Origin of the sequence: Pseudomonas sp. MYb118 (assembly GCF_040947875.1) — a bacterium.
GTDB lineage: Bacteria > Pseudomonadota > Gammaproteobacteria > Pseudomonadales > Pseudomonadaceae > Aquipseudomonas.
The window spans coordinates 3,186,639-3,242,314 of the sequence record NZ_JBFRXN010000002.1 but is presented as its reverse complement, the minus strand read 5'-3'; the positions used below and the strand labels follow the sequence as shown (position 1 = coordinate 3,242,314).

Genomic DNA, 55,676 nt, shown 5'->3' with positions numbered 1-55,676 from the left:
GCAGCCATGGCGTTTTCTCTACGCGCGTCGCGATACGCCGAACTGGGAGCGTTACCTGGGCCTGTTGAACGAATTCAACCGCGCCTGGGCGCAACACGCCTCGGCCCTGGTAATCGTGATCTCCAAGACCACCTTCGTCGCACCGGGCGCCAGCGAAGAAACCCCGGCGCTGTGGCACACCTTCGACACCGGTTCCGCCTGGGGTCACCTGGCCCTGCAAGCCAGCATCAGCGGCTGGCACACCCACGGCATGGCCGGGTTCGACCAGGAGCTGACCCGCAAGGAGCTGAATATTCCCGAAGGCTATGCGCTGCACGCCGCCGTCGCGGTGGGCAAACTGGGCGACAAGGCGACCCTGGCCGAATACCTGCAAGCCCGTGAAGTACCGAGCCCGCGCCGGCCGTTGAGCGAAACGGTGGCCGAGGGTGATTTCACCCTCTAATCAAACACCGCCCTCCCCTGTAGGAGCGAGCTTGCTCGCGATGGTGGCCGAAGCACCGCTGGGTGTCAGACATCCAGCGTTATCGTTGACGACCATCGCGAGCAAGCTCGCTCCTACAGGGGGCGGGGGCGTCAGTATCCGCGATTGAAATCCACTTCCCCACGCAACGCCTCGCCCGCGTGGTATGCCCGCAGATTTTCGATGAACAGCTTGACCATCATCGTCGGTGACGTCGGCGCCGAGCTGTGGCCGGTCAGCAGTAGGCCCCAGGCGGTCCAGAACGGGTGACGCTGTGGCAGCGGCTCTTGACGGCAGACGTCGATCACCGCGCCCGCCAGGTGCCCTTCCTTCAACGCCGCCACCAGGTCCGCATCGACCACCGCCACACCACGTCCGACGTTGATGAAAAGCCCCGTCGACTTGAATTGCTTGAACAGGGCGGCGTCGTACAGGTCATGGGTAGTCGGCGTATTCGGCAGCAGGTTGATCACGTAATCGACTTCACCGACCAGACGTGGCAAATCGCCCAGCGCCCCCACTTCGATAAACGGAGCTTGCTCGCGCGCCTCGCTGGCAACGCCATACAGCTCAACCCCAAAGGGCAGCAGGAACTCGGCGACGGTCTGACCAATGTCGCCGGTGCCAACGATCAGCACCTTACGCCCCGCCAGGCTCTGCCCCTGGCGACTGTCCCACTTGCGCTCCACCTGGCTGACCAGGCGCGGCAACACTTCACGTTCGTGGCCGAGCATGTAGGTCAGTACGTATTCAGCCATGACCTGGCCGAAAATCCCCACCGCACGGGTCAGGCGATAGTGCCGCGACAGGCCATCGGCCAACAGCGGCGTGATGCCGGCCCAGGTCGACTGCAACCATTGCGGCTTGTGGCCCTGGCGCAACAGCGTGGCCAGCAGGTCCGGCTGCCCCAGCCAGATCGGGCAATCGGCGGCTTGACGGGCCAGTTCAGCGGAGTCGCCGCTGGTCAGCACTTCCAGATCAGGCGCGGCCTGGCGCAACAATTGGGCATATACAGCGTGGTCGTGTTCGGCAATCAGAACGCGCATGGTTCAAACCTTTCAAAAGCAGTGCAGACGGCCACCGAGGCAATCTCGCCCCTCGACATGGCCATCGCCAAAATCATTCCAGTATTTCACGCCGACTCTGAACAGAGCCTGTCTGCCGGTTACACCGGGTCGTTGCGTCGCAGCAACTCTTCGGGCAAATGCTCGATGTACTCTTCCTCGGCCGGCGGCATCTGCAGGTGATAGCCTTGCTTTTCGAGGTTTTCCAGGACCACGGTGATGTCCTCGCGTGACAGCTTGCGCTCGGGGGTCAGCACCAGGTCGAACGCGTGGATGGCCTTGCCGAAGGCAGCCAGCAGCGGCTCGGGCACGCGCTCCAGCGCATCGCTCTTGAGCACATAGAGGTACATCTCGTTTTTCTTCGAACTGCGGTAGATGGAGCAAATACGTTTCAAGGCTGTTCTCCGGCGGCGACCAGGCTGTCGAGCAGCGCCTGGCCCATCAACTCGCGGCGCCAGCCACGCAGCGAATCAGGCAATTGGTAAGGACCGTTGGGGAAGCCGCTCTTGAGCAGCGCTTCCAGGGTTTTCTTGCGCAGCATCAGCTCTGGCACGATGGCCAGGCGCTCGGCCTCAGCCTGGCCGATGGCTTTCAACTGCTTGAGCAGCGCGGCGGCCTCCACCGGTAAAGGCTCGGCAACGGCAGGCGGCCACTGATCGGGCGGCACACTGCCCGAACGCTTGATCAGGTCCAGCAGAAATTCGCCATCCTGGCGCACGGTGCGCGGGTGCATGTCTTCGATTTTACCCAGCGCCGCAAGGCTGTCCGGTTGCGTTCGCGCCAGCGGCCACAGCGAATGTTCACGGATGATGCGATTGCGCGGCAGGTCGCGGGCGCGGGCTTCGCGTTCGCGCCAGGCACAGAGCTCGCGCAAAACGGCGAGTTGGGCACGGGAGAGTTTCCAGGCCAGTTTGGCATCGCGATAGACCTCGTACGGGTCGATTTCGCGGCGCAGGTTGGCCACCAGCTCGGCGCCGTCTTCCAGCACCCAGGCGTACTTGTCGTCAGACAGCTTCGGACGCAGCTGTACGAAGACTTCTGCAAGGTGCAGGGCGTCTTCAGCGGCGTAGCTGATCTGCGTCTCTGACAGGGGGCGTTGCAGCCAGTCGGAACGGGTCTCGCCCTTGGGCAACTCGATGCCAAGTACCTCCTGCACCAGCCGCGAGTAGCCAATGGAGAACCCGAGGTTCAGATAGGCGGCGGCCAACTGCGTGTCGAACAGCGGCGCCGGCAGGCTGCCCGTCAGGCGCAACAGCACTTCGAGGTCTTCGCTGCAGGCATGGAGCACCTTGACCACGGCCGGGTTCTCCAGCAGCGCGGCCAACGGTTGCCAGTTGTCGATGGTCAACGGGTCGATCAGGTAGGCACGTACGCCATCGCCGACCTGCAGCAGGCCTGCGATCGGATAAAAGGTGTCGACCCGCATGAATTCGGTGTCGAGGGCAACGTAGGGAAGCTGCTGCCACTCGGCACAAAACCGGGCGAGGCTATCGTTGTCGCGAATCCAGTGAATATCGATGGCCACACGGCTCTCCCTTGAAGAATGGCGCGCAGTATATATCGCCGCCGGCGAATTCCGCGCATTCACTAAACAAGAGCTTTAGCGAAAAAACCTGCCCGAAGGCAAGAATTGTCTGATAGAGGGAGGTTACAGAGTCTTACTCAGAACGTAGACGCGCTTACGCACGCCCCCCGGCAGGTAGTCCTGATGGCTGAGCAGGCTGAAACCCGCCTGCCGGAACTCGCGCTCGACTTGCGCCCTGTCGGCCGGCTTTAGCGCCGCTGCCGCGTCAGCCGGGGGGTTGCGCTTCAAGTGAGCATCGACTTGCACCGCGACGATCACCGTATCGCGGCTGACCCGGTGGAACTCAGCCAGCATGGCCAGGCGATCCTCTGGCCGGGTGACGTGTTGAAACAGTTGCATGCAAAAAATGCAGTCCACCGCGTTTGCCGACAAACCGATGTTGAACGCCGAACTCTGGAAGGTCTTGATCCGTTTCAACAGCTGTTGCGGATGATGGGTCGGCGCGTGATCCAGCATCTGGCGAGAAGGATCGCAAGCCAGAATCACCCGGTTGGCGTGTTCGGCCAGCACCGGCCAGAAACGCCCTGCCCCACAGGCAACATCCAGAATAAGCCCCGGCTCGCCGGCCACCTTGAGCGCATTGCGCACCAACTGCTCGTCACGCCAGAACGCCAGGCGCCCGGCGAGGCCACGGGGACGCGGCTGCAAACAGACGCGGGCGTGTTCTTCGTCGTGACGCCGGGCGAACTCGAGTTCGATGGCGGATGGGGGCTGCGCGGGCATGTGCATGGGCTCTTGTAGGAATAGTCTGGCGGACCGCAGGTTAATGTCCGCCAGGTGAAAAAAAGGTCGTGAGCGTTACTCTTTGGCCAACACGCCGTCGATCACGGCACCGCGACAACCGGCGAACATATCCAGATCCTGGTTGTAGACCTTGCTGTTGACCTCCAGCAGACCGAGCATCGAGTGGAACAGGTTGTCCTGGCTCAACGGTTTGTCGCGGCTCAGTTGCAGGCAATGTGTGTCGACCGAGAACGACTTCTGATAGCTGTCGGAGAACCAGGCGAGCATGGCGACGTGCTTCTGCTGATCGGGTGCCAACATATAAGGCGTGCCATGGAGGAACAGGTTGTATTCGCCCAGGGATTCGCCGTGGTCGGACATGTACAGCATTGCGGTGTCTACTTTGTCCTGATTACTGCGCAATACGTCGATCAGCGTCGAGAGCACATGGTCGGTGTACACCAGCGTATTGTCGTAACCATTGACGATGCTTTCGCGACTGCAATTGTTGAGGGCATTGCTCTCGCAAACCGGCGTAAATCGTTCGTACTCTTTCGGATAGCGCTTGAAATACTCAGGCCCATGACTGCCCATCTGGTGCAACACCAGTACGGTGTCTTTATCCAGGGTGTCGATGAAGTGCTGCAAACCCTGCAACAGAATTTCATCGCGGCACTCGCTGTTGGCGCACAGGGCAGGGTCTTTCAGGTTGCTGACATCTTCGAGCGTGACCCGATCGCAAGTGCCTTTGCAGCCTGACTGGTTGTCGCGCCAGATCACCTCAAGCCCGGCGCGCTTGAGCACATCCAGCAGGCCTTCTTCGTTCTTGGCCTTGCCAGCGTCGTAGTTCTTGCGGCCCATGTTGGAGAACATGCACGGTACCGAAACAGCGGTTTCCGTGCCGCAGGAGCGCACGTCCGTAAAGGCGATCAGGCCCGCCTGCTTGTCCAGTTGAGGCGTGGTATCCCGGTTGTACCCCAGCACGCCGAAGTTCTCGGCGCGGGCGCTTTCACCCACGACCAGCACGGTCAGTGATTTGCGGCGATGAGCCTGCCATGCCGGGTTTTTCTCGGCGTCTTCGCCGATGCGGACAAATGGCTGCTGCGCCGAAACGACCTGCTCGCGCAAGTAACTGAGCGAAGCGCCCACGTAGTTGCTGGGCACCACCATCAACCGCAACTCGTGATGATTGCGAAACAGCGAGGAAAGTCCCTGATAGTTACCCAGTGCAACGCCACCGATCACCGCAACGGAGGCAACACTGACCAATAACTTGCTCAATAACTCCCGATGCCAGCGACGGTAATTGATGGGAGTCTTCCACAATACCCAGGAAGGCAAAATACCCAGCAATGCAATATAGGCGAACATTTTAAATGAGAGTAAATCGCGTACTTCCGTCGCATTGGTTTGTGCGAAGTTTCGCAACATGCCGGTATCAATCAATACCCCATATTGACTCATGAAATATGCAACACCGGCGCTGACCATGAAAAGAAACGTTAGCAACGGTTTCATCACCGGCCGGAACGCCAGCAAAGTCAGGACAATGTTGAAGGCCGCCAGAATCATCAAGCCAAACGCCACGCGCATGAGCACGCCCCTGGTATCGGAGGCCGTGATTTCGAACAGGTGCTGCCACAGCACCGAATTAAAACCTATTAATAAAAAGGCGCTGGCAATCAGTGTCACCCATTCCGGGCGCACGGCTTTGAACTTCAACATGATAATCGGCTATTCCTTGAAAGAGGCGTTGTCGATAAATGTGAAAATTTCATTTATCGCAACAGCATCAATTTTGGGCAGCCGACCATCAATTTTTTGTGAAAAAGAAGCCAACGATTAGTTGGCTTGTAGCATTAACGTAAAACAGGCGTTGTATTTGAGAATGGTTCAGGCCTGATTCAGGTACCAGCGCCAATCCTGCTCTCCGACTTCCCCCATGAACTGCCGGTACTCGGCACGTTTGACCGCCAGGTAGACCCCGAGGAATTCGTTGCCGAAGGCTTCCCGCGCCCAGCTCGACGCTTCAAGAGCGCGCAAGGTGGTCAGCCAATCGGTGGGCAACAGGTTGGTGGCCTGAGCGTAACCGTTGCCTTCTACCGGCGCGCCCGGGTCCCGTTGCTCGCGAATGCCACGATGGATACCGGCCAGGATCGCCGCGGCCGCCAGGTAGGGGTTGGCGTCGGCGCCGCAGATGCGGTGTTCGATGTGGCGCGAGTACGCCGGGCCACCCGGAACGCGCAAGCTCACCGTGCGGTTATCGACGCCCCAGGTCGCCGCCAGCGGCGCGTAACTGTTGGTCTGGAACCGGCGGTAGGAGTTGGCATTCGGACAGAACAACAACAGAGAGTCGAGCAGGGAACTCAACATGCCACCCACCGCGTGCCGCAGCAGTGGCGTTCCGTCGGCAGCTTCACTGGCAAACAGGTTATTGCCCTCCTGGTCCGCCAGGCTGACGTGCATGTGCATGCCGGTGCCGGCCAGGTCATCGAACGGCTTGGCCATGAAGCACGCGGTCATCCCATGCTTGTGGGCCACACCTTTGACCAGGCGCTTGTAGCGCACGGCTTCGTCCATCGCCTGCAATGCGTCATTGCGATGTTCCAGCGTGATCTCGACCTGCCCCGGCGCGTATTCGGAAATGGCCGTACGCGCCGGAATGCCTTGCAGCTTGCAGGCGTTGTAGAGGTCGGCGAGGAACGGTTCGATCTGCTCCAGCTCACGCAACCCGTAGACCTGAGTGCCCCGCGGTCGGCCACCGTCGACGTCCCGCGCCGGTTGCGGCCGACCGTGGCTGTCGCGCTGCTGGTCCAGCAGGTAGAACTCCAGCTCCGCCGCCATCACCGGGTAATAACCGTCGGCCTGTAATCCTTCGATCACCTTCGCCAGCAAATGCCTAGGGTCGGCAATGGTCGCCGGCATGCCCTCCCTGGGGTGCATGCTGACCTGCACGGCAGCGGTCGGGATCAGGCGCCACGGCATGCGCGTCAGGCTGCCGCTGATCGGGTAGGCACGGCAGTCGATGTCACCGACATCCCAGACCAGCCCGGAGTTTTCAACGTCATCCCCATTGATGGTCAGACCGAGGATGGTGCTGGGCAAGGGGCGCCCGCTTTCGTACACCGCCAGCAGCTCATCACGGTGCAACAGCTTGCCCCTGGGCACGCCGTTGTTGTCGAGGATGAACAACTCGAACATCTCGATATCCGGGTTCTGTTGCAGAAAAGTCAGGGCTTCTTGCGGGGTGGCGAAAGCGGTTGTGGCACAACTCATGGGAATTCTCTTATTTGCGCGTCAGGCAAACGCGCAGGCGCTGCCGATTTGATCCCGGTGCATCACACGGGACCTGTAGGAATCATCAACGGGAAAGAAAAGAATCCGGCGGGCGCGCGTGGCGACAGTGCCACAACGCCCAGAAGGCGAGTTCGGAAGGGAGTGCGACCGGACAACCGTCCATAGAGAAGACCGCGGTTAACAGATGGTCAGCAGCGTCACATGGCGGGATAAGCCGTTAAATCGGGATTTGAAGAACTTTGGTTTGGGGTTGGCTAAACATTCCGGATACACCGTGCCTCCCCTGTGGGAGCGGGCTTGCTCGCGAATACGGTGTGTCAGTCAATTCAATGGTTGCTGACACACCGCCTTCGCGAGCAAGCCCGCTCCCACAGGGGGGCAGTATTTAATTTCTAAATACCACCCCGGACTTTCTGATTTGCGAGCCCCCGCCCCTGGCGCATGTAATTGCCCCCTCGCCCATCAAGGTCCGACCATGGAAACCACCCGCGCCACCTCCCGCCCCGCCCTTCTGCTGATGTTCACCCTCATGCTCGTCGCGCTGAACCTGCGCCCCTCCATGGCCGCCGTGGGTCCGCTGCTCAAGGCCATGCGCGGCGACATCGACCTGAGCTTCAGCCTGGCCTCGCTGCTGACCATGCTGCCGTTGATGGCCATGGGACTGGCGATGTTCTTTGGCCTGCGCATCAGCCAATGGCTGGGGGCACAACGCACCGTGGTGGTGTCGCTGCTGATCATCGGCCTGGCGACGGCATCACGCCTGTTCCTCGACTCCGCGCTCGAACTGATCCTCAGCGCGGTGCTGGCGGGCGTCGGCATTGCGCTGATCCAGGCGTTGATGCCGGCGCTGATCAAAACCCGGTTCAGCGAACACGTTGCCGTGTGCATGGGGCTGTACGTCACGTCGATCATGGGTGGCGCCGCGATTGCCGCATCCTTTGCCCCACTGGTGATGACGTACACCGACAGCTGGCGCATGGGCCTGGCGATCTGGGCACTATTGGCGCTGGCGGCGTTGCTGTGCTGGTGGGGCCTGCGCTCGATGGTGCCAACCTTGCCCGTTCAGGCTCAACGAAACAGCTCATTCCTGGCCAATTCCCGCGCCTGGTTGCTGGCGATCTTCTTTGGCCTGGGGACCGCGTCCTACACCTGTGTGCTGGCCTGGCTGGCACCGTACTACGTGGAAAAAGGCTGGAGTGAACAGAACAGCGGATTGCTGCTCGGTTTCCTGACGGCCATGGAGGTGGTGTCCGGCCTGCTGACGCCCATGATCGCCAATCGCAGCCGTGATCGACGCGGGGTACTGGTTGCCTTGCTGGTGTTGATCATCGCCGGTTTCCTCGGCCTGATCCTCAGCCCGCAGCACCTGAGCCTGTTGTGGCCATGCCTGCTGGGGCTGGGCATCGGCGGACTGTTCCCGATGAGCCTGATCGTTTCGCTGGATCACCTGGACAACCCACAACGGGCGGGTGCGCTGACCGCCTTCGTCCAGGGCATAGGCTACCTGATCGCCGGCCTGTCACCGCTGATCGCCGGCATGATCCGCGATCAGTTGGGCAGTTTCGAATGGGCCTGGTGGTCACTCACCGGCATCATGGTGTTGATGCTGCTGATGGTCCTGCGTTTCAACCCACGGCATTACGCGCGCCACATTCGCTGACCTGGGCGACGCAAGACAGCGAAACCACCTACAGGCCATTCTCTTGGCACCACCGTTCCGCTAGGATCCTTCGCACGAGTTTGCGCGCAATCAGCGCAAGGATCACAGCGAGAAGAATGGATGCTGAACAGTAACTTGCTTCGAAAACTCGACATGCAGGACCTCATGGTGTTTATCGCCCTGTACGAGCGCAACAGTGTCACCGATGTCTCCGAGGCGCTCTGCGTCAGCCAGTCCACCGTGAGTTATTGCCTGAAAAAACTGCGCACCGGTTTTGCCGACGAGTTATTCATCAATACCCGCGCCGGTATGCGACCCACCGGCAAAGCCAGCAGCATGTACACCCACGTGCTGAAGATCCTGGAAAGCATCAACCTGTGCCATGCCACCGCTCCGGCCTTCGACCCCGCCTCCGGGGTGGTGACCTTCAACGTTTGCGCACCGGAATACTTCGAGCAACTGATCCTGCCATGCCTGTTGAAGCGTTTTGACGCGGCGGCATTGCCCGTGGTGATCAACGTGCAAAAACTCGAAACCGATATCCCCGCCGATGCGTTGCGCGACGGCAGTCTCGATCTGGTGATTGGCTTCGGTCCGAACTTCCATCGCCAGCCTGCCGACTTCAACTTCCGGACACTGCTGGAGGACGAACTGGTCTGCGTCTTCGACAAAGACGCGGCGCCCCTGGAACCGCGCTTGAGCCTGCAAACCTTCGCCCAGCGCCGGCACGTGTTTCCGACCCCGTGGATATCCAGCACCAACATGGTGGACGGCTGGCTGGCACAACAGGCGCAGACACGACACGTCGTCGCACGTGCCAACAGCTACGGCGCGGCACTGAAGTTGATTGTCGGCACCGACTACATCCTTGCCATGCCCCGCCGAATCCAGCGCTTGCTCGCCAGCGAAGCCGCTTTCACTCACTGCGAGGCACCCGAAGGTCTGCCGGGTTTCACCCTCGACATGCAGTGGAGCCCGCATGCCGAGCAGAACGCTAGCAATACGTGGTTTCGCGAACAGATCGTGCAGGCCTGCGCCGAGCATGGCCTGCGCTGAAACTCAGTTGTTGATCAGGACCTTGCTGTAGGACTCGCGATCCATATCGACGATCTCCACCGCCAACTGCACTTCAACACCGGCCGGCCACGGACACAGGTCCTGGGCCACGGCCAGCAGGCTTTCCGACAACTGCTTCTTGATCTGTGGCGAGCGGCCACTCAACAGCGCCAGATTGACGTACACGAACGCACGTTCGTTCAAGGCGGTGCCGACCTTGAACGTCTCGACCTTCACCGCACGGCTCTTGATATCGGACTCGGCCGCGAACTGACCGGAAGCCACCAGCGCATTGTTGAACCGCAGCAACGCCACATCGGCATTCAGCTCGGGAAGATTGGCGGTGTATTCCATGTGCAGGTGAGGCATGACGTGGTTCCTGATCTTATTGGGAAAGGTCGTACATATAACACAGAGTTGCCCTGCTCACTGAGGGATCGGTGGCTCGAAGCGCTCACTCATGAACGCCTCCAGCCGCGAACGCAACCAGCGCTCGGCCGGATCGGTATCGACATGGCTCAGCCAGACCATGGACAAATCCAGGGTCGGCGTCTTGAACGGAAAGGGTTCGACGAACAACTGACCGGAAGCCGCCATCGCCGTGGCCGTGTAATCCGGCAGGCTGGCAATCAGGTCGGTGCCGGCCAGCAGGGCCGGCAATGAGCTGTATTGCGGCACCGACAGCACCACCTGGCGCGTACGCCCGATCTCTGCCAGCCACTCATCGGCATAACCACTGACGTTGGCCGTGTGGGAAACCAGCACGTGCGGGCGCGAACAATATTCATCGAGGGTCAACGGCGTGTCGGACGCATCGGCGCGCAGGATGCTGGGCTGGATATGCCGCAGCAGCTTGCGCTTGGCGTTGGCCGGCAGGCCACGGGTCTGGCTGATGCCAACCGTGATGTCACCGGACGCCAGCAAATCGGGAATCCGCCAGTAATCGACATGCTGTACCACGAACACCACCTTCGGCGCCTCCTGACGCAGGGCGCGCAGCAGCGGCGGCAACAGGCCGAACTCGACATCGTCGGACAGGCCGATGCGAAAGGTCATGGTGCTGCTGGCAGGGTCGAAATCGTGGGTCAGACTCAAGGCCACCGACAGGGAATCCAGTGCCGGCGACAGGTACTGAATCAACTCCTCGGCCCTGGCCGTAGGCTCCATGCGGTGCCCGACCCGGATGAACAGCGGATCGTTGAACATCGCGCGCAAGCGGTTGAGCGCCGAACTGATGGTCGGCTGCCCGAGAAACAACTTCTCCGCCACGCGGGTCACGTTGCGTTCAAGCATCAAGGTTTCGAACACCACCATCAGGTTGATGTCGGCCTTGCGTAATTCATTGCGATTCATCCACTGCCCCCGAACTCCTGTCTACCGACAGTTTAGGTAGCGGGCACAAGCGGCGTCTATGCGACTGAAGCAGTTTCACCGCAGGAAATGAAGCTGCTCGAGCTGAACAGCTTCGTCGATGGACACCTAGATTTCCTTCAACGGCGTCTGATCGTGCGTCCCCTTGATCAGGTTGATGGCATGCACGCAATCAGCCTTGTTCACGTACGACTCGCCACTGGCAATCGTCTCATGATTAGCCGCCCTCAAGCGCCACCGCCACTGGCCCCTGCCAGTCTGGGGAATGCCACGGGTTTGCCGGTAAATCTCAAAATACATGGTTCGCTCCTTGCGATGGTTGAGACCTGTGATGCGAAACCAGAGTAGATGAGGTGGTTGGGTGGTGGAGGGTTTGAGTGTCAGGGGATATTTCGCTGAAAGCGCGGTGATTTGTGTGGCGCCCAATGAATCGGGGCATCGGACATTTCAGCTACCTGATTGTGTAAGGATTGCAGGGGAACAGGCTTCCTTTTCTTACACTGAAATACTGCTGATTCGCACGACTTCACAGAAAATTAAAACAGGGGGCCGCTCACGGGACCTTCTTCCACCGGCCTTATCAAATGCGAACCCTGATTGCGCACATTCCCGACAGCGCGATCCACCTGGTACCACTCAAAGGCCTCAGTCGGCTCACCCTGCAGCAATGCCATCTGCTCAGCCCGCTCCTTGGGCGTGGCGGAGTCCAGCCATTCCCTGGCCAGTTGCGCAGACAGCGACACCGGCCGCCGATCATGAACGTCCACCATCCCGCCTTCGCTGTCGGCGGTGATGATCACAAAACCGTCGTGCTCGCTGGGTCCGTGCTCGGCATTCGGATATTGGCCGATGGCAGCACAAAGGATGGCCCCCCGGTCTCTACGTCGAATCAGGTAGGGCTGCTTCTTCGGGCCGCCCTCGTCCACCCATTCAAACCAGCCGTTGATCGCAATGATCGCGCGGTGCGGCCATATCGCACGAAAGAATGGACCGTGAGCCACCTTCTCCACCCGGGCATTGATTGGCGCAGCACGATCCTTGGCCCAATGCGGCCGCCACCCCCAGCGCACCCTATCCGCGTGCAGGTAACCGCTCTCCTGATGGAAAAGCGCCAGCTGCGTAGTTGGTGCCGCGTTGTAGTGATCGAGCGGCCGGTCGCCGACATTGTTCACCAACGGGTTGGGCATGCTCAGCGCGGCAACAAAATCATGAATGCCGTGATACTGGGTAAGGCGTCCGCACATGGAAGGGTTCTCCTGCCTGGCTTATTGCATGGCCTGCTGGAGTTTGGACGCGGATGGGTGGGATTTGTTGCGTTGGATTGCAGCGCTTGCTCGGCGGCCGATCAGAGCAGCTTCGCCAACGACCCGATGGCAATAAAGGTGATTAGCGCTGACGCCGCGCCGAGGGCGAATGGAACCATGGCCGCTCGGACGGGGCTTGGCGGCGGGCTACGCAACTCTGCTGCCAGCGCTGCGATTTCCTGACGCAACTCCTCGACTTCGTGACTACGACTTGCGCGTTCGGACATCCCAATCCTCCTCAAATTCAGTCTTCTAGTGCTGTATCGCCACTATGCCGCGCTTCACAGCCCCCCGACTAGCGGGTGACTCCAGTCAATTTTGTAGGCAAACTCCAGACGTTGCGTAAGGCGGTACGCAAACTGTGTTTTTGGGCACTTTGCCGCCTTGTTGGCTTTTTCTTTGAAGGGATACGCTCCAGACGTCGCTGCAAATACAGCGACTGGGCTTGGAAACCCGAGAGTCACGCAACAGCGCTCCTTCGCAAGCGTCGGCGTCTTTTTACGCCTACGAACCTGCGTTATGGCGGCTGCGTGTGGGACACCCTAGTGGTGTGCCGGACTCCTTGACTCCCGGTTTCCAACCTGCGCGTAGCTGCCACCCCTTCGCTTGGAACGAATGTGGCAGTTCCTCACGTCAAGGAGCGAGACATGAAAACTATAAATTGCGGCAAGGCCAGCTTTTTCCCCGAACACACCTCAATGCTCAACCTCAACGGATGCCCAATCCAAGGAGGTGCCCAATGAGCGAGCCATCCGAACTGACCACCATCGGCCTCACACCCTTCTGCTACACCAACAATGAAGCACTCTTCCGAGTGAACCGCGGCGTCCCGGTGGGTGACGCGTTGTACCAAGCCTCAGACCTGCTCTTCCTGGCCAAACTGCTGGCAATCGACGCGGCCTACATCAAGGACAGCGACCGCCACACCTGGGCTGCGCATTACCTGACGGCCATGGGCAAGGCCGTCATCAATGATGTGCACAAGGTGCTGACCCGATGGCCACCGATGAAGACCGACGGCTGAGCGTTTGAAGGTGGCGGCTATTCAGGATGAAAAAATGACCCTTCGCGCTCACTCTCATGAAGATAGCGTTCTGGAAATGCTTCGAGACGACGAAGGGTTTGCCATCGAATACCTGTCAGTCACCCTTGAGGAAATTGATGAAGCGGGAGGAGAAGATGCTTTCCTGCTTGCTGTCCGTCGCTTGGCTGAGGCAAGAGGCGGGCTGGGACATGTTTCGAAAAGCACAGGACTTGCAAGAGCCAATCTTTACCGATCATTCGCCGCCGGCGGTGATCCGAAACTTTCGACCCTCCTGAAAGTCCTTCAAGCGCTTGGCATTGGAATGTCTAAAGTAGTAACGCACCGTACCGAAGACGCGTGCCAGTAACCAAGACACCAACAACAAAAAAGCCCCGTAACTTCTCAGCTACGGGGCTTTTTCTATGTAATGGCGGAGAGATAGGGATTCGAACCCTAGGTACCCGCGAAGGTACAACGGATTTCGAATCCGTCCCATTCGGCCACTCTGGCATCTCTCCAACGGCGCGCATCATAACAACACTTTCGTCGGAAGCGAACCCCCCAAGCGAAATTTTTTCCGTGCTATCAGATGCTTGCGTCGATTAAAGCGGTACACCCAGACGGTTGGCCACTTCTTCGTAGGCTTCGATGACGTCACCGAGGCCCTGGCGGAAGCGGTCCTTGTCCATCTTCTTCTTGGTGTCCTTGTCCCACAGGCGGCAGCCGTCCGGGCTGAATTCGTCGCCCAGGACGATGGAGCCGTCGCTGAACACGCCGAATTCAAGCTTGAAGTCGACCAGCAGCAGGCCGGCGTCGTCGAACAGCTTGCTCAGGATCTCGTTGACCTTGAGCGACAGTTCTTTCATGCGCGCCAGTTGATCGGCGGTGCCCCAACCGAAGGCCACGACGTGGGATTCGTTGATGAACGGGTCGCCCTTGGCGTCGTCCTTCAGGAACAGTTCGAAGGTGTAAGGGTTGAGCTTCATGCCCTCTTCGACGCCCAGACGCTTGACCAGGCTGCCGGCAGCGTAGTTACGCACGACGCACTCGACCGGGATCATGTCCAGCTTCTTCACCAGGCACTCGTTGTCGCCCAGCAGCTTGTCGAACTGGGTCGGCACGCCGGCGGCTTCGAGTTTCTGCATGATGAAGGCGTTGAACTTGTTGTTCACCATGCCCTTGCGGTCGAGCTGTTCGATGCGCTTGCCGTCGAACGCCGAGGTGTCGTTGCGAAACAGCAGGATCAGACGGTCAGCGTCGTCGGTCTTGTAAACCGATTTGGCTTTGCCGCGGTAGAGTTCTTCACGTTTTTCCATGATGGGCTCCGCTTGCTAAGTAGATGGGCTAGGCGATGTGTCGCCAGTCGAGCCCTGAATCTTGATCGGCCAGTTGCAGCCAGTCCGGGTCGCACCCGAGGGTGTCGACAAAACATTGCCGGGCCAGCTGCGGCAGGTTGTTCTTGCTGCTCAGATGGGCCAGGACCAGGTGTTGCAGGCCTTGCCAGCCCAACTCGGACACCAGGAATGCCGCCTGGTGGTTGTTCAAATGTCCCAGTTCGCCGCCTACCCGCTGCTTGAGAAAGTACGGGTAGTGACCGCGAGCCAGCATGTCCCGGCAATGGTTGGCCTCGATCATCAACGCATCGAGGTCGCGATAGCCGTCCAGCACCTTGTTGCAGTACGACCCCAGGTCGGTCAGCAGGCCGAAGCGCCGCTCACCGTCGCTGAACACGTATTGCGTCGGTTCCTGTGCATCGTGGGCCACGGCAATGACGCCAATGCTCACGTTGCCGATCTGCAGTTGCTCGCCACCGGCCAGGAACCCCGTCGGTTCGATGGGTTTGCGCATCCCGCGCAAGGTCCCGCGACTGAGGTAGACCGGCAGATTGTAGCGCCGAGACAGCAAACCCACGCCATGCACGTGGTCGGCATGTTCGTGGGTCACGAGTATCGCGCTCAATTGCGCCGGGTTCACACCCAGGCGCAACAGGCGCTTTTCGGCTTCCCGCAAGGAGAAACCACAATCGACCAGCACGTACGTATCAGCGCTGGCTATCAGCGTGCCGTTCCCTTGGCTACCGCTGCCGAGAACGGCAAAACGCATGTGATCAGCCCAGATTGTCCTGAATCACGCTCAACACTTTGCGCGCCACGTCAGCCGGCGCCACGGTGTTGATGTTTTTCTCGACGGTGACTTCGACGTTTTCGCCGACCTTGCTCAGGCGAACCTGATAACGCTCGGCACGGGCTTCGATTTCTTCCTTGCTTGGACCACTGCCGAACAGGCTGCTGAAGAAACCAGGCTTGTCGTCTTTCTTCTCGGCCTTTTCGGACAGGTTGATGTAGTACAGGCCCAGGCTGCGGTTGATGTCTTCAACACGCCATTCGCCCTGTTCCAGGGCACGACCCACGCTCGACCAGGCACGATCCAGGTCGTTGCCGACGTTCAGGACCGGGTTGCCGCTGCCGTCTTCGGTCAGGCTGACACGGCTTGGCGCGTCGAAATCACGCGATGCCAGCATCGACACCGAACCACCCTTCTCGGAGATACGGCTCATGCTCGCCAGCATGTCGTCGACCAATGCCGCGTCCAGGCCGGTGTTGACCGAACGGTTGGTGAATTCCACATCGGCGGTGCTGCCGGCAGGACGCTCGGCGCTGACCACGTAGATTTCACTGGTGTTGCGCTGCACGCCCGGTTCGATGCGCACGCGCACGCGGGTTTCGGCGTCGCTGGCGACGCCGGCTGCGCTCAAGCGCTTGGCCACGGCGGCGGAAAGCTCATCGGAACGCTGCCAGGTGGTGGTGAATTCGCCGGTCTGCGGGCGTTGCTCATCCAGGCGGAAACCGTTGTCCTGGAAGAACTGCACGGCCACAGGCCAGGCTTCGGCCGGCGGGTTCTGGGCCACGATCCAGCGCGAATCGCCGGTTTTCTGCAGCGAGTAGGCACTGGCGTCGGCAGCGGCGGACAGCGGCTGCGGACGTGGCACGATGTACTCGCCCTTGGCAGTGTCGTCCGCCACGTTACGCGGAATCGGCAACAGCGGATCCAGAGGCTTGGAGGTGGTGACGTCCGAAGGCAATTGCATCGGTGCAGTCTGTTGCGCTTCCAGGTAATCGCTACCGCGGTCGCGGAAATAACCTTCCGGGCCCCAGACCCATCCACAGCCACTGGTGCTGGAGATAATCAAGGCAAGTGCGGAAAGTCCGGCCAATCGCTTCATGCGTAATGCTTCCTCAATTAAACCAGGACGCCGGACTGGCGCATGGCCTGCCGCAGCGGTTCGTGACAGGCGGCACTGAGCCAGGTGAGCGGCAGACGGATACCGTCCGGCATCAGGCCCATCTCGTGCAGTGCCCATTTCACGGGAATAGGGTTGGATTCGATAAACAGGGTTTTATTGAGCGGCATGAGCTTTTCATGGATCGCGCGAGCCGTGACAGCGTCGCCCTTGAGCGCGGCGTTGCACAGGTCGGCCATGTCGCGCGGGGCCACGTTGGCGGTCACCGAAATGTTGCCCTTGCCGCCCAGCAGGATCAGCTCGACTGCCGTGGCGTCGTCGCCGGAGAGCACGATGAAGTCCTTGCTCACGCCGTCGAGGATGGCTTTGGCACGGTCCAGGTCGCCGGTGGCTTCCTTGATACCGATGATGTTCTTCACGGTCGACAGGCGGATCACGGTCTCGGCCTGCATGTCGCACGCGGTACGGCCAGGCACGTTATAGAGGATCTGCGGGATGTCGACGGCTTCGGCAATGGCCTTGAAGTGCTGGTACAGGCCTTCCTGGGTCGGCTTGTTGTAGTACGGCGTCACCAGCAGGCAGGCATCGGCGCCAGCGGTCTTGGCGTTGGTGGTCAGTTCGATGGCTTCGCGGGTCGAGTTGGCGCCGGTGCCGGCAATGACCGGAATGCGCCCAGCGACCTGCTTGACCACGTAACGAATCACTTCGATGTGTTCATTGACGTCCAGCGTCGCCGATTCACCTGTGGTGCCGACCGCCACGATGGCGTGGGTGCCGTTTTGCAGGTGAAAGTCCACCAGTTTGCTCAGGCTGTCCCAGTCGAGACGACCCTGTGCATCCATTGGTGTGACCAGTGCCACCATACTGCCCGCAATCATGCAACCGCTCCTGCCGGAAAAAGAGAGCCGTAATGGTACTGGCGCCAAGATGCTTGTACAAGCGAAGTACTGCGCTGCCGCCATTCCCCTTGGCGCCGCTTTTCGCTACCCTTCAGACTTTGATTGGTACTGAACAGCTCCCACGCCGGGTTCCAGCCTCCATTTTCGGCATCACGAGCCCCGATCCAGCGTTGCCAGCCCCCGCTCCCGCCATACCGGAGCACCTTGCAACCCTCGGGCCCGGTATTTCCGAATTCGCATTCACAGGCTCGCTCCCGGTCAAAAAAGCCCTTGCAAGTATCGACCGCTCATCGTTTTAGGAACGCTGCATGTCCACCCCCACAGTTCGCGAACAATTCCTTGTCATCAGTGCCCTCGGCGCCAACCCCATGGAGCTGACTAACGTCCTGTGCCGCGCCAGCCATGAAAACCGCTGCGCCGTGGTTACCTCCCGCCTGACCCGTCACGGCGAGTGCAGTGCGCTGGTCCTCGAAGTCTCCGGCAGCTGGGACGCCCTTGCCCGCCTGGAAGGCAGCCTGCCGACCCTCGCCAAGAAGTACGCCTTCACGGCCAACGTGGTGCGTAGCGCGGCACTGGAAAACCGTCCTCAGGCCCTGCCGTACGTCGCTTACGTCAGCTCGGCCTATCGCTCCGACATCATCAACGAGTTGTGCCAGTTCTTCATGGACCACCACGTGGAGCTGGAGAACCTGACCTGCGATACCTACCAGGCACCGCAAACCGGCGGCACCATGCTCAACGCCACGTTCACCGTCACGTTGCCGGCAGGCGTACAAATCAGCTGGTTGCGCGATCAGTTCCTGGACTTCGCCGACGCCCTGAATCTGGACGCCCTGATCGAACCGTGGCGCCCACAGAACCCAATGTAAGGAAGCTTTCATGGCCGTTGCCATCGACCAACCGGTTGCCGACTTCGAAGCCCCCGCCACCAGCGGGCAGACCATTACCCTGGCCAGCCTCAAGGGCAAGCAGGTGGTGATCTACTTTTATCCGAAAGACAGCACCCCGGGTTGCACGACCCAGGGCCAGGGCTTTCGCGATCAGCTGGATGCGTTCAAGGCCGCCAACACCGAAGTGTTCGGCGTGTCCCGCGACAGCCTGAAATCCCACGAGAACTTCAAGGCCAAGCAGGGCTTCACCTTCGAGCTGATCAGCGACAAGGAAGAAGCGCTGTGCCAGCAGTTCGATGTGATCAAGCTGAAGAAGCTGTACGGCAAGGAATACATGGGCGTGGATCGCAGCACGTTCCTGATCGACAAGAACGGTGTGCTGCGCCAGGAATGGCGTGGTGTGAAAGTGCCGGGGCATGTGGATGCCGTTCTGGCGGCGGCGCAGGCGTTGAACAAGGCCTGATTTAGCGGCGTTCTTTCGGACGTCATCGCGAGCAAGCTCGCTCCTACAGGGGAATACGATCAACCTGTAGGAGCGAGCTCGCTCGCGATGAGGCCATCAGCCTCTACGAAGATTTAGAGCAACGGCGCCACCACCGGCTCATTCCGCGGCCAGGCATCCAGAACGGCCTTGAACAAGGTCGCCAGCGGAATCGCAAAGAATATCCCCCAGAACCCCCAAAGCCCGCCAAACAACAGCACCGCGCAGATGATCGCCACCGGGTGCAGGTTGACCGCCTCCGAGAACAGCAACGGTACCAGCACGTTGCCATCCAGCGTCTGGATGATCCCGTAGACCGCCATCAGGTAGATGAACTGATCGCTCCAGCCCCACTGGAACAACGCGATCAGCAGCACCGGCACGGTCACCACCACGGCCCCGACGTAGGGCACCACCACCGAGATACCGACCAGCAGCGCCAGCAACGCCGCATAATTGAGGCCCAGCACGGCAAAGCCGATGTAGGTCACGCCACCGCAGATGAAAATCTCGATGACCTTGCCACGAATGTAATTGGCGATCTGCCGGTTCATGACGTGGGCGACACGGGTGATCAGCGTGCGCTCACGGGGCAGGTAGCCACGCACCCAGCGCCCGATCATTTCCCGGTCTTTGAGGAAGAAGAACACCAGGATCGGCACCAGCACCAGGTAGATCATGATGTTGACCAGCAGCGGCAGGCTCGACAGCGAGAACGTCAGCGCCCATTGGCCAAACTTGCCGATCTCGCCACGCGCCACCTCGATGGCCTGCAGCACCTGTTCGTCGGACACCAGGTGCGGGTAACGCTCGGGCAGCAGCAACAGCAGCGACTGCCACTTAGCGAGCATGCCGGGCAATTCGTTGAACAGCGTGATCAGTTGATGCCAGAGCAAAGGCACCAGGACCACGATGAACACCATCAGCACCCCCATGAACAGCGCGAACACCAACCCCACGGCCATGCCGCCCGGCACACGCAGACGCTCGAGCGTGACCACCAGGCCTTGCATCAGGTACGCCAGCACCATTCCCGCCAACACCGGCGCCAGCATGCCGCCCAGGGTCAGGACGGCGGTGAACGCCAGAAACAGCAGGACCGCCAGCACCACCGCTTCTTCATCGGAGAAATAACGCTGAATCCAGTCGCGCAACACTTTGAACATCAAAATTCCTTACAAAACGAACACGGCAATTTTCAGGCTTTTTTCAACCAGTAGCGGTAGACGCCCGCTTCATCTTCTTCGCGCAGCAGGGTGTGACCGGCCAATCGGGCAAAGGTGCGAAAGTCGCGCTGCGACCCCGCATCGGTAGCGGTAACCTTGAGCACAGCGCCGCTGGCCATCCGATTGAGCTCCAGCTTGGCCTTGAGCAGCGGCAACGGACAATTCAGGCCACTGGCGTCCAGTTCGGCGTCATGGGCTACAGCGTCGGTCATTGCGTTACTCCGGGTGAGGTGGTCGAGCGGCTTAGAATATCTGGTCCGAAGCGTACTGTCCGGCTACAGTAAGGTCTTTGTCGATTAAGGCTTTGTGCATGACCTTTCTGCGCCCTACCCTGCTGACGCTCGCTTGCCTGCTCGCCTCACCGGGCTTCGCCGACGACCTGCCGTCACTTGGTGACGCCAGTTCTGCCATTGTCTCGCCACAACAGGAATACCAGTTGGGCCGCGCCTGGCTCGCCCTGTTGCGCAGCCAGGTCTCGCAGCTCAACGACCCACAACTCAAGGACTACGTCGAACAGAGCGTCTATCGCCTGGTGGAAACCAGCCAGGTCAACGACCGGCGCCTGGAGTTCATCCTGATCAACAGCCCGCAACTCAACGCCTTCGCAGCGCCGGGCGGGATCGTCGGGGTCAACGGCGGCCTGTTTCTCAATGCCCAGACCGAAGGCGAATATGCCTCGGTGATGGCGCACGAACTGGCCCACTTGTCCCAGCGCCACTTCGCCAGGGGTGTTGAAGCTCAACAACGCATGCAGGTGCCGATGATGGCTGCACTGCTGGCCGGCATCGTGATTGCCGCCGCCGGTGCCGGTGACGCCGGGATCGCGGCGATTGCCGGCACGCAAGCGGCGGCAATCCAGGAGCAACGTCGCTTCTCGCGCCAGAACGAGCAGGAAGCCGACCGGATCGGCATCCTCAATCTGGAAAAGGCCGGTTACGATCCACGCTCGATGCCCACCATGTTCGAACGTCTGGCGCGCCAGTATCGTTTCGACGCCAAGCCACCGGAATTCCTGCTGACTCACCCGGTCACCGAATCGCGGATTGCCGACACCCGCAACCGCGCCGAGCAGGCCAGGCCGGGCGGTATCGAAGACAGTGTGCGTTATCAGCTGATTCGGGCCCGGGTCCAACTGATCTACGAGGAAACCCCGGGCCTGGGCGCCAAACGCTTTCGCGCACAGCTGGACGAAAACCCGAAAAATGATGTGGCACGCTATGGCCTGGCCATCGCCCAGATCAAGGGCGGACAGCTCAACGAAGCGCGGGAGAACCTCAAGCAGTTGTTGGCCAAGTCGCCGAACGAGATCATCTATAACCTCGCCCAGATCGACCTGGACATCACCAACAACCGACTGCCGGACGCCCAGACCCGAGTCGACCGGATGCTCAGCCAGTACCCCGGCAACTACCCGCTCAATCAGGTGCGCGTCGACCTGCTGCTCAAGCAGAACCGTGCAGCGGATGCCGAGAAAGCCCTGGAAAACCTGCTCAAGTCCCGCCCGGACGATCCGGACGTGTGGTACATGGTGGCGGAAACTCGCGGCCTGTCAGGCAACATCATCGGCCTGCACCAGGCCCGCGCCGAATACTTCGCACTGGTCGGCGACTACCGCCAGGCCATCCAGCAACTGGACTTCGCCAAGCGCAAGGCCGGCAGCAACTTCCCGCTGTCCTCGCGCATCGACGCGCGGCAACGGGAGCTGATGGAACAGGAGCGCATGATCAAGGACATGATGGGCTAACCGCCCCCTGTAGGAGCGAGCTTGCTCGCGATGGTCGCTAACGATAATGGAGGGGTATCTGATACCCCTCGGTGTTTGTGATTCCATCGCGAGCAAGCTCGCTCCTACAGGGACTCAAAAAAAAACCGCCTCATTCGAGGCGGTTTTTTGTTCAACCAACAACCAGCTTATTCAGCCAGTTTGAAGGTGATGAAGCTGGCGCGATTCTGACGCAGGACCCGCATCGACACCGAGCGGTTCTTCGGCAGCGCCTTGGCGATGTCGGTGAACTCCTTGGCCGACCCAATCGCCTGATTGTTCAGGTGAGTGATGATGTCGCCAGGTTGCAGGCCGATCAGGGACGCAGGGCCGTCCTGAACCTCCTTGATCACCACGCCACCCTTGAGGTCGTAGGATTTCTTCTGTTCATCCGTCAGCTCCGCCACCGACACACCCAGGCGGTTGCTGCTGCGCTCGGTGCTGGATTTCGACAGTGAGGCCTGCTCGTCGCCGTCATCCGGGATGGCACCCACGGTCACTTCGACGTTTTTGCGTTTGCCTTCGCGGATCACTTCCAGGTTGGCTTTGGCACCCGCCTTCAACGCGCCCACCAGATGCGGCAAGTCGGCAGACATGACGATCGGCTGACCGTTCATGCTCAGGATCACATCGCCCACCTGCAGGCCGCCCTTGGCTGCCGGGCCGTCATCCTGGATCTGCGCCACCAGCGCACCGGCCGGTTTCTCGAGACCGAACGATTCGGCCAGGTCCTTGTTCACTTCCTGGATGACTACACCCAGCCAGCCACGGCTGACCTTGCCGCCGCTTTTGAGCTGATTGGAAACATCCATGGCCACGTCGATAGGGATCGCGAACGACACACCCATGAAGCCACCGGAACGGGTGTAGATCTGCGAGTTGATCCCCACCACTTCACCCGCCAGGTTGAACAGCGGGCCGCCGGAGTTACCCGGGTTGATCGGCACGTCGGTCTGGATGAACGGCACGTAGTTTTCGTTCGGCAGGCTGCGGCCCACGGCACTGACGATGCCCTGGGTCACGGTATGGTCGAAACCGAAGGGCGAACCGATGGCCACGACCCACTGGCCGGCCTTCAGGTCCTGGGATTTGCCGAGTTTGAGCACTGGCAGATCCTTGCCTTCGACTTTCAGCAAGGCCACGTCGGAACGAGGGTCGGTGCCTACCAGCTTGGCTTTCATCTCGCTACGGTCGGCGAGGCGAACGAGGATTTCGTCGGCATCGGCGATCACGTGGTTGTTGGTGAGAATGTAGCCATCAGGCGAAATGATGAAACCCGAACCCAGCGACTGCGCTTCACGCTGGCGACCACCGCGCGGCGAACGCTGCTGCGGCATGCCGCGCTCGAAGAACTCGCGCAGCATCGGCGGCAAGCCTTCGAGGTCGGGCATCTGGTCGCTGACCTTGCGGTCAGGCAGTTTCTGCGTGGTACTGATGTTCACCACGGCAGGCGAGGCCTGCTCGACCAGTTGCGTAAAGTCAGGCAGTTCGACTGCTTCTGCAGCAACGGCCTGCCCTAGCACCAGCACGGTGGCAAAGATAGTGAGATAAGACTTCAAGCGAGGTATCGACATACGGCTCCCGTTAAGACGAGCATGGTTAAGCGATATGGATCAAGGAACACCGGGAACGATACGCCGGTATTTTTGTTCCGGGAACAACAAACAAGGCCAGAGCCGAGGGGCTCTGACCTATAAGAAAATTCAGGGGTATTTGCAAACTGAAATGCTCACGAAACATTTCGATACTGGCTCACTACTGGGTTGCAGTGGCATTGGAGCGCATGGACAGCGCGATCCGTTCAGCGGTGCCTATGGGAATTTCACCCACCACGGTGATCATGATGTCGCCGTTGGGTGTCGTCAGGCGACGGGATACGGCAACCGTCGGGCCCAACTGAGTACGCGTATCGACGACCGACGCGCCATTCAACGGTTCGAGAAACACCGAAAAACGAGCCAGGCCATCGTCGTACATCAGGCTGCTGACTTGAGTCTTGGTCTGCGGGTCCTTGCGCGAAGTGCTGCTGGTCAATTCGAAGCCCGCTGGCAACCAGTCCGAGCGCCAGGACTGGGCAGCCTTGCCGGCTGAAGCCTTGTCGCTGTCGAGCGCGATCGCCTTGCAATCCGCGCCGGCTTGCAGCTCATTATCGGAAGGCACATCGGAGGTATTGAGCTCGGTGAACTGGAAACGCTCCAGCAACTGGCCTTTATCGTTCAGCAGCAACGACTTGAGCGGCAGGCCGGTTTCCTTGTCCAGATGCAACTCGAAACCGTAGCGGTGCTGATCGCGAGGTTTCAGGGAAACGATGACCGCCGGACGACCGGCTACGCGCGACTTGCCAATGACAGCAAGTTCATACCAGTTTTTCAGCTTTTGAGGATCGAGTGTACGAGCGGCGGAATTGGGAGAGTCCCCAAGTCCCGCCATGAGAAGCCCGCTCACGCATTGAGTACGCCCATCAACACGTACGACTTCCTGGGCAGAGCCGTCGAGCTGGAGAATCCGCTCGCGGACTTTGCCGTCCTGGACGCGATGCCAGATGTTATGGGTAGAAAAACTACCGTTACGCTCGTAAACAAAGGTGCCGTGAAAGCTTTGCTGCTGCTCGGCCTGGCCAAGACGGGTCAACCAGTCCTGAGCCTCGTCGGCGTGGGCTGGAACAATGAACCAGCCACTGAGCAGAAGCGAAAGTAGAGGTATGGCGCGCATGATCCTCCTTAACGGTTTTCCAGGCTTGCCGCACGAGCGTAAGGGAGCGCGCTCTCAGTTCCTTTCATTGCAGCCTGTTGAGCGTGTTGGCGCAAGTAACCTGGCAACCGCTGATCGTTCCAGCCCGGCTGACCTTGCAATACGCCATTGGCCATCGGGCCAGGCGCTTCCGAACTCTCACTATAGCCTGCCAATACGGCTGGGCCTTTGACCTGAGGAACGGCCAGACCTGGCTGGGAGGATTGCTGAGCCAGTTCGACACCGGCGATCTCGTCCTGGTTGTACAGGCGAACACCCGCCAATACAGCAACAGTGACCGAGGCGGCTACGGCCAGACGACCCAGGCTGCGCCATGGACCACGGGACGCTTTTGCCGGCACGGCTTCGTCAGCCAGTGCAGCAGAAACCGCCGCTGCGATATCCAGACGTGGAAGCAGCAGATCCTTGTGCATCGCTGCCCGAGCGATCTGATAACGAGCCCAGGTTTCACGGGTTTCAACATCGTCGATGGCATTCAATACCCGACGCAATTCCAATTCGTCCGCTTCGTTATCCATCACTGCGGACAGCGATTCCTGCAGGGCTTCACGACTCATGGCGTTCCTCTCTTGGCTGTCGCCGCTGTCTTTAGTTTTCCTGCAACAACGGCTGCAGGGCTTTGTCGATGGCCTCCCGGGCGCGGAAGATCCGGGAGCGCACGGTACCCACCGGACATTGCATGACGCTCGCAATGTCCTCGTAACTCAGACCATCGAATTCACGTAAAGTTAAAGCCGTACGCAAATCTTCCGGCAATTGCTGGATGGTCCGATGGACAGTGCCTTCGATCTCATCCCGCAGCAAAGCCCGTTCTGGCGACTCGAGATCCTTGAGGCCATGATCGCCATCGTAGAACTCTGCATCCTCGGAACTGACATCGCTATCCGGCGGCCGACGGCCGCGTGAAACCAGATAGTTTTTCGCCGTGTTGATGGCGATGCGGTAAAGCCACGTATAAAACGCGCTGTCTCCGCGAAAATTTCCAAGTGCACGGTACGCCTTGATGAAGGCTTCCTGCGCCACATCCTGGGCTTCATGGGTGTCGTGCACGAAACGCACGATCAACCCGAGAATTTTGTGCTGGTATTTCAGCACTAGCAGATCGAAAGCTCGCTTGTCGCCGCGTTGAACGCGCTCGACCAGCTGCTGATCCTCTTCCTGGGTTAGCATGAACTCTCCTCGATACGCTCGGAGGAAGCTTGCATAGCTAAACGACCAGACTTGCAAACATAGACTCGGGCTTTTCGCAAAAGTTCTCCCCTCCAAGCAAGTTTCCTGCGGGCTCTGATCTGGCACGCACGAAAAGCGCAGCTCGGGTTTACCCCGGCCGCGCGAATTATCTTGTCATCGGATTCGACAGTCGGAATCAAACTGCAATCCTCCACTGGCGCCGACGCTGTCCCTTGATTCAGGCAACGGACTATTGATCTTGGGCCTTTGGCAAAAGTTCCAAATATTTGTAACAGTGCCACACGGACATTGTGCAACCTGGAATGGAAAAATACTGTTAAATCCACGATACAGTCGCCTGGCCGCCAAACGGCGCTGAAAATCATCCGACGAAGCGTCAGACTGATCCTGTCACTGTAGTTTCACAATGCCATGTATGCCCGGCTATTGTGCCGATCCCCCCCTCTATATACTAGTGGGCTGTGTGGCTGCCCGACTCGCCGTTGCAGAAGTCTGGCGCCTACCCCGACCCGGGTCGCTTTGAGCGGAATCCTGAAATGAGCCAACAGTTTCAACACGATGTTCTGGTGATTGGCAGCGGCGCTGCCGGTTTGAGTCTTGCGCTGACCCTGCCCGGTCATTTGCGCATCGCCGTCTTGAGCAAAGGCGACCTCGCCAATGGCTCGACGTTCTGGGCCCAGGGCGGCGTCGCTGCGGTGCTGGATGACACCGATACCGTCGAATCCCACGTCGACGACACGCTCAATGCCGGTGGCGGCCTGTGCCACGAAGAAGCGGTGCGTTTTACCGTCGAGCACAGCAAGGAAGCGATCCAGTGGCTGATCGACCAGGGCGTCCCGTTCACCCGTGATGACCATTCCGGCAATGAAGACGGTGGTTTCGAGTTCCACCTGACCCGCGAAGGCGGCCACAGCCATCGACGCATCATCCACGCCGCCGACGCGACCGGGGCGGCGATTTTCCGCACCCTGCTCGACAAAGCCAGGGAACGCTCCAACATCGAGCTGCTGGAACAGCGGGTGGCGGTCGATCTGATCACCGAAAAACGCCTGGGCCTGGAAGGCGATCGCTGTCTCGGTGCCTACGTGCTCAATCGTGGCACCGGTGAAGTCGACACCTATGGCGCGCGTTTCGTGATCCTCGCCTCCGGTGGCGCCGCCAAGGTCTACCTCTATACCAGCAACCCGGACGGCGCCTGTGGCGATGGCATCGCCATGGCCTGGCGTTCGGGCTGCCGGGTGGCGAACCTGGAGTTCAACCAGTTTCACCCCACTTGCCTGTATCACCCACAGGCCAAGAGCTTCCTGGTCACCGAGGCCCTGCGGGGTGAAGGCGCCCACCTGAAGCTGCCCAACGGCGAGCGCTTCATGCCGCGCTTCGACCCCCGCGCCGAACTGGCCCCGCGCGACATCGTCGCCCGGGCCATCGACCATGAAATGAAGCGCCTGGGCGTGGACTGCGTCTACCTGGACATCAGCCACAAGCCGGAAGCGTTCATCAAGTCGCACTTCCCGACCGTGTACGAGCGCTGCCTCGAGTTTTCCATCGACATCACCAAACAGCCGATCCCGGTGGTGCCTGCCGCGCACTACACCTGCGGCGGCGTGATGGTCGACCAGCAGGGCCGCACCGACGTGCCGGGGCTGTATGCCATTGGCGAAACCAGCTTCACCGGCCTGCACGGCGCCAATCGCATGGCCAGCAACTCGCTGCTGGAGTGCTTCGTCTATGCGCGTTCGGCGGCAGCGGACATTGTCGAGCAGTTGCCGCAGGTGTCCATGCCCGTCGCCCTGCCCGTCTGGGACGCGAGCCAGGTCACCGACTCGGATGAAGACGTGATCATTGCGCACAACTGGGATGAATTGCGTCGGTTCATGTGGGACTACGTCGGCATCGTGCGTACCAACAAGCGCCTGGCGCGGGCGCAGCACCGCGTGCAGTTGTTGCTCGATGAAATCGACGAGTTCTACAGCAACTACAAGGTCAGTCGCGACCTGATCGAGCTGCGCAACCTGGCCCAGGTGGCCGAGCTGATGATTTTGTCGGCCATGGAGCGCAAGGAGAGTCGCGGCCTGCATTACACCCTCGACTACCCGAACATGCTGCCCGTGGCACTGGACACTATCCTGGTGCCGCCCACCTACGTCGGCTGAACGTCAGTCGGACCCGCAGGCGCCGGTGCACATCCGGCGTCAGCGAATCCGCGGGCACGCAGATCGCCCGGACTCGCCGTTCGCCGCGCAAGCGAAAGCGCAGCACCACGATCAACGGCAGCGCCAGGCTGTCCGGGCGCAACTGCACCGCCTGCCAGCCCTGCGCCTGATTCCACAGTTGCCAGCCATCCGCATCGCGACGCAAGCCGCGAAAGGCGCCGGGGTGCGTCAGCAGGATCTGCCGTGGCAGCGTCCAGGCCGCGTGCAGCAGGCAGCACAAAACGCCCGGCAGACTGGCCCAGAACGGTATGGCAAGAAGGCACAAAGCGCCCAGCGCGAACAGCTGGGCCGAGAGATACGCCGCCAGCAACCGCCGTGAGGCCTGCCAGCGGCATTCGAAGGTATTACTTGGGCTGGACACGATCCAGGATCATGCGAACCATGCGCTGCAGCTCCGGATCCTCGGACTCGCTGCGCTCCATGAACCAGCCGAACATGTCCTGGTCTTCGCATTCGAGCAGGCGCACGTAGCAGGCGCGATCCACGTCGTTGAGGTGCGGGTAGACCTCTTTCACGAACGGCACCAGCAACACGTCAAGCTCAAGCATGCCGCGGCGGCTGTGCCAGTAGAGGCGATTCAGTTCAACATCTTCGACCATGGAGCGCTCCTCAAATAGGCGGCAAGTATACAGGCCTGGCCTGTGTCGAACAGTCGGCTTTGGTCGGCTACACCCGACCTTTTGTGAACTATCCATTTCATGGTCGCCCCCTTATGATGTCACCCAGACTTTTCACCCTGCGATGTCCCATGGCCGATTCTGCTTTTTTCTGCACCCTCTCACACGAAGGCGTTCTCGCGGTTCGCGGCGTGGATGCCACCAAATACCTGCAAGGGCAGTTGACCTGCAACCTCAACTACCTGAGCGACAGCCGGGCCAGCCTGGGCGCGCGCTGCACGCAGAAAGGCCGGATGCAATCGAGTTTCCGCATCCTGCTGCAAGGGGACGGCGTGCTCATGGCCATGGCCAGCGGGCTGTTGGAGCCGCAACTGGCGGACCTGAAAAAGTACGCGGTGTTCTCCAAGTCAAAACTGACCGATGAAAGTGCCGCGTGGGTGCGTTTCGGCGTCAACCATGGCGATGCTGCCCTGATCAGCCTGGGCCTGGAATTGCCAGCCGACACCGACAGCGTCGTGCGTAACGACGAATTGATCGCCGTGCGCGTGTCACCCGGCCGTGCCGAACTCTGGGTGGCTGCCGATCAGGCCGACGCCATCAAGGGCAAATTGTCCGCCCTGCTGGCTGAAGGTGATCTCAACCAATGGCTGCTGGGCCAGATCCGCGCAGGGATTGGCCAGGTCATGGCGGGCACCCGCGAGTTGTTCATCCCACAGATGCTCAACCTGCAAGCCGTCGGTGGCGTGAGTTTCAAGAAAGGCTGCTACACCGGCCAGGAAATCGTTGCGCGCATGCAGTACCTGGGCAAACTCAAGCGCCGCTTGTATCGCCTGAGCCTTGCCGCCGATCAACTGCCGGAACCTGGCACACCGCTGTTTTCGCCGACCCATGGCAGTTCCATCGGCGAAGTGGTGATTGCCGCGAACACCGGGCACAACATTGAACTGCTGGCCGTGCTGCAAGCCGAAGCCGCAGAAAGTGGTGACGTCCATCTGGGCACACTGGAAGGGCCGGCCCTGCACTTGCTCGACCTGCCGTATGAACTGGATCGCGATCGCGAAATCCAGAGTTAACGGCAACACTTGTCGCAACACCTAGAGAACGCAAATGAGTGAGCTGGCGGATAAGATCCAACAGGATTTGGTTGAGGCCATCGACAACGATGACCTGGTTCTGCCAACGTTGCCGGAAGTGGCCATGGAGATTCGCAAGGCCGCTGAAGATCCGGAAATCAGTGTCAGTAACCTGAGCAAGGTGATCGGCCGTGACGCCGCGCTGTCCGCGCGGCTGATCAAGGTGGTCAACAGCCCGCTGCTGCGCGCGACCCAGGAAGTCACGGACCTGCACACGGCCATCACTCGTCTGGGCGTCAACTACAGCAGCAACCTGGCGATTGGCCTGGTGATGGAGCAGATTTTCCACGCGCGTTCCGACGTGGTGGAGAAAAAAATGCGTGATGTCTGGCGCAAAAGCCTGGAAATCGCCGGGGTCAGCTACGCGCTGTGCCGCACTTATACCCAACTCAAGCCCGATCAGGCCGCGCTCGGTGGGCTGGTGCATCAGATTGGCGTATTGCCGATCCTGACCTACGCCGAAGATCACTTCGAGCTGCTGTCAGACCCGGTCAGCCTCAACCACGTCATTGACCATATCCACCCGGTGCTGGGCGAAAAGCTGCTGCGGGTCTGGGAGTTCCCGGAAATGCTGGTGCAGGTTCCGGGGCTGTACCTGGATTTCAAGCGCGAATCCGAGCACGCCGATTACGTCGATCTGGTGCAGGTGGCCAGCCTGTATTGCTACAAGGACACCGATCACGCCATTGCCCGGATCGACCCGTTCAGCGTGCCGGCGTTCAAAAAGCTGGGGATTGACCCGGAAAACGAAGCGATGTGCAGCGATCTTGAAGAGTCACGGTCGATGTTTTATTGATCGACCGCGTCGCCTGCATCGCGAGCAAGCTCGCTCCTACAGGTTTCATGCAAGGCTTTTGATTTTGATCTTCTGTGGGAGCGGGCTTGCCCGCGATGGTCGTCAACGATAACGCTGGCTGTCTGATTCCCAACGGTGTCTGGGGCACCATCGCGAGCATGCTCGCTCCTACAGGTTGGTCAACGGGCCTTAGCCGGCAATAAAGCTCACGCGCACCTTCAAACCGGCCTGTTCGCCATCGTGCAGGCTGATCTGCGCCAGGTGCGCGCGGCAAATTTCGCCGACGATCGCCAGGCCAAGGCCGGAGCCGGCGACTTGCTGGTTGCGTCGGTAGAAGCGCTCGAACACCCGGTCGCGCTCCTCCAGGGGAATTCCCGGCCCATCGTCCTCGACTTCCAGCACCGCCGGTGCCGACACCCGCAGGATCACATTGCCGCCGGGCGGCGTATGGGCCAGGGCGTTGTCCACCAGATTGCTCAACAGCTCGTTGAGCAGCGTAGGCTCGCCGCGCAGCCAGACCGGCTCGTCCGCCTCCAGCGCCAGGGCGACACCGCGGGCGTGGGCCAGCGGCGCCATGGCCATGCCCAGCTCGCGGGCCAGTTGGCTGAGGTCGAGCAACTGCGCGCCGCCTTCGGCGATGGCTCGGGCGCCGTTCTCGACCCGCGCCAGCGACAGCAACTGATTGGCCAGGTGGGTCAGACGGTCGGTACCCTGGGCCGCCGTTTGCAGGGTGTCGCGCCAGGTCTGCGGCTCGCTGGAACGCAGTCCCAGTTCCAGCCGCGCCTTGAGCGCCGCCAGTGGCGTGCGCAGTTCATGGGCGGCATCGGCGATGAATTGCGCCTGGCGCTCGAACTGGCCGCGCAGGCGCTCAGTGAAGTGGTTGAGCGCCCGCACCAGTGGCCACAACTCGTGCTGCACTTCCACCAGCGGCAATGGCCGCAAATCGTCGGGTTGCCGCTCTTCCACCGCCGTGCGCAAACGCTCCAGCGGACGCAGCGCGGCGCTCACGGCGAACCACACCATCAACAGTGCACCAATCGCCAGCATGCCCAGGCGCAGCAAGGTATCGGCCGCCAGGCTGCGGGCCATGCTGACCCGGGCTTCATCGGTTTCGGCCACGCGGATTTCCGCCATGCCGTTCATGTTCGGCTCGCTCACCGGCTTGAGCAGGCTGACCACCCGCACGTTCTGCCCCTGATAGGTGGCATTGTAGAAGCGGGCGAGCGCCGGGTAATCATCGGTGCGTGGCGTGCCGGGCGGTGGTGGCGGCAGGTTTTCGTAGCCGGAAATCAGCTTCTGGTTGATGTCGTTGACCAGGTAGAAAATCCGTCCGGCGCTGTCGTAGGCGAAAGTGTCCAGGGCCACGTAGGGCACGTCGGCGCTGAGGCTGCCATCGCGTGACGACACGCCAGCGGCAATGGTCCGCGCCGAGGCCAGCAAGGTGCGGTCATAGGCGGTGTCGGCGGCTTCGCGCCCGTTCCAGTAAGCACTCAAGCCACTGGCCAGCATCAACACCACCAGCAGCGACGCCAGGTTCCACAGCAACCGCCAGCGCAGGCTGCTGGGCTTATGCATCGCGGCTTTCCAGCAGGTAGCCGAGCCCACGGAACGTCACGATGGCAATCGGCTGGCCGTCGAGTTTCTTGCGCAAACGGTGCACGTAGATCTCGATGGCGTCGGGGCTGGCCTCTTCATCCAGGCCGAACACCTGAGCCGCCAGTTGTTCCTTGCTCATTACCCGACCCGGACGGGCGATCAGCGCTTCGAGCACCGCCTGCTCGCGGGAGGTCAGCGTCAGCAGTTCGTCGCCCAGGGTGAAGCGGCGCGTGTCCAGGTCGTAGGCCAGCACGCCGCAGGTCTGCAGCCGCTCGCCGCCGAGCACGCTGCGGCGCAGCAACGCCTTGACCCGGGCTTCGAGCTCGGTCAGCTCGAAAGGTTTGGCCAGGTAATCGTCGGCGCCCAGGTTGAGGCCGTGAACCCGGTCCTTGACGTCGCTACGGGCGGTCAGCATCAGCACCGGCAGGTTCTTGCCGCGGGTGCGCAAACGCGCCAGCACTTCAAAACCATCCATGCGTGGCAGGCCGACGTCGAGGATCGCCATGGCGTACTCCTCGCTGCTCAATGCCAGGTCGGCGGCCACGCCGTCATGCAGCACATCCACGGTCAGGCCGGTGCTCTTGAGTGCCTGGGCGACACTTTCAGCCAACTGCAGATGGTCTTCGACGAGCAGAACACGCATGGATTTTTACCTCATTGGGGATGTTCAACCGCGCGGAGTGTACCGCCGCATCCGTCGCTGTGAAGCCCTAAAAATCGCCAAAGGCCGGTTGAAAGGTTGCTGAAAGCCTACTGAAAGGTTAGCGAAAGGTTCGCTGGTTAGAGTCAGGTAACGGAATGTTTCTGTCTGCCCATTCCGGCCATTTGTTGCTGCGCCCGAAAAACGCCACGAAGCGTTTTCACCAATAAGAACAATAACCGAGGTATCGCGCCATGCTGTCCACACAGCTTCAGGCTTCCACGCCGCCCTCCTTTGTCCGCACCCCATCGTTTACGCGTGTCAGCGCCGATTTCGGCTGCGCTACGCGAAATCGCCGCACCTGAAACATCCCAAAAACAACAACTCCCGTGGAGATAACCATGAATAGATCACTGCGCCGTTTCGCCCTCGCCGCCAGCTGCGTGCTGTTCGCCGGCCAACTGATGGCCGAGCCGAAACGCCCGGAATGCATCGCCCCTGCCTCGCCGGGCGGTGGTTTCGACCTGACCTGCAAACTGGCGCAGAGCGCGCTGGTCAACGAAAAACTGCTGACCAAGCCGATGCGCGTGACCTACATGCCCGGTGGTGTTGGCGCAGTGGCATACAACGCGGTCGTGGCGCAGCGCCCGGCCGACGCCGGCACCCTGGTGGCCTGGTCGAGCGGCTCGCTGCTGAACCTGGCCCAGGGCAAGTTCGGTCGTTTCGATGAAAACGCCGTGCGCTGGCTGGCGGCAGTCGGCACCAGCTACGGCGCCATCGCGGTGAAAAACGATTCGCCCTACAAGTCCCTGGACGATCTGGTCAAGGCGCTGAAGAAAGATCCAAGCTCGGTGGTGATCGGTTCCGGCGGCACCGTCGGCAGCCAGGACTGGATGCAAACCGCACTGATCGCCAAGGCCGCCGGGATCAACCCACGTGACCTGCGTTACGTCGCCCTCGAAGGCGGCGGTGAAATCGCCACCGCACTGCTCGGCGGCCACATCCAGGTCGGCAGTACCGACATCTCCGACTCCATGCCGCACATCCTCAGCGGTGACATGCGCCTGCTGGCGGTGTTCTCCGACAAGCGCCTGGACGAGCCGGAAATGAAAGACATCCCGACCGCCAAGGAACAAGGCTACGACATCGTCTGGCCGGTGGTTCGCGGCTTCTACCTGGGGCCGAAGGTCAGCGATGAAGACTACGCCTGGTGGAAAGAGTCCTTCGACAAACTGCTGGCCTCCGACGAGTTCGCCAAGCTGCGCGATCAGCGCGAGCTGTTCCCGTTCGCCATGACCGGCCCGGAGCTGGACACCTACGTGAAGAAACAGGTGGCCGACTACAAAGTGCTGGCCAAAGAGTTCGGCCTGATTCAGTGATCGTCTCTGTCTAGCGGCTGCGGCCCCGCCTGGCGGGGCCGTGGCACAGGAGTTTGCCATGCTCTTACAACGTGTTTTTGCCTCGGTGCTGCTACTGGTCTGTCTGGGCCTGGCGCTGATGGCCTGGCCTTATCAGGCCGAATATTCCTATGAACCGGTGGGGCCTCGGGCCTTTCCTCTGCTGATGCTGGGGCTGATGGGCTGTGCGCTGCTGTACATGGCGTTTCGTCCGACACCCATCGTGCACAGCGAAGACGACCCGCAACTGGACCGTGAAACCCTGAACAAGATCGGCCTGTGCGTCGTGCTCTTGCTGATCTTCGCCGGGCTGTTCGAGCCCCTGGGTTTCATCCTCAGCAGCATCCTGATCGGTATCCCCATGGCCCGCCTGTATGGCGGTCGCTGGCTGCCCAGCGTGGTGGTCACCACGTTCATGGCGATTGGTCTGTACCTGCTGTTCGACAAGTTGATGGACGTGCCGCTGCCATTGGGCCTGCTCGAGTTCCTGGAGAACTGATATGGATACGCTTGGCTATTTGGGCCAGGGTTTCGGCGTTGCGCTGAGCCCTTACAACCTGGTGACGGCGCTGACCGGCACCCTGATCGGCACCGTCGTCGGCCTGTTGCCGGGCCTGGGCCCGATCAACGGCGTGGCATTGCTGATCCCGATCGCTTTCGCCCTCGGCCTGCCACCGGAGTCGGCACTGATCCTGTTGGCGGCGGTGTACCTGGGTTGCGAGTACGGCGGGCGGATCAGCTCGATCCTGCTGAACATCCCCGGCGAAGCTTCCACCGTGATGACCACCCTGGACGGCTACCCGATGGCGCGCAAGGGCCTAGCTGGCGTGGCGTTGTCGCTGTCGGCGTGGAGTTCGTTCATCGGTGCGTTCATTGCCACCTGCGGCATGGTGCTGTTCGCGCCGCTGCTGGCGAAATGGGCGATTGCCTTCGGGCCGGCGGAATATTTCGTACTGATGGTGTTCGCGATTGTCTGCCTGGGCGGCATGGCCGGTGATCGTCCGCTGAAGACGTTCATCGCCGCGTTGATCGGCCTGTTCCTGTCGACGGTCGGCATCGACGCCAACAGCGGCGTGTACCGTTTCACCGGGGACAACATTCACCTCACCGACGGCATTCAGTTCGTGGTGCTGGTGCTGGGCCTGTTCTCCATCAGTGAAATCCTGCTGCTGCTGGAAAAAACCCATCGCGGCCAGGAAGCGGTGAAAGCCACCGGGCGCATGATGTTCAACCTCAAGGAAGCGTCGGCGGTGTTCATCGTGAACCTGCGTTGCGGCCTGTTCGGTTTCATCATGGGCGTGCTGCCGGGTGCCGGCGCAACGCTGGCCAGCGCCGTGGCCTACATGACCGAAAAACGCATCGCTGGCGCCAAGGGCACCTTCGGCCAGGGCGACATGCGCGGCCTGGCAGCACCGGAAACCGCCATCGGCGCTTCGGCGTGCGGCGCGCTGGTACCGATGCTGACCCTCGGCGTGCCAGGTTCGGGCACCACTGCGGTGATGATCGGCGCCCTGTCGCTGTACAACATCACCCCGGGCCCGCTGCTGTTCCAACAGCAACCGGACATCGTCTGGGGCCTGATCGCTTCGTTGTTCATCGCCAACATCATGCTGGTGATCCTCAACATCCCGATGATCCGCATCTTCACCCGCATCCTCGCCGTGCCGAACTGGGCACTGGTGCCGGTGATCGCCATCATCACCGGGATCGGCGTCTACGCAGTGCACGCGACCACCTTCGACCTGTTCCTGATGGTCGGCATCGGCATCTTCGGCTACATCTTGCGCAAGATGGATTTCCCGTTGTCGCCAGTGCTGCTGGGCTTCATCCTCGGTGGCCTGATGGAGCAGAACCTGCGTCGCGCCCTGTCGATCTCCAACGGTGCGCTGGAAATCCTCTGGTCGAGCCCGATCACCGTCGGTGTCTGGGTGCTGACCATCGTGATGCTGTCGCTGCCGCTGCTGCGGATCTGGCGTAAACGTTCGCTCGCTCGTCGCGCGGTTGCCGATGTCTGATCGAACACCCTTGAGCGCCTGGTGGGGCACGCCGCTGGTCGGCGCGCTGGGCGGTTACCTGGCCAGCCTGGTGGGCTGGCCGCTGCCATGGATGGTCGGCTCGCTACTGGCGATCATCCTGGTGCGCTGCCTCACGCCGTGGCAACTGGCGGAAATCCCAGGCGGCCGCAAGTGCGGCCAATGGGTGGTCGGCATTGGCATTGGACTGCACTTCACCCCGGTGGTGATCGAGCAGGTCATGAGCCACTTCGGCCTGATCTTCTTCGGTGCGCTGGTCACCAGCCTGTCCGCCGTGGTCGGCGTGTGGTTGATGCGGCGCACCGGCGAGGATCGCGCCACCGCGTTTTTCTCCAGCATGCCGGGCGGTTCCGGCGAGATGGTCAACCTCGGTGCGCGTAACGGCGCGGTGCTCAGCCGTGTCGCGGCGGGCCAGAGCCTGCGGGTGCTGGTGGTGGTGCTGTGCGTACCGGCTGCCTTCAAGTACCTGCTGGGGGACGGCGCACCGGTGTTTCATCCAGCCGCCGTCAATTGGTGGTGGCTGGCCATCCTGTTCCCGGCGGGCGCTTTGGCGGCCTGGCTGTGGCAACGTCTGCGCCAACCCAACCCGTGGCTGTTCGGGCCGCTGCTGGTTACGGCGGCGGTGAGCATCGCCTGGGACTTGCACATCAGCCTGCCCAACGGCGGCAGCCAGATTGGCCAGTGGCTGATCGGCAGTGGCCTGGGCTGTCATTTCAACCGGCAGTTTTTCCGCCGCGCGCCCTCATTCATGGGCCGTACCCTGATCGGCACGGCGCTGACCATGCTGATCGCCACGGCGGCGGCATTGGGCTTGAGTGCGTTGACGCATTTGGACCTGCGCTCGCTGACCCTGGGCATGATGCCCGGCGGGATCGCGGAGATGAGCCTGACGGCCGAGACCCTGCAATTGTCGGTACCGCTGGTGACGGCGATGCAGGTGATGCGGTTGTTGTTCGTGCTGTTCTTGGCGGAGCCGTTGTTTCGGTATTGGAATCGGGATTCCGCTTCGGACTGAAATCTGGGTGAATCAATCGCGAGCAGGCTCGCTCCCACATTGGAATGCATTTTCCTGTGGGAGCGAGCCTGCTCGCGATTTTTTTTAGAGCGGCGGCAACCGCCACTCGATCGGCGTCTCGCCATTCTGCTCGAGAAACTTGTTGGTCCGGCTGAAGTGCCCGCAACCCAGAAAGCCCCGATACGCCGACAACGGCGACGGGTGCACCGAGGTCAGCACCAGGTGCTTGGTGGCATCGATCAGCTTCTGTTTGCTCTGGGCATGGGAGCCCCACAGCATGAACACCAGGTGCGGCTGTTGCTGGCTGACCACTTCGATGATCCGATCGGTGAAAAACTGCCAGCCCTTGTCCTTGTGCGCGTTGGCGTTGGCGCGCTCCACGGTCATGGTGGTGTTGAGCATCAGCACGCCCTGGTCGGCCCAGCTTTGCAGGTAGCCGTGATTGGGGATGTCGATGTTCAGGTCGCGCTTGAGCTCTTTATAGATGTTCACCAGCGACGGCGGCGCCGGCACGCCCGGCTGCACCGAGAAGCACAGGCCATGGGCCTGGCCCGGGCCGTGATACGGGTCCTGGCCGAGGATGACCACCTTGACCTTGTCCAGCGGCGTGGAATTGAGCGCGTTGAAAATCAGCGGGCCCGGTGGATAGATCTCTTTGCCGGCCGCGCGCTCCTGTTGCAGGAAATTGCGCAACTCTGCCATGTAGGGCTGGTCGAACTCAGCACGCAGTGCCTCCTTCCAGCTCGGTTCGAGTTTGATACGGTCGTCAGCAGTCATGGTCATACCCGGCAAAAACAATGGGGCGAACCCTAGGAAAGCCCATCACGCTTGTCAATTGATCTGACGCAGATCCGGCACTTTCCCACACAGCGATCATACTTAATCCTCAAATTCCCGATCGAGGTCACGATGAATCTGCACTTCGAAGAACACACCGGCACCGACGGCGCACGCCTGGGCATCGCCAGCCTGGACGCCGAGAAATCCCTGAATGCCTTGAGCCTGCCGATGATCAACGCCCTGCGCGACCAGATGGACGCCTGGGCCAAGGACCCGCAGATCGTCTGCGTGCTGTTGCGTGGCAACGGCGCCAAGGCCTTTTGTGCCGGCGGTGAAGTGCGCAGCCTGGTGGAAGCCTGTCGCGCCCACCCCGGTGAGGTGCCGCCCCTGGCTGCGCACTTCTTCGCGGCGGAATATCGCCTGGACTACAACCTGCACACCTACCCCAAACCCTTGATCTGCTGGGGCCATGGTTACGTGCTAGGTGGGGGCATGGGCCTGCTGCAAGGCGCGAGCATTCGCATCGTCACGCCGAGCAGTCGCCTGGCGATGCCGGAAATCAGTATCGGCCTGTACCCGGACGTCGGCGCCAGTTGGTTCCTGTCGCGCCTGCCCGGCAAGCTCGGGCTGTTCCTCGGCCTGACCGGCGCGCACATGAACGGCCGGGACGCGATCGACCTGGGGCTGGCCGACCGCTTTCTGCTCGATGAACAGCAACCGGCGCTGATCGAAGGCCTGCTGCAATTGAACTGGCAGGAACAGACGGCGATGCAGCTCAACAGCCTGCTCAAGGCCTTGCAACAGGAAGCCGCCGCGCAACTGCCCGACGCCCAGTGGCTGCCGCGTCGCCCGCAGATTGATGAGCTTCTGGATGTCAGCGATGTGCGTTGCGCCTGGAAGGCCATCAGCCAGCAGCGCGACAGCAGCGACCTGCTGCTCAGCCGCGCCGCCCGGACCATGACCGAAGGTTCGCCCCTGACCGCGCACCTGGTGTGGGAACAGATCATCCGCGCCCGCCACCTGTCACTGGCCCAGGTTTTCCAGATGGAATACACCTTGAGTTTGAACTGCTGCCGTCATCCGGAATTCAGCGAAGGGGTGCGCGCGCGGCTGATCGACAAGGATCAGAAGCCGCATTGGCATTGGTCGGATATCAATACGGTGCCGGAGGCGGTGGTGGAAGCGCATTTCCACAAGGTCTGGGAGGGGCGGCATCCGCTGGCGGATTTGCAGGATCACTGATAACGAATGTGGGAGCGGGCTTGCTCGCGAAAGCGGCGTTTCAGTCAGCATCTTTGCCGATTGGTACACCGCTTTCGCGAGCAAGCCCGCTCCCACATGAGGATTACATTGGCCCGAAATTACCGATGCCCACCTCGCCCACCATGATCGCCGCGACCGTCGCCGCGCCCACCTCGATGGCTGTCGCGTCCCCCGCCCCGGTAGTCGTTGTTCCACCCGCCCCTGTTGCGGTTGTCCCAACCGCTGCGGCTATGGTTGTCCCAGCCGCGGCTCTGGTGCGCGCGGTAATCGTATCGTGGGGAAGGCTGGTAGTAACGCGGGGCCGGTTGATAGACCCGCGGTTGAACGTAGTAGCGCGGCGTTGGCTGGTAATACCGCGCGGGCGGTGAGTAGTAGCGGCGCGGCGCCGTGTAGTAACCGCCATTGGAGTAATAAGCCCCGCCACCGGAGTAATACGGCGCCGGGGATGAATACACCTCGGAGCTGTAGTAGCTGCCCCCATCGGCATAGGGCACGCAAGCACCTACAGACAAACCAAGCACAGCGATGAGAAGTAGTCGGCGATACATAGCGGCCTCCTGGACCGCGAGTGAGCCACACCAGCGACGCTGGCGAGCGACAGTCGATTCTTTCTGGGACTGTCGAAAGATCAGACATCGAATTCGAAATCTGGTGCGTCACTGCAACAAGTTGAAACATCTCGCCGATGAAAGGTTTTTCATCTATTCACGCTTTGATTAATGGTGCCACCCTCGGTATCCACCGCCGTAATAACGCGGGCCGTGGCCGCCCCAATAGTAGTAGCGATAGCCCCCATAAAAGCGCGGACCATAGTAATAACGGGGGCCGTAGTAGTAAGAATAAGGCGCGTAGCCTGGGGTGTAGTAAGGCGAGGAATACACGTCGTAGGAGCCGGCGTAGTAGTAGCAGCCGGACAGCCCGACGCCGAGCACGACACCCAGCAACAGTCGACGAAACATGGCGGCCTCCTGAAAGACCAGCAGCCGACACAGGACCGGCTGACATCTGTTTTGACTGGCTTTCAGGACGCGAGTGCCGCACCCCTGCCGGGCTTCGGATCAGCGGCCAGCAATGCTGCATCGCGGTGCACGGCCGCACCATCTCGACGCAGGCAACCACCCACCTCCCCCGCACCGACGCAGGCAATGGCCCGAACCGCAAGGCCTGCAACAACTTGGCACGCCTCTCGCTTTAGCAAAGCCGTGCAGGAGTCATCACAGGTTCGCGGCACCACAATTTGCAAATGGCCGACTAGGGTTCCGGCTCGTTGATACGAGTGGCTGGTCCGAGAGTTGGCGACCTCCAGTTGAGGTTACACGGCGGGACAAAAGCCCGGGAGACAAGCCACCGTTCACGGTGCCGCTGCCGTCCTGTCCGCCCAAGATCAACTGGAGAACCACCATGCCCCAGCTTCGTTTACCCGCCCTGCTTGCCGCCGCCTTCGCCGCCGTCGTGAGCTTTTCGGCGCAAGCCGCCCAGAAAGACCATTTCAGCGTGTGCTGGACCATCTACGCCGGCTGGATGCCATGGGAGTACGCCGGCAGCCAGGGCATCGTCGACAAATGGGCGAAGAAGTACGGCATCAAGATCGACGTGGTACAGCTCAACGACTACGTTGAGTCGATCAACCAGTACACCGCCGGCCAGTTCGATGGCTGCACCATGACCAACATGGACGCGCTGACCATTCCCGCCGCCGGTGGCGTGGACAGCACCGCGCTGATCGTCAGCGATTTCTCCAACGGCAACGACGGCGTTGTGCTCAAGGGTGAAGGCAAGAAGGTCAGCGACCTAAAGGGCATGGACGTCAACCTGGTGGAACTGTCGGTGTCCCACTACCTGCTGGCCCGCGCGCTGGACTCGGTGGACCTCACCGAGAAAGACCTGAAAGTGGTCAACACCTCCGACGCCGACATCTCCGCCGCGTTCAACACCGAGCAGGTCAATGCCGTGACCACCTGGAACCCGATGCTTTCGGACATCAAGGCCAAGCCCGGCGTGACCGAAGTGTTCAACTCCAGCCAGATCCCCGGCGAAATCATGGACATGATGGTGGTCAACAGCGCCACCCTCAAGGACAACCCGGCCCTGGGCAAGGCCCTGACCGGCGCCTGGTTCGAAGTGGTCGAGTTGATGAACGCGAAGAACGCCGCCAGCAAGGCCGCGCTCGAACACATGGCCAAGGCTTCGGGTACCGACCTCGCAGGCTTCCAGGCGCAACTGGACACCACCAAGCTGTTCGCCACCCCGCAGGAAGCCCTGGCCTTCGCCACCAGTAAACAGCTGCCGGAAACCATGCGCCGGGTCGCCGAGTTCTCCTTCCAGCACGGCTTGCTGGGTGAAGGCGCCAAGGACACCAGCGCGGTCGGCATGGCCTTCGCCAACGGCGTGACCAGCGGCGACACCGGCAATCTCAAGCTGCGCTTCGACCCCAGCTACGTGCAAATGGCCGCCGACGCCAAGCTGTAAGAAGAGGACCTGGCCATGCGCCTGATCAATCGTCACCCGGATCGCGCCAGTCGCCTGTTGCTGGTGATCCTGCCGTTCGCCCTGGTGCTGTTCGCCTACTTCATGGGCTCGGCCGAACGGCTGACGGAAAACCCCAACGACAAGCTGCTGCCCAGCGCCGTGCAAATGGCCGATGCGGTCAAGCGCCTGGCGTTCACGGCGGACACGCGCACCGGGGACTTCCTGCTGTGGCAGGACACCGCTTCGAGCCTGCAACGCCTGGCCATTGGCCTGGGCATCAGCGCGCTGGCCGGACTGTGCCTGGGCATCGCCGCCGGCACCCTGCCGCTGTTCGGTGCGCCGTTGTCGCCCCTGCTGACGGTGCTGTCGATGGTGCCGCCACTGGCGATCCTGCCGATTCTGTTCATCGTGTTTGGGCTGGGCGAATTGTCGAAAGTGATGCTGATCGTGATCGGCATCACCCCGGCCCTGGCGCGGGACCTGGAACAGCGGGCGCGGGAAATTCCCGTGGAGTTGCTGATCAAGGCTCAGACCCTCGGCGCCTCGACCTGGACGTTGATGCTGCGCGTGGTGCTGCCGCAATTGCTGCCGCGGCTGCTGATCTCGCTGCGGCTGATGCTCGGTTCGGCCTGGTTGTTCCTGATTGCGGCCGAGGCCATCGCTTCGACCGACGGCCTGGGCTACCGGATTTTTCTGGTGCGGCGTTACCTGGCGATGGACGTCATCCTGCCGTACGTGGTGTGGATCACCCTGCTCGCCTGGTTGATGGACTGGGGCCTCAAGCGCCTGACCCAACGTGCGTTTCCCTGGTATGAAGGAGCACGGGCATGAGCTTCATCAGCGTCAAGAACGTCTGGCAGCAATACGCCGACCAGGTGGTGCTCGAAGGCTTGAACCTGAACGTCAACGAGGGCGAATTCTGCACCCTGGTCGGCGCCTCCGGTTGCGGCAAATCGACCTTCCTGCGCCTGCTGCTAGGCCAGGAGCGCGCCAGTCGCGGCGAGATCCTGCTCGACGGCCAGGCCCTGGCCAGCGAACCGGACGCGAGCCGTGGCGTGGTGTTCCAGCGCTACTCGGTGTTCCCGCATTTATCGGTGCTGGACAACGTCGCCCTCGGCCTCGAACTGCCGCGCTCGCCGTTGCTCGGGCGGCTGTTTGGCCGGGCGAAAAAAGATGCACGCGAACAGGCTGCGGTGTTGCTGCACAAGGTCGGCCTGGGCCACGCGCTGGACAAGTACCCGGCGCAGCTTTCCGGCGGCATGCAGCAACGCCTGGCCATCGCCCAGGCGCTGATCATGAAACCCCGCGTGTTGCTGCTCGACGAACCGTTCGGCGCGCTCGACCCGGGCATCCGCAAGGACATGCACGCCCTGCTCCTGGAGCTGTGGCGCGAGACGCAGCTGACGGTGTTCATGGTCACCCACGACCTGTCCGAAGGCTTCAGCCTGGGCACACGCCTGCTGGTGTTCGACAAGGTTCGCCTCGACCCGCACGCCCCCGGCGCCTATGGCGCACGCATCACCTACGACATCCCTTTGAACAGCGACCGCCGCGCCCAACGCGCCGCCGTCGACGCCTTGCCGCCCGTACTGGCAGGCGCGCTTCGTACCGCTTGAGAGGAGTTTTCCCATGACTGATTCGACTCAACTGTTCCCACCGTTCGCCGAAGAAACCCTGCCCGGCGGCGGCCATCGCTCCTTCGTGCTCAAGCGCGGCCAACTGCTGCGCCTGACCGACCTGCGCGGCGGCGCCAACGTCAGCCTGACGCTGCTCAACGCCCATGAAAAAACCGAACGCCTGAACCTGCCCGACAGCCTCAAGTGCCAGCACACCGCCAAGCTCACCAGCGGCCACTGCCTGTATTCGGACATGGGCCGGGTGCTGGCGGCGATCACCGCCGACACCTGCGGCTGGAGCGACAGTTTCGGCGGCGTGCTGTGCGCTGAAGAAGTGGCGCACAAGTACGGCGCCGGTCGTTACCAGGAACTGCGCAACGGTTTCTTCCGCAACGGCACCGATAACCTGCTGGTGGAACTGGGCAAGTGGGGCCTGGGCCTGTCGGACCTGCTGATGACCCTCAACCTGTTCAGTCGCGTGGATGTCGATGAGGCCGGGCAGTTCCACTTCATCGAAGGCAACTCCAAGGCCGGCGACTACATCGAGCTGTACGCACCGATGGACACCCTGGTGGTGCTGACCGCGTTGCAGCACCCGATGGACCCGTCGCCGCAGTACGCGCCCAAACCGCTGAAGCTCAGCTGGATGAACGCCGACGCCAGCGTCGCCGAACACTGCCGCACCTCGCGCCCGGAAAACGAGCGCGGCTTCATCAACACCGACCGCCTGTTCGCCTGAGGATCGCTGCCATGTCACTCGCAATCGCCACTGCTGAAAAACTTGCGGAAACCGCGGTCTACCGCGCCACCATCCCGGCCGGCGAACCCTGGCTGATGGAGGTCAAGGCCGGCCAGACCCTGCGCATCCTCGACCTCGAAGGCAACCAGGCCGTCGACACGTTGTTCTACAGCGTGGCCAACCCCAAGGAACGCTACGACGTGCAGCGCACCCTGCGCCGGCAGAACAGCGTGTACCTGAGCACCGGCAGCGTGCTGTATTCCAACCTCGGCAAGCCGATGCTGACCATCGTCGCCGACACCTGTGGACGCCACGACACCCTGGGCGGCGCCTGCGCGCAAGAGAGCAACACCGTGCGCTATGCCCTGGAAAAACGCTACATGCACAGCTGCCGCGACAACTACCTGCGCGCCTGCGTCCACGACGGCCGCCTGGGCAAGGGCGACATCGGGCCGAACATCAACTTCTTCATGAACGTACCGGTCACCGCCGACGGCGGCCTGACCTTCGAAGACGGCATTTCGGCGCCGGGCAAGTACGTCGACCTGCGGGCCGAGATGGACGTGATCGTGCTGATCTCCAACTGCCCGCAACTCAACAACCCGTGCAACGCCTACAACCCGACGCCTGCGGAGCTTCTGGTATGGAACTGAAACTGATGCGCTTGCGGCGGTGGTTGTTTGCGCTGTGCCAGGCCAGATCGGGGCAGTGCCTCAAAAAATAAGCACTCCGCGCCCTTTCCCTCTGTGGGAGCGAGCCTGCTCGCGATGGAGTGTCAGCCAACATTTTTGTACCTGATACACCATCGCGAGCAGGCTCGCTCCCACAAAGAGCAGATTCAGGTGCTCATTGTGAGTTTCCCCGCCGAGGACGACCCCGGCGCTGATCGAAAAACTGCGGGACGGCCCGCAACCCAGGTCGAGGCTGATGTGCAATCGCCTCCGGGGGTTATGCCATGTTCGAAAAAGTCCTGATTGCCAACCGTGGCGCCATTGCCTGCCGCATCCTGCGCACCCTGCACGATTTGCACGTCGGTGGCGTGGCGGTGTATTCCGAAGCCGATGCCGCCAGCCTGCACATCCTGCAAGCCGATGAAGCCCACAGCCTGGGCGAAGGCGCGGCGGCCGGCACCTACCTGGCGGTGGACAAGATCCTCGCCATCGCCAAGGCCAGCGGCGCCACGGCGATCCACCCCGGCTACGGTTTCCTCTCGGAAAACGCCGCGTTCGCCGAGGCCTGCGAAGCGGCAGGCGTGGCCTTCATCGGCCCGACGCCAGAACAGTTGCGGGTATTCGGCCTAAAGCACACCGCCCGCGCCCTGGCCAAACAACACGGCGTGCCGATGCTCGAAGGCACCGAATTGCTCGACAGCCTCGACGCGGCGCTCAGTGCCGGTGAGCAGGTCGGTTACCCGGTGATGCTCAAGAGCACCGCCGGCGGTGGTGGCATCGGCATGCGCGTGTGCCGCAACGCCGCCGAGCTGAGCGAATCCTTCGACGCGGTGAAGCGCCTGGGCCAAAACAACTTCAGCGACGCCGGTGTGTTCATCGAGAAGTACATCCAGCGCGCCCGTCACCTGGAAGTGCAGGTGTTCGGCGACGGTCGCGGCGAGGTGATCGCCCTGGGCGTACGCGACTGTTCGGTGCAACGGCGCAACCAGAAAGTGCTCGAGGAAACCCCGGCGCCGAACCTGCCCGAAGGCATGGCCGACGAGCTGTGCGCGGCGGCGATCAAACTGGCCAAGGCGGTCAATTACCGCAGCGCCGGTACCGTGGAGTTCGTCTTCGACAGCGAAGGCCAGCGCTTCTACTTCCTGGAAGTGAACACCCGCCTACAAGTGGAGCACGGAGTCACCGAGCAGGTATGGGGCGTGGACCTGGTGCGCTGGATGGTCGAGCTGGCGGCCGGTGACCTGCTGCCACTGAGCGTGCTGAGCCAGGGCTTGAAAGCCTGCGGCCATGCGATCCAGGCACGCCTGTACGCCGAAGATCCGGGGCGCGATTTCCAGCCGAGCCCAGGCCTGCTCACGGCCGTCGATTTTCCTGCGGCCGATGGCCAACGGTTGCGCATCGACACCTGGGTCGAGGCCGGTTGCGAGATCCCGCCCTACTTCGACCCGATGATCGCCAAGGTCATCTGCTGGGCGCCGACCCGCGAGCAAGCCCGGGCCGACCTGCACCAGGCACTCGGTGACAGCGTGTTGTACGGCGTGGAAACCAACCGCGACTACCTGCGCCAGATTGTGCTCGATACGCCGTTCGCCAGCGGCCAGCCGTGGACCCGTTGCCTGGAGCATCTGGTCTATCAGGCCAACACCTTCGAAGTGCTCAGCGCCGGCACCCAGACCAGCATTCAGGACTACCCCGGCCGCCTCGGTTACTGGGCCGTGGGCGTGCCGCCGTCGGGGCCGATGGACAGCCGTGCGCTGCGCCTGGGCAACCGTTTGCTGGGCAATGAAGAAGGCGCCGCCGCGCTGGAAATCACCATGAGCGGGCCGCTGCTGCGCTTCAATTGCGAGGCCGTGGTGGCGGTGACCGGCGCTCGGATCCCGTTGACGCTCGACGGCGAAGCGGTGGCGATGAACCGCGCCCTGCTGATCCCGGCAGGCGCTACCTTGAGCCTGGGCACCATTGCCGGCGCCGGCGCGCGCAGCTACCTGTGCCTGCGCGGTGGCCTGCAAGTGCCGGACTACCTGGGCAGCAAAAGCACCTTTACCCTCGGCCAGTTCGGCGGCCACGGCGGGCGGGCCCTGCGCGCCGGCGATGTGTTGCACGTGCCGGGCCTGAATGATCGCAACTCCGGGCAACAGCTGCCTGAAGAACAGCTCGGCGACTTGCCGGCCGTGCGGCAGATCCGGGTGATCTATGGCCCCCACGGCGCGCCCGAGTACTTCACCGAAAATTACATCGGCACCTTCTTCGACACCCAGTGGGAAGTGCATTTCAACTCCAGCCGCACCGGCGTGCGCCTGATCGGGCCGAAGCCGGAGTGGGTGCGCGCCGACGGCGGCGAAGCGGGCCTGCATCCTTCGAATATCCACGACAACCCGTACGCGATTGGCGCGGTGGATTTCACCGGCGACATGCCGGTGATCCTCGGCCCCGATGGGCCGAGCCTGGGTGGCTTCGTGTGCCCGGTGACGGTGATCGAGGCGGACCTCTGGCAGTTGGGGCAACTCAAGGCGGGGGACAAGGTGCAGTTTTTGCCGGTGGATCTGGCCACCGCCCGCACCCTGGCCCTGAACTGGAACACCACCTGTAGGAGCGAGCTTGCTCGCGATGGCGGTGTGTCAGTTAACACATCTTTGCCTGTTGCACCGCAATCGCGAGCAGGCTCGCTCCCACAGGTTGGTGGTTCACAGAAGAAGATTGAGTCGCCCGTGGTGTTGGACATCGGCCAAGCCGACACCCGCCTCGTCGCACGCCTGTCCGGTGACACCCACCTGCTGCTGGAAATCGGCGCCCCCGAGCTCGACCTGGTCCTGCGCTTTCGCGCCCACGCCTTGATGCAGGCGCTGGAAAGCAAACACCTGCACGGCGTGATCGACCTGACGCCGGGCATCCGTTCGCTGCAGGTGCACTACCAGCCTGAACAACTGCCGCTGGCCGACCTGCTGGGCATCGTCGCCGGTGAGTGGGACGCGGTGTGCGCTGCCAAAGACCTGCAAGTGCCGTCGCGCATCGTCCACCTGCCGCTGTCCTGGGATGACCCGGCCTGCCAGTTGGCGATCGAGAAATACATGACCACCGTGCGCAAGGACGCCCCCTGGTGCCCGAGCAACCTGGAGTTCATCCGCCGCATCAACGACCTGCCCAACCTCGATGAAGTGCAACGCACCGTGTTCGACGCCAGCTACCTGGTGATGGGCCTGGGCGACGTGTACCTCGGTGCGCCGGTGGCCACCCCGCTGGACCCGCGCCATCGCCTGGTAACCACCAAATACAACCCGGCCCGCACCTGGACCGCAGAGAACTCGGTGGGCATCGGTGGCGCCTACATGTGCGTGTACGGCATGGAAGGCCCCGGCGGTTATCAGTTCGTCGGTCGCACCCTGCAGATGTGGAACCGCTACCGCGACGTCGCCGCATTCGATGGCAAGCCGTGGCTGTTGCGCTTCTTCGACCAGATCCGCTTCTACCCGGTGAGCGCCGACGAACTGCTGCGCATCCGTCGCGATTTCCCCCTTGGGCGTTTCGACCTGAACATCGAACATAGCCAGTTGAACCTCGCCGAATACCAGGCCTTCCTCGCCCGGGAAGCCGAGACCATCGGCGCCTTCCGTGCCCAGCAACAAGGCGCGTTCAACGCCGAACGCGAACGCTGGATCGCCAGCGGCCAGGCGCATTTCGAGAGTGACGAAGCGCTGGTCGAAGCCAGCGAAGAAGCACCGCTGGCCACTGGCGAAATGAGCGTCGACAGCCACATCGCCGGCAACCTCTGGCAAGTCCAGGTGCAGCCCGGCAGCCGCGTCGCCGCCGGCGATGTGCTGGTGATCCTGGAGTCGATGAAGATGGAAATTCCATTGCTCGCACCGACGGCTGGCGTGGTGCGCGAGATCCGCGTGCAACCGGGTTCGGCGGTGCGCGCCGGACAGCGTGTCGTGGTGCTGGCACTCGACTGAACCCATTTGATAAGGACCGACTTCATGAACATCGACCTGCACCTCGACACCCTGCGCGCAGCCTACCGCGACGGCACCACCACACCGCGCAAACTGCTGCTGGCGCTGCGGGAAAAAGCCGCCGCGCTGAACCCGGACTACCACCTGTTCATCCACCTGCTCAGCGTGCAGGAACTGGAACCGTACCTCGCCGCACTCGACGGTCGCGACCTCGACAGCCTGCCGCTGTATGGCGTGCCGTTCGCGATCAAGGACAACATCGACCTGGCAGGCATCCCGACCACGGCAGCCTGCCCGGCGTTCGCCTACGTGCCGGCACAATCGGCGACCATCGTCGAGCAACTGCTGGCGCTGGGGGCGATCCCACTGGGCAAGACCAACCTCGACCAGTTCGCCACCGGCCTCAACGGTAGTCGCTCGCCGTATGGCGCGTGCCCCAATAGCGTGTTGCCGGAGTACCCGTCGGGTGGCTCCAGCGCCGGCTCATCGCTGGCGGTGGCGCTGGGTGTCGCCAGCTTCGCGCTGGGCACCGACACCGCCGGCTCCGGGCGCGTGCCCGCCGCGCTGAACAACCTGGTGGGCATGAAAGCCAGCAAAGGCCTGATCTCCACTGCTGGCGTGCTGCCGGCCTGCCGCACGCTGGACTGCGTGACCACCTTCACCGCCACCGCCCGCGAGGCCAGCCAGTTGCTGGCGCTGACCGCGCACTTCGACCCGCGCGACGAGTACAGCCGCCGCAACCCGATGTGGAACGACGGCTCGGCGTTCGGCACACCGCGGCCGTTCCGCTTTGGCGTACCCCGCACGCAGGACCTGGAGTTCTTCGGTTGCAGCGAAGGGTCGGGGCTGCTCGCCCAGGCGGTCGCTCGGCTCAAGGCCCTGGGAGGTGAGGCGGTCGAGTTGGACATGTCGCCGTTTTTCGAGGCGGCGCGCCTGCTCTATGAGGGCCCCTGGGTGGCCGAACGCTACAGCGTCGCGGGCGAGTTGATGGAGCACAATCCGCAAGCGGTGCTGCCGGTGATCCAGGCGGTGCTGGCCAAGGCCCCGGCCGTCAGCGGCGTGCAAACCTTCCGCGCGCAGTATCGGCTGCAAGCGCTCAAGGCCCTGTGCGACCAGGCGATGGAAGGACTCGATTGCGTGGTCACCCCGACCATCGGCCGGCCTGTCACTCTGGCTGAACTGGAAGCCGAGCCGGTCCTGCGCAACTCGGAACTGGGCTACTACACCAACTTCATGAACCTGCTCGACTACGCCGCCGTCGCGGTGCCCAGCGGTTTCATGGGCAACGGCTTGCCGTGGGGCGTGACCCTGTTTGGCCGGGCGTTCACCGATCAGTATCTGCTCAGCGTGGCCGATGCGTTCCAGCAGCCAGCGTCGACACCTACCACCGTCGCCCGCCATGATCGCGCGCGGTTGGTGGTTTGCGGTGCGCACCTGGATGGGCTGGCGTTGAACTGGCAACTCAAGCGGCGCGGCGCGACGCTGGTTGAAACCACCTCCAGCTCGCCCGACTACCAGTTGTATGCCCTGGCCGGCGGCCCGCCGTTTCGCCCGGGCATGGTGCGGGTCAAGGACGGCGGCGTGGCGATTGCCGTGGAGGTCTGGGAGCTGCCGAGCAGCGAGTTGGGCTCGTTCCTTACCGGCATTCCGGCACCGCTGGGGTTGGGCAAGGTGCAGTTGGCCGATGGCCGCTGGGAGAGCGGGTTTATCTGCGAGCAGTATGGCTTGGAGGGGGCGGTGAACATCAGCCATCTGGGGGGGTGGCGGGCTTATCTGGCTGAGCGGGCCTGATCTTAAATTGCGGTGATTGATCTGCCGTCATCGCGAGCAAGCTCGCTCCTACAAGGGTTAGCGTCGACCTGTAGGAGCGAGCTTGCTCGCGATAGCATTACAACAGCCCCCCCCGTCCTGATTCCCACCAATTCACCCTGCAAATCGCGCAGTTATTTCCGCGCAGTGCCACTAGAATGCTCCCACGGGTCACTGCCAACGGAATCGCCATGCCGCTTCACACGCCGCTGTATTCGCAACGTTCGCTGGTTTTCACGCTGGTTGTATTGCTGGGCGCCGGCTTCCTGGCCACCTCGCTGCTGAGCTACTACGCCTCACGCGACTCGATCCGCGACAGCATCGTCAACACCGAGCTGCCGCTGACCTCGGACACCGTGTACTCGGAAATCCAGAAAGACCTGGTCCGCCCGATCCTGATTTCCTCGATGATGGCCCGTGACACCTTCATGCGTGACTGGGTGGTGGGCGGCGAGCAGAACCCCGAGCAGATGACCCGCTACCTCAACGAGGTCATGACCCACTACGGCGCCTACACGGCGTTTTTCGTCTCCAACGAAACGCTGACCTACTACCACGCCAAGGGTGTGCTCAAGCAGGTGCGGGTCGATGAGCCCCGCGACACCTGGTATTTCCGCGTGCGCGACATGGCCGACACCTACGAAATCAACGTTGACCCGGACCTGGCCAACCGCGACAACCTGACCTTCTTCATCAACTACAAAGTCTACGACTACGACAACCGCTTCATCGGCGCGGCGGGCGTGGGCCTGACCGTCGATGCGGTGATCAAGCTGATCGACAAGTACCAGCAGCGCTACCAGCGCAGCGTGTTTTTCGTCGACAACTTCGGCCGCCTGGTGCTGACCGGCGCCGACGGTGGCCCGCAAGGCGCGCACATCGGCCAGACCCTGCGAGAGCTGGACAGCATGAAAGGCCTGGTCAGCCAGCTGCCCAACCCGCACAGCGGCAGCTACGAATATTCCGGCCAGGGCCAGGGACATTTCCTCAACGTGCGTTACATCCCGGAGCTCAACTGGTACCTGTTCGTCGACAAGCGCGAAGACGGCGCCTTGAGTGACATCCGCAAATCGTTATACCTCAACCTGCTGATCTGCCTGGTGGTCACGCTGATCGTGCTCTTCCTGCTCAACCGGGTGATCGGTCGCTACCAGGGCAAGATCCAGACCCAGGCCACGCTCGACAGCCTGACCGAATTGCCCAACCGCCGCGGCTTCGACCTGCTGGCGGCGCAGGCCCTGCACGAAGCCCATCGCGAACCGCAACCGCTGACCGCGATGCTGCTCGACCTGGACCACTTCAAGGCCTTGAACGACACCTATGGCCACCTGGCCGGTGACCAGGTGCTGGCCGGTTTTGCCCGGGACCTGCAAAGCTGCCTGCGCCACGCCGACATCGTCTGCCGCTGGGGCGGTGAAGAGTTCATCGTGCTGCTCAAGGACACCGACGGTGAGACCGGTCTGAAAATCGCCGAGAAAATTCGCCAGCATGTCGAACAGCAGCGTTATGCCTACAACGGTCATGCCCTGCAATTGACCGTCAGCATCGGCCTGAGTACCTTGCAACCGGATGAAACCTTGCACACCCTGATCTCCAGGGCCGATCATGCGATGTACCGGGCCAAGCAATCGGGCCGCAACCGTACTTGCGCAGAAATGCCTCACACCAGCTATGCATAGTCCTACATGAACAAACCTGATTTCTGCCCGGCCTGCGGCGCCGCCAACGACTGCACCCTGGCCGACCCGCGCACCGCCGACCGGCCCTGCTGGTGTTATGGCGTGAGCATCGACCCGGCGGTGCTCGAAGCGCTGCCAGCGGAGTTGCGCGACGCCTCCTGCCTGTGCCCGCGCTGTGCGCAGGTCGAAGCCCAGTTGTAAGCAGTTGCCCGGCCGATCACGTAAGATGCGCGGCCCTTTGATGTCGAATTCCCGTCATGCGCGTTGACCGTTTCCTCAGCAACCTTCCACGCTTCAACCGCAAGCAGGTGCGCCTGTTGCTGGTGGAAAAACGCGTGCGCATCGACGGATCGATCGTCAGCGACCCGCACGCCGAGGTACTGGAATTCAGCCGTGTCGAGGTCGATGACGAGGTGCTGCAGATCGGCAAGCCGGCGCGCTACTTCATGCTGCACAAACCCGCCGGCTGCGTGAGCGCCACCCGCGACCCACAGCACCCGACCGTACTCGACCTGATTCAGGAGCCGAACAAGCACGACCTGCACATCGCCGGGCGCCTGGACTTCAACACCACGGGCCTGATGATCATCACCAACGACGGCAATTGGTCACGGCGCCTGACCCAGCCGCAAACCAAATTGCCCAAGGTCTACTACGTCGAGACCGAGCAGGTGATCGGCGCCGAATACGCGCTGAAATTCACCGAAGGCCTGTACTTTGCCTTCGAAGACCTGACCACCCAGCCGGCACACCTGGAGCTGCTGGGCGAGCGGTCCGCGCGCCTAAGCATCGTCGAAGGCCGCTACCATCAGGTCAAGCGCATGTTCGGCCACTTCGACAACAAGGTCCTGCGCCTGCACCGCGAATCCATGGGCCCGCTGCTGCTCGATCCTGCGCTAAAACCGGGCGAGTACCGCGCCTTGCGCACCGAAGAGATTCAATTGATCTAAGCAGACGACCGCTCAGCAGATGTTGTCGAACAATTTACCAACGGCACTTGCGCGATCCAGGGTCCCCTGCTTGAATCAGGACGTCGGCCGAAATGTGACCGATGAGTCACCACATACCTCTAAGAAACTTTTTGTCGGTTAGAGAGCCCCAAGGCTCCGCCTCAGACCGGCAGACTGCCCGCCAATAACAACACCCGTCGACCGGACTGCAATGGATCGACATGGGCCCGCAAAATTCCAGGCATATGCCTACCTGTCACAAAGCTCGTGCAATCTCTTTTGCGCGCATACCCGCTTGCCAGGAGTCTTATGACATGAGGCCAGAAATCGCTGTGCTGGATATACAGGGTCAGTATCGGGTTTACACGGAGTTCTATCGCGCAGACGCCGCAGAAAAGACCATTATTCTGGTCAACGGCTCGATGGCCACGACTGCGTCGTTTGCACAGACCGTGAAAAACCTGCATCCGCAATTCAACGTGGTGTGCTACGACCAGCCCTACGCGGGCAAGTCAAAAGCCCACAACCTTCACGAGAAAATGCTGACCAAGGAGATCGAAGGGCAGATCCTCCTGGAGTTGATCGACCACTTCGCCGCCGAACACGTACTGTCGTTTTCCTGGGGCGGCGCCGCGACCCTGACCGCGTTGTCACAACGGCCACGGCGCATCGAAAAAGCCGTGATCAGCTCGTTCTCCCCGGTGATCAATGCGCACATGCTCGACTACCTCGAGCGCGGCGTAGAACACCTGAGCAACTGCGACCGCGACCGCGTCGGCAACCTGGTGAACGACACCATCGGCAAGCACTTGCCGTCGCTGTTCAAGCGCTTCAACTACCGGCACGTCAGCTCCCTGGCCGAGCACGAGTACGGGCAGATGCACTTCCACATCAACGACGTGCTGCACAACGACCGGCAGTGCTACTTCAATGCGGCGAAAAAAATCGACGTGCCGGTGCTGTTCATCAACGGCGAGTGGGACGAGTACACCTCGGTGGACGATGCACGGCTGTTCGGCAATCACGTGCAACACGCCACGTTCAGCACGGTGGAAGCGACCGGCCACTTCCTCGACATGGAACACAAGGCCGCCTGCCGCGACAGTCGCAATGCGCTGCTGGGTTTCCTGAAACCTTCGCCCCAGGCCAGCCGCCCGCGTTACCACTTCGTCCAGGAGCGCCATGCATTTGCCATCTGAACCCGCGCCATCGCGAGCAGCTCTGCTCATGTAGGAGCGAGCTCGCTCGCGATAGCCGCGACTCGGTTAACCTGACGTACAAGACAAAAGAAAAACTTCATTTCCGGGCGCACATCTGGTACAAAGTCACCCGCTCTGAGCGGGTATAGTTTAGTGGCAAAACGAAAGCTTCCCAAGCTTTAGTTGAGGGTTCGATTCCCTCTACCCGCTCCACTCAGATCAGGTTCCCACGTTGTTTTGACGGGGGATGCAAATCAAGAAAACCGGCACCGATGGCCGGTTTTTTTGTGCCTGCGATTTGCCTCAAACACCTTTGCTTAAGCACGCCCTTCAAACACTTCATGAAAGCTACAACACCCAGCGTCGTTGCCTACGGAAAGCTAAGAATTCGCCGGCTTGTGCGTGGTTGGAGTGAGTTTTATCGTTTGTCGGTCACTGGAAAAACAGTGATCGGGTTCCGTAGCCGTCTCTCACACGACTCATCGCGAGGTTTTTGAGCGCGCCATTAATGTCCCAAAACATCCCTGCTGAAATTGGCTAAAATTTGAACAAATGTCAGAAACCATGATAAGTTTCTGACATTGCATCAACCCCCACAGCGGTGCCGTCATGTCGAAACTTCCTGAAGTTATTTACCAGCGCAGCCAGTCCTTGCCCGAAGGTGAACTCTTGTCGCCCAGAGAATTTCTGAGCCTCGGCAGTCGAGCCGCTGTCGACCAAGCTTTCTCGCGCCTGGCGAAGTCGGGGAAGTTGATACGTATCTGCCGCGGCATGTACGTGGCGCCGGTGAAGAGCCGGTTCGGAACCCGTGCGCCAGAGCCGGAAAAAGTTGTTCAAGCTCTCGCTGAAAAAACCAGCGAAACGGTGACGTCGAGTGGGGCACAGGCTGCAAACAACCTCGGGCTGACGCAGCAGGTGCCCGTGCGCCAAGTGTTTCTCACCAGTGGTCGTGCCCGCACATTGAGAATTGGCAAGGCAGAGATTCAGATCAAACATGCGCCTAAGTGGATGGTTGCACCATCAGCCGCTGGTGAGGCCATTCGCGCTCTGGCTTGGCTCGGCGAGTCACAATCGAGCAGCTTGATCCAGGCATTGCATCGGCGGCTTTGCGAACATGAGTGGTCGC

56 protein-coding genes, 2 tRNA genes and 1 riboswitch (2 of these 59 cut by a window edge) are annotated in these 55,676 nt (G+C 61.6%); of the genes, 29 read left to right on the top strand and 29 right to left on the bottom strand.

Features of this window, described 5'->3' with window-relative positions; all coding sequences use genetic code 11:
• Nucleotides 1–442 carry the 3' portion of a nitroreductase family protein gene (locus ABVN20_RS20660; protein ID WP_368557542.1) on the top strand. 152 nt of this gene lie to the left of the window's left edge, so 442 of the gene's 594 nt are visible here — the last part of the coding sequence; the start codon falls outside the window, past its left edge; its stop codon occupies nt 440–442.
• A gap of 131 nt (nt 443–573) precedes the next feature.
• Here the strand turns inward: ABVN20_RS20660 and ABVN20_RS20655 are convergent, their stop codons facing one another.
• The 6 genes from ABVN20_RS20655 to ABVN20_RS20630 form a co-directional block, all read right to left on the bottom strand.
• Nucleotides 574–1,506 (bottom strand): D-2-hydroxyacid dehydrogenase, encoded by a 933-nt coding sequence (locus tag ABVN20_RS20655; RefSeq protein ID WP_368557541.1) that lies wholly within the window; start codon nt 1,504–1,506, stop codon nt 574–576.
• A gap of 119 nt (nt 1,507–1,625) precedes the next feature.
• Entirely contained in the window at nt 1,626–1,919 is a 294-nt protein-coding gene (locus ABVN20_RS20650; RefSeq protein WP_368557540.1) for a YcgL domain-containing protein, read from the bottom strand.
• Nucleotides 1,916–3,049: a ribonuclease D gene (rnd, locus tag ABVN20_RS20645; protein WP_368557539.1), complete on the bottom strand. Its 1,134-nt coding sequence runs from the start codon at nt 3,047–3,049 to the stop codon at nt 1,916–1,918. The genes ABVN20_RS20650 and rnd overlap by 4 nt, the downstream gene beginning before the upstream one ends.
• Nucleotides 3,050–3,172: 123 nt before the next feature.
• Nucleotides 3,173–3,832 carry a class I SAM-dependent methyltransferase gene (locus tag ABVN20_RS20640; RefSeq protein ID WP_368557538.1) on the bottom strand — a complete coding sequence of 220 codons (660 nt, stop codon included), beginning with the start codon at nt 3,830–3,832 and terminating at the stop codon, nt 3,173–3,175.
• 75 nt (nt 3,833–3,907) lie between these two features.
• The gene (locus tag ABVN20_RS20635; protein ID WP_368557537.1) at nt 3,908–5,557 is read right to left on the bottom strand and encodes a phosphoethanolamine transferase; all 1,650 of its coding nucleotides are present in this window, start codon (nt 5,555–5,557) and stop codon (nt 3,908–3,910) included.
• A 168-nt stretch (nt 5,558–5,725) separates the two neighbouring features.
• Nucleotides 5,726–7,108, bottom strand: a complete 1,383-nt coding sequence (locus tag ABVN20_RS20630) for a glutamine synthetase family protein (protein ID WP_368557536.1) — start codon at nt 7,106–7,108, stop codon at nt 5,726–5,728.
• A 496-nt stretch (nt 7,109–7,604) separates the two neighbouring features.
• Between ABVN20_RS20630 and ABVN20_RS20625 the strand changes: the two genes are divergently transcribed.
• Together ABVN20_RS20625 and ABVN20_RS20620 are read left to right on the top strand one after the other, a co-directional pair.
• Nucleotides 7,605–8,789: a cyanate transporter gene (locus ABVN20_RS20625; protein WP_368557535.1), complete on the top strand. Its 1,185-nt coding sequence runs from the start codon at nt 7,605–7,607 to the stop codon at nt 8,787–8,789.
• Between the two features lie 120 nt (nt 8,790–8,909).
• On the top strand, nt 8,910–9,845 hold the full coding sequence (locus ABVN20_RS20620; RefSeq protein WP_368557534.1) for a LysR family transcriptional regulator: 936 nt from the start codon (nt 8,910–8,912) through the stop codon (nt 9,843–9,845).
• Between the two features lie 3 nt (nt 9,846–9,848).
• On the opposite strand, the gene ABVN20_RS20615 is transcribed toward ABVN20_RS20620, so the two are convergent.
• The 5 genes from ABVN20_RS20615 to ABVN20_RS20595 form a co-directional block, all read right to left on the bottom strand.
• Complete coding sequence (locus ABVN20_RS20615; RefSeq protein WP_368557533.1) at nt 9,849–10,214, bottom strand: 5-carboxymethyl-2-hydroxymuconate Delta-isomerase; 366 nt, start codon at nt 10,212–10,214, stop codon at nt 9,849–9,851.
• Nucleotides 10,215–10,271: 57 nt separating this feature from the next.
• Complete coding sequence (locus ABVN20_RS20610) at nt 10,272–11,198, bottom strand: LysR family transcriptional regulator (RefSeq protein WP_368557532.1); 927 nt, start codon at nt 11,196–11,198, stop codon at nt 10,272–10,274.
• Between the two features lie 126 nt (nt 11,199–11,324).
• Nucleotides 11,325–11,516: a YegP family protein gene (locus ABVN20_RS20605; protein ID WP_368557531.1), complete on the bottom strand. Its 192-nt coding sequence runs from the start codon at nt 11,514–11,516 to the stop codon at nt 11,325–11,327.
• A 236-nt stretch (nt 11,517–11,752) separates the two neighbouring features.
• Complete coding sequence (locus tag ABVN20_RS20600; RefSeq protein WP_368557530.1) at nt 11,753–12,460, bottom strand: SOS response-associated peptidase family protein; 708 nt, start codon at nt 12,458–12,460, stop codon at nt 11,753–11,755.
• Between the two features lie 101 nt (nt 12,461–12,561).
• Entirely contained in the window at nt 12,562–12,747 is a 186-nt protein-coding gene (locus ABVN20_RS20595) for a hypothetical protein (RefSeq protein WP_368557529.1), read from the bottom strand.
• A 512-nt stretch (nt 12,748–13,259) separates the two neighbouring features.
• Between ABVN20_RS20595 and ABVN20_RS20590 the strand changes: the two genes are divergently transcribed.
• On the top strand, nt 13,260–13,544 hold the full coding sequence (locus ABVN20_RS20590; RefSeq protein WP_368557528.1) for a DUF3077 domain-containing protein: 285 nt from the start codon (nt 13,260–13,262) through the stop codon (nt 13,542–13,544).
• A gap of 34 nt (nt 13,545–13,578) precedes the next feature.
• A complete protein-coding gene (locus tag ABVN20_RS20585) occupies nt 13,579–13,911 on the top strand; it encodes a DNA-binding protein (RefSeq protein WP_368557527.1) in 333 nt (110 codons plus the stop codon).
• A 61-nt stretch (nt 13,912–13,972) separates the two neighbouring features.
• Here ABVN20_RS20585 and ABVN20_RS20580 read toward each other — a convergent pair.
• The 5 genes from ABVN20_RS20580 to dapA all read right to left on the bottom strand — a co-directional run bounded on the left by ABVN20_RS20580 (nt 13,973) and on the right by dapA (nt 17,663).
• Nucleotides 13,973–14,062, bottom strand: a tRNA-Ser gene (locus ABVN20_RS20580).
• Between the two features lie 84 nt (nt 14,063–14,146).
• On the bottom strand, nt 14,147–14,860 hold the full coding sequence (gene purC, locus ABVN20_RS20575) for a phosphoribosylaminoimidazolesuccinocarboxamide synthase (RefSeq protein WP_368557526.1): 714 nt from the start codon (nt 14,858–14,860) through the stop codon (nt 14,147–14,149).
• A 28-nt stretch (nt 14,861–14,888) separates the two neighbouring features.
• Nucleotides 14,889–15,647 carry an MBL fold metallo-hydrolase gene (locus ABVN20_RS20570; RefSeq protein ID WP_368557525.1) on the bottom strand — a complete coding sequence of 253 codons (759 nt, stop codon included), beginning with the start codon at nt 15,645–15,647 and terminating at the stop codon, nt 14,889–14,891.
• 4 nt (nt 15,648–15,651) lie between these two features.
• Nucleotides 15,652–16,767, bottom strand: coding sequence for an outer membrane protein assembly factor BamC (gene bamC / locus ABVN20_RS20565; RefSeq protein ID WP_368557524.1), 1,116 nt, complete (start codon nt 16,765–16,767; stop codon nt 15,652–15,654).
• A 17-nt stretch (nt 16,768–16,784) separates the two neighbouring features.
• Entirely contained in the window at nt 16,785–17,663 is an 879-nt protein-coding gene (dapA, locus tag ABVN20_RS20560; RefSeq protein ID WP_368557523.1) for a 4-hydroxy-tetrahydrodipicolinate synthase, read from the bottom strand.
• A 329-nt stretch (nt 17,664–17,992) separates the two neighbouring features.
• Here dapA and ABVN20_RS20555 point away from each other — a divergent pair, with 329 nt between their 5' ends.
• Nucleotides 17,993–18,553 (top strand): glycine cleavage system protein R, encoded by a 561-nt coding sequence (locus ABVN20_RS20555; RefSeq protein WP_368557522.1) that lies wholly within the window; start codon nt 17,993–17,995, stop codon nt 18,551–18,553.
• A 10-nt stretch (nt 18,554–18,563) separates the two neighbouring features.
• Nucleotides 18,564–19,037 carry a peroxiredoxin gene (locus ABVN20_RS20550; protein WP_368557521.1) on the top strand — a complete coding sequence of 158 codons (474 nt, stop codon included), beginning with the start codon at nt 18,564–18,566 and terminating at the stop codon, nt 19,035–19,037.
• A 113-nt stretch (nt 19,038–19,150) separates the two neighbouring features.
• Here the strand turns inward: ABVN20_RS20550 and ABVN20_RS20545 are convergent, their stop codons facing one another.
• The gene (locus ABVN20_RS20545) at nt 19,151–20,221 is read right to left on the bottom strand and encodes an AI-2E family transporter (RefSeq protein WP_368557520.1); all 1,071 of its coding nucleotides are present in this window, start codon (nt 20,219–20,221) and stop codon (nt 19,151–19,153) included.
• Between the two features lie 32 nt (nt 20,222–20,253).
• Complete coding sequence (locus ABVN20_RS20540; RefSeq protein WP_368557519.1) at nt 20,254–20,493, bottom strand: sulfurtransferase TusA family protein; 240 nt, start codon at nt 20,491–20,493, stop codon at nt 20,254–20,256.
• 98 nt (nt 20,494–20,591) lie between these two features.
• Between ABVN20_RS20540 and ABVN20_RS20535 the strand changes: the two genes are divergently transcribed.
• Complete coding sequence (locus ABVN20_RS20535; RefSeq protein WP_368557518.1) at nt 20,592–22,025, top strand: M48 family metalloprotease; 1,434 nt, start codon at nt 20,592–20,594, stop codon at nt 22,023–22,025.
• 167 nt (nt 22,026–22,192) lie between these two features.
• Here the strand turns inward: ABVN20_RS20535 and ABVN20_RS20530 are convergent, their stop codons facing one another.
• From ABVN20_RS20530 to rpoE, 4 genes are all read right to left on the bottom strand, one after another.
• On the bottom strand, nt 22,193–23,617 hold the full coding sequence (locus ABVN20_RS20530) for a DegQ family serine endoprotease (protein WP_368557517.1): 1,425 nt from the start codon (nt 23,615–23,617) through the stop codon (nt 22,193–22,195).
• Between the two features lie 181 nt (nt 23,618–23,798).
• Entirely contained in the window at nt 23,799–24,755 is a 957-nt protein-coding gene (locus ABVN20_RS20525; protein WP_368557516.1) for a MucB/RseB C-terminal domain-containing protein, read from the bottom strand.
• An 8-nt stretch (nt 24,756–24,763) separates the two neighbouring features.
• Nucleotides 24,764–25,351 carry a sigma-E factor negative regulatory protein gene (locus tag ABVN20_RS20520; protein ID WP_368557515.1) on the bottom strand — a complete coding sequence of 196 codons (588 nt, stop codon included), beginning with the start codon at nt 25,349–25,351 and terminating at the stop codon, nt 24,764–24,766.
• A 31-nt stretch (nt 25,352–25,382) separates the two neighbouring features.
• Nucleotides 25,383–25,964, bottom strand: coding sequence for an RNA polymerase sigma factor RpoE (gene rpoE, locus ABVN20_RS20515; RefSeq protein ID WP_003172477.1), 582 nt, complete (start codon nt 25,962–25,964; stop codon nt 25,383–25,385).
• A 557-nt stretch (nt 25,965–26,521) separates the two neighbouring features.
• Here rpoE and nadB point away from each other — a divergent pair.
• On the top strand, nt 26,522–28,138 hold the full coding sequence (gene nadB, locus ABVN20_RS20510) for an L-aspartate oxidase (protein ID WP_368557514.1): 1,617 nt from the start codon (nt 26,522–26,524) through the stop codon (nt 28,136–28,138).
• Here nadB and ABVN20_RS20505 read toward each other — a convergent pair.
• On the bottom strand, nt 28,107–28,559 hold the full coding sequence (locus ABVN20_RS20505; protein ID WP_368557513.1) for a protein YgfX: 453 nt from the start codon (nt 28,557–28,559) through the stop codon (nt 28,107–28,109). The genes nadB and ABVN20_RS20505 overlap by 32 nt on opposite strands.
• A complete protein-coding gene (locus ABVN20_RS20500) occupies nt 28,543–28,797 on the bottom strand; it encodes a succinate dehydrogenase assembly factor 2 (protein ID WP_007930227.1) in 255 nt (84 codons plus the stop codon). The genes ABVN20_RS20505 and ABVN20_RS20500 overlap by 17 nt, the downstream gene beginning before the upstream one ends.
• A gap of 149 nt (nt 28,798–28,946) precedes the next feature.
• On the opposite strand from ABVN20_RS20500, the gene ABVN20_RS20495 reads away from it, so the two are divergent.
• Both ABVN20_RS20495 and ABVN20_RS20490 read left to right on the top strand, forming a co-directional pair.
• Nucleotides 28,947–29,888: a folate-binding protein YgfZ gene (locus tag ABVN20_RS20495; RefSeq protein ID WP_368557512.1), complete on the top strand. Its 942-nt coding sequence runs from the start codon at nt 28,947–28,949 to the stop codon at nt 29,886–29,888.
• Nucleotides 29,889–29,922: 34 nt separating this feature from the next.
• Nucleotides 29,923–30,744 (top strand): HDOD domain-containing protein, encoded by an 822-nt coding sequence (locus tag ABVN20_RS20490; protein ID WP_368557511.1) that lies wholly within the window; start codon nt 29,923–29,925, stop codon nt 30,742–30,744.
• 189 nt (nt 30,745–30,933) lie between these two features.
• On the opposite strand, the gene ABVN20_RS20485 is transcribed toward ABVN20_RS20490, so the two are convergent.
• Both ABVN20_RS20485 and ABVN20_RS20480 read right to left on the bottom strand, forming a co-directional pair.
• Entirely contained in the window at nt 30,934–32,319 is a 1,386-nt protein-coding gene (locus tag ABVN20_RS20485) for a sensor histidine kinase (RefSeq protein WP_368557510.1), read from the bottom strand.
• Nucleotides 32,312–32,983 (bottom strand): response regulator, encoded by a 672-nt coding sequence (locus tag ABVN20_RS20480; RefSeq protein ID WP_368557509.1) that lies wholly within the window; start codon nt 32,981–32,983, stop codon nt 32,312–32,314. Before ABVN20_RS20480 ends, ABVN20_RS20485 begins: the two co-directional genes overlap by 8 nt.
• A gap of 398 nt (nt 32,984–33,381) precedes the next feature.
• Between ABVN20_RS20480 and ABVN20_RS20475 the strand changes: the two genes are divergently transcribed.
• Genes ABVN20_RS20475 through ABVN20_RS20460 form a run of 4 tightly spaced genes read left to right on the top strand, consistent with a single transcriptional unit; the run spans nt 33,382 to nt 37,425 of the window.
• The gene (locus tag ABVN20_RS20475) at nt 33,382–34,359 is read left to right on the top strand and encodes a Bug family tripartite tricarboxylate transporter substrate binding protein (protein WP_368557508.1); all 978 of its coding nucleotides are present in this window, start codon (nt 33,382–33,384) and stop codon (nt 34,357–34,359) included.
• A gap of 58 nt (nt 34,360–34,417) precedes the next feature.
• Nucleotides 34,418–34,876 carry a tripartite tricarboxylate transporter TctB family protein gene (locus ABVN20_RS20470; RefSeq protein ID WP_368557507.1) on the top strand — a complete coding sequence of 153 codons (459 nt, stop codon included), beginning with the start codon at nt 34,418–34,420 and terminating at the stop codon, nt 34,874–34,876.
• A gap of 1 nt (nt 34,877) precedes the next feature.
• Nucleotides 34,878–36,392 carry a tripartite tricarboxylate transporter permease gene (locus ABVN20_RS20465; RefSeq protein ID WP_368557506.1) on the top strand — a complete coding sequence of 505 codons (1,515 nt, stop codon included), beginning with the start codon at nt 34,878–34,880 and terminating at the stop codon, nt 36,390–36,392.
• Nucleotides 36,385–37,425: an AbrB family transcriptional regulator gene (locus tag ABVN20_RS20460; protein ID WP_368557505.1), complete on the top strand. Its 1,041-nt coding sequence runs from the start codon at nt 36,385–36,387 to the stop codon at nt 37,423–37,425. Before ABVN20_RS20465 ends, ABVN20_RS20460 begins: the two co-directional genes overlap by 8 nt.
• A gap of 84 nt (nt 37,426–37,509) precedes the next feature.
• Here ABVN20_RS20460 and ung read toward each other — a convergent pair whose 3' ends face one another.
• Nucleotides 37,510–38,202, bottom strand: coding sequence for a uracil-DNA glycosylase (ung, locus tag ABVN20_RS20455; protein WP_368557504.1), 693 nt, complete (start codon nt 38,200–38,202; stop codon nt 37,510–37,512).
• 132 nt (nt 38,203–38,334) lie between these two features.
• On the opposite strand from ung, the gene ABVN20_RS20450 reads away from it, so the two are divergent.
• On the top strand, nt 38,335–39,447 hold the full coding sequence (locus tag ABVN20_RS20450; protein WP_368557503.1) for an enoyl-CoA hydratase/isomerase family protein: 1,113 nt from the start codon (nt 38,335–38,337) through the stop codon (nt 39,445–39,447).
• A gap of 119 nt (nt 39,448–39,566) precedes the next feature.
• On the opposite strand, the gene ABVN20_RS20445 is transcribed toward ABVN20_RS20450, so the two are convergent.
• The gene (locus ABVN20_RS20445; RefSeq protein ID WP_368557502.1) at nt 39,567–40,016 is read right to left on the bottom strand and encodes a hypothetical protein; all 450 of its coding nucleotides are present in this window, start codon (nt 40,014–40,016) and stop codon (nt 39,567–39,569) included.
• Nucleotides 40,017–40,184: 168 nt separating this feature from the next.
• Nucleotides 40,185–40,427, bottom strand: a complete 243-nt coding sequence (locus ABVN20_RS20440) for a hypothetical protein (RefSeq protein WP_368557501.1) — start codon at nt 40,425–40,427, stop codon at nt 40,185–40,187.
• A gap of 281 nt (nt 40,428–40,708) precedes the next feature.
• Nucleotides 40,709–40,809: riboswitch (guanidine-I (ykkC/yxkD leader) on the top strand.
• Between the two features lie 60 nt (nt 40,810–40,869).
• On the opposite strand from ABVN20_RS20440, the gene ABVN20_RS20435 reads away from it, so the two are divergent.
• The 13 genes from ABVN20_RS20435 to ABVN20_RS20375 form a co-directional block, all read left to right on the top strand.
• On the top strand, nt 40,870–41,937 hold the full coding sequence (locus tag ABVN20_RS20435; RefSeq protein ID WP_368557500.1) for a putative urea ABC transporter substrate-binding protein: 1,068 nt from the start codon (nt 40,870–40,872) through the stop codon (nt 41,935–41,937).
• Between the two features lie 15 nt (nt 41,938–41,952).
• Complete coding sequence (locus ABVN20_RS20430) at nt 41,953–42,768, top strand: ABC transporter permease (RefSeq protein ID WP_368557499.1); 816 nt, start codon at nt 41,953–41,955, stop codon at nt 42,766–42,768.
• Nucleotides 42,765–43,553, top strand: coding sequence for an ABC transporter ATP-binding protein (locus ABVN20_RS20425; protein ID WP_368557498.1), 789 nt, complete (start codon nt 42,765–42,767; stop codon nt 43,551–43,553). The genes ABVN20_RS20430 and ABVN20_RS20425 overlap by 4 nt, the downstream gene beginning before the upstream one ends.
• Before the next feature lie 13 nt (nt 43,554–43,566).
• Entirely contained in the window at nt 43,567–44,292 is a 726-nt protein-coding gene (locus ABVN20_RS20420; RefSeq protein WP_368557496.1) for an urea amidolyase associated protein UAAP1, read from the top strand.
• 11 nt (nt 44,293–44,303) lie between these two features.
• Nucleotides 44,304–44,945, top strand: a complete 642-nt coding sequence (locus tag ABVN20_RS20415) for an urea amidolyase associated protein UAAP2 (protein WP_368557495.1) — start codon at nt 44,304–44,306, stop codon at nt 44,943–44,945.
• Between the two features lie 302 nt (nt 44,946–45,247).
• Nucleotides 45,248–48,913 (top strand): urea carboxylase, encoded by a 3,666-nt coding sequence (gene uca / locus ABVN20_RS20410; protein ID WP_368557494.1) that lies wholly within the window; start codon nt 45,248–45,250, stop codon nt 48,911–48,913.
• 24 nt (nt 48,914–48,937) lie between these two features.
• Nucleotides 48,938–50,704: an allophanate hydrolase gene (atzF, locus tag ABVN20_RS20405; RefSeq protein ID WP_368557493.1), complete on the top strand. Its 1,767-nt coding sequence runs from the start codon at nt 48,938–48,940 to the stop codon at nt 50,702–50,704.
• Between the two features lie 209 nt (nt 50,705–50,913).
• Nucleotides 50,914–52,401: a diguanylate cyclase gene (locus tag ABVN20_RS20400; protein ID WP_368557492.1), complete on the top strand. Its 1,488-nt coding sequence runs from the start codon at nt 50,914–50,916 to the stop codon at nt 52,399–52,401.
• Between the two features lie 6 nt (nt 52,402–52,407).
• A complete protein-coding gene (locus tag ABVN20_RS20395) occupies nt 52,408–52,602 on the top strand; it encodes a cysteine-rich CWC family protein (protein ID WP_368557491.1) in 195 nt (64 codons plus the stop codon).
• Nucleotides 52,603–52,658: 56 nt separating this feature from the next.
• Nucleotides 52,659–53,351: a pseudouridine synthase gene (locus tag ABVN20_RS20390; protein ID WP_368557490.1), complete on the top strand. Its 693-nt coding sequence runs from the start codon at nt 52,659–52,661 to the stop codon at nt 53,349–53,351.
• A gap of 314 nt (nt 53,352–53,665) precedes the next feature.
• A complete protein-coding gene (locus ABVN20_RS20385; RefSeq protein ID WP_368557489.1) occupies nt 53,666–54,550 on the top strand; it encodes an alpha/beta fold hydrolase in 885 nt (294 codons plus the stop codon).
• 139 nt (nt 54,551–54,689) lie between these two features.
• A tRNA-Gly gene (locus ABVN20_RS20380) sits at nt 54,690–54,763 on the top strand.
• A 396-nt stretch (nt 54,764–55,159) separates the two neighbouring features.
• Nucleotides 55,160–55,676, top strand: the 5' portion of a protein-coding gene (locus ABVN20_RS20375) for a DUF6088 family protein (protein WP_368557488.1). It continues 74 nt past the right edge of the window; only the first 517 of its 591 coding nucleotides appear in the window; its start codon is at nt 55,160–55,162; its stop codon lies off the right edge, out of view.

Coding starts and splice junctions, on each gene's coding strand:
- ABVN20_RS20465 (WP_368557506.1), top strand. CDS start 34,878: ATGGATACGCTTGGCTATTTGGGCCAGGGTTTCGGCGTTGCGCTGAGC.
- ABVN20_RS20480 (WP_368557509.1), bottom strand. CDS start 32,983: ATGCGTGTTCTGCTCGTCGAAGACCATCTGCAGTTGGCTGAAAGTGTC.
- ABVN20_RS20420 (WP_368557496.1), top strand. CDS start 43,567: ATGACTGATTCGACTCAACTGTTCCCACCGTTCGCCGAAGAAACCCTG.
- ABVN20_RS20425 (WP_368557498.1), top strand. CDS start 42,765: ATGAGCTTCATCAGCGTCAAGAACGTCTGGCAGCAATACGCCGACCAG.
- ABVN20_RS20610 (WP_368557532.1), bottom strand. CDS start 11,198: ATGAATCGCAATGAATTACGCAAGGCCGACATCAACCTGATGGTGGTG.
- ABVN20_RS20450 (WP_368557503.1), top strand. CDS start 38,335: ATGAATCTGCACTTCGAAGAACACACCGGCACCGACGGCGCACGCCTG.
- ABVN20_RS20590 (WP_368557528.1), top strand. CDS start 13,260: ATGAGCGAGCCATCCGAACTGACCACCATCGGCCTCACACCCTTCTGC.
- ABVN20_RS20530 (WP_368557517.1), bottom strand. CDS start 23,617: ATGTCGATACCTCGCTTGAAGTCTTATCTCACTATCTTTGCCACCGTG.
- ABVN20_RS20415 (WP_368557495.1), top strand. CDS start 44,304: ATGTCACTCGCAATCGCCACTGCTGAAAAACTTGCGGAAACCGCGGTC.
- ABVN20_RS20600 (WP_368557530.1), bottom strand. CDS start 12,460: ATGTGCGGACGCCTTACCCAGTATCACGGCATTCATGATTTTGTTGCC.
- ABVN20_RS20475 (WP_368557508.1), top strand. CDS start 33,382: ATGAATAGATCACTGCGCCGTTTCGCCCTCGCCGCCAGCTGCGTGCTG.
- ABVN20_RS20640 (WP_368557538.1), bottom strand. CDS start 3,832: ATGCCCGCGCAGCCCCCATCCGCCATCGAACTCGAGTTCGCCCGGCGT.
- rpoE (WP_003172477.1), bottom strand. CDS start 25,964: ATGCTAACCCAGGAAGAGGATCAGCAGCTGGTCGAGCGCGTTCAACGC.
- ABVN20_RS20635 (WP_368557537.1), bottom strand. CDS start 5,557: ATGTTGAAGTTCAAAGCCGTGCGCCCGGAATGGGTGACACTGATTGCC.
- ABVN20_RS20545 (WP_368557520.1), bottom strand. CDS start 20,221: ATGTTCAAAGTGTTGCGCGACTGGATTCAGCGTTATTTCTCCGATGAA.
- ung (WP_368557504.1), bottom strand. CDS start 38,202: ATGACTGCTGACGACCGTATCAAACTCGAACCGAGCTGGAAGGAGGCA.
- ABVN20_RS20440 (WP_368557501.1), bottom strand. CDS start 40,427: ATGTTTCGTCGACTGTTGCTGGGTGTCGTGCTCGGCGTCGGGCTGTCC.
- ABVN20_RS20555 (WP_368557522.1), top strand. CDS start 17,993: ATGTCCACCCCCACAGTTCGCGAACAATTCCTTGTCATCAGTGCCCTC.
- ABVN20_RS20395 (WP_368557491.1), top strand. CDS start 52,408: ATGAACAAACCTGATTTCTGCCCGGCCTGCGGCGCCGCCAACGACTGC.
- uca (WP_368557494.1), top strand. CDS start 45,248: ATGTTCGAAAAAGTCCTGATTGCCAACCGTGGCGCCATTGCCTGCCGC.
- ABVN20_RS20585 (WP_368557527.1), top strand. CDS start 13,579: ATGACCCTTCGCGCTCACTCTCATGAAGATAGCGTTCTGGAAATGCTT.
- ABVN20_RS20535 (WP_368557518.1), top strand. CDS start 20,592: ATGACCTTTCTGCGCCCTACCCTGCTGACGCTCGCTTGCCTGCTCGCC.
- ABVN20_RS20525 (WP_368557516.1), bottom strand. CDS start 24,755: ATGCGCGCCATACCTCTACTTTCGCTTCTGCTCAGTGGCTGGTTCATT.
- ABVN20_RS20615 (WP_368557533.1), bottom strand. CDS start 10,214: ATGCCTCACCTGCACATGGAATACACCGCCAATCTTCCCGAGCTGAAT.
- bamC (WP_368557524.1), bottom strand. CDS start 16,767: ATGAAGCGATTGGCCGGACTTTCCGCACTTGCCTTGATTATCTCCAGC.
- ABVN20_RS20605 (WP_368557531.1), bottom strand. CDS start 11,516: ATGTATTTTGAGATTTACCGGCAAACCCGTGGCATTCCCCAGACTGGC.
- ABVN20_RS20460 (WP_368557505.1), top strand. CDS start 36,385: ATGTCTGATCGAACACCCTTGAGCGCCTGGTGGGGCACGCCGCTGGTC.
- ABVN20_RS20400 (WP_368557492.1), top strand. CDS start 50,914: ATGCCGCTTCACACGCCGCTGTATTCGCAACGTTCGCTGGTTTTCACG.
- ABVN20_RS20620 (WP_368557534.1), top strand. CDS start 8,910: ATGCTGAACAGTAACTTGCTTCGAAAACTCGACATGCAGGACCTCATG.
- ABVN20_RS20485 (WP_368557510.1), bottom strand. CDS start 32,319: ATGCATAAGCCCAGCAGCCTGCGCTGGCGGTTGCTGTGGAACCTGGCG.
- ABVN20_RS20630 (WP_368557536.1), bottom strand. CDS start 7,108: ATGAGTTGTGCCACAACCGCTTTCGCCACCCCGCAAGAAGCCCTGACT.
- ABVN20_RS20385 (WP_368557489.1), top strand. CDS start 53,666: ATGAGGCCAGAAATCGCTGTGCTGGATATACAGGGTCAGTATCGGGTT.
- ABVN20_RS20550 (WP_368557521.1), top strand. CDS start 18,564: ATGGCCGTTGCCATCGACCAACCGGTTGCCGACTTCGAAGCCCCCGCC.
- ABVN20_RS20435 (WP_368557500.1), top strand. CDS start 40,870: ATGCCCCAGCTTCGTTTACCCGCCCTGCTTGCCGCCGCCTTCGCCGCC.
- ABVN20_RS20390 (WP_368557490.1), top strand. CDS start 52,659: ATGCGCGTTGACCGTTTCCTCAGCAACCTTCCACGCTTCAACCGCAAG.
- ABVN20_RS20570 (WP_368557525.1), bottom strand. CDS start 15,647: ATGCGTTTTGCCGTTCTCGGCAGCGGTAGCCAAGGGAACGGCACGCTG.
- dapA (WP_368557523.1), bottom strand. CDS start 17,663: ATGATTGCGGGCAGTATGGTGGCACTGGTCACACCAATGGATGCACAG.
- ABVN20_RS20625 (WP_368557535.1), top strand. CDS start 7,605: ATGGAAACCACCCGCGCCACCTCCCGCCCCGCCCTTCTGCTGATGTTC.
- ABVN20_RS20655 (WP_368557541.1), bottom strand. CDS start 1,506: ATGCGCGTTCTGATTGCCGAACACGACCACGCTGTATATGCCCAATTG.
- ABVN20_RS20595 (WP_368557529.1), bottom strand. CDS start 12,747: ATGTCCGAACGCGCAAGTCGTAGTCACGAAGTCGAGGAGTTGCGTCAG.
- atzF (WP_368557493.1), top strand. CDS start 48,938: ATGAACATCGACCTGCACCTCGACACCCTGCGCGCAGCCTACCGCGAC.
- ABVN20_RS20500 (WP_007930227.1), bottom strand. CDS start 28,797: ATGGTCGAAGATGTTGAACTGAATCGCCTCTACTGGCACAGCCGCCGC.
- ABVN20_RS20430 (WP_368557499.1), top strand. CDS start 41,953: ATGCGCCTGATCAATCGTCACCCGGATCGCGCCAGTCGCCTGTTGCTG.
- ABVN20_RS20470 (WP_368557507.1), top strand. CDS start 34,418: ATGCTCTTACAACGTGTTTTTGCCTCGGTGCTGCTACTGGTCTGTCTG.
- nadB (WP_368557514.1), top strand. CDS start 26,522: ATGAGCCAACAGTTTCAACACGATGTTCTGGTGATTGGCAGCGGCGCT.
- ABVN20_RS20445 (WP_368557502.1), bottom strand. CDS start 40,016: ATGTATCGCCGACTACTTCTCATCGCTGTGCTTGGTTTGTCTGTAGGT.
- ABVN20_RS20520 (WP_368557515.1), bottom strand. CDS start 25,351: ATGAGTCGTGAAGCCCTGCAGGAATCGCTGTCCGCAGTGATGGATAAC.
- purC (WP_368557526.1), bottom strand. CDS start 14,860: ATGGAAAAACGTGAAGAACTCTACCGCGGCAAAGCCAAATCGGTTTAC.
- ABVN20_RS20490 (WP_368557511.1), top strand. CDS start 29,923: ATGAGTGAGCTGGCGGATAAGATCCAACAGGATTTGGTTGAGGCCATC.
- ABVN20_RS20495 (WP_368557512.1), top strand. CDS start 28,947: ATGGCCGATTCTGCTTTTTTCTGCACCCTCTCACACGAAGGCGTTCTC.
- ABVN20_RS20540 (WP_368557519.1), bottom strand. CDS start 20,493: ATGACCGACGCTGTAGCCCATGACGCCGAACTGGACGCCAGTGGCCTG.